Origin of the sequence: Burkholderia sp. Se-20373, assembly GCF_017104705.1 — a bacterium.
Classification (GTDB): Bacteria; Pseudomonadota; Gammaproteobacteria; order Burkholderiales; family Burkholderiaceae; genus Burkholderia.
This window is the reverse complement of record NZ_JAAGPH010000055.1, coordinates 1-46,655: the sequence shown is the minus strand read 5'-3', so window position 1 is coordinate 46,655 and position 46,655 is coordinate 1. Positions and strand designations below refer to the sequence as shown.

Here is a 46,655-nt window from a genome sequence, read left to right as displayed (position 1 = left end):
CCGACATGCTGCGCGGGGCGTTGCTGAAGATTGCGGCCGGCGTCGCGCCACCGGACCTCACGGCGGCGTCCGGCGCGCTCGGCGCGGCGCTCGGCCGTGCCTGACGAACAAGGGGACGAACACGCGCCGGCGGCCCTTGCCGCGCGGGCCCGCAACACGCTGCCGACAGCGCCCGCGCGCGTGTTAGAGTGCCGTGTGATCCGTGCGCGCCGTTGCCAGCGCGGTGCGGCGTTGCTTGTTGATCGCGGCCCGGTCAGGCCGCGGCGTCTTTGCTAAAATTCAAACCATGTCAAAGCCTTCCGATCGCATCAATCTCACCAACCAGTTCCTGATCGCCATGCCGAACATGGCCGATCCGACGTTCTCGGGAACGGTGGTCTATCTTTGCGATCACAGCGAGCGCGGTGCGCTCGGCCTCGTCATCAACCGTCCTACCGACATCGACCTCGAATCGCTGTTCAACCGCATCGACCTGAAGCTCGACATCGAGCCGCTGCTGCACATCCCGGTGTACTTCGGCGGCCCGGTCCAGACCGAGCGCGGTTTCGTGCTGCACGAGCCGGTGGAGGGCGCGAGCTACAACTCGTCGATGTCCGTCGAGGGCGGACTGGAGATGACCACGTCGAAGGACGTGCTCGAGGCGGTCGCGACGGGCACCGGCCCGAGGCGCTTCCTGCTGACGCTCGGCCATGCCGGCTGGGGGGCAGGGCAGCTCGAGGAAGAAATCTCCCGCAACGGCTGGCTGACGGTCGCCGCCGATCCGCGCATCGTGTTCGACACGCCGGCCGAAGAGCGCTTCGAAGCCGCACTCGGCCTGCTCGGCGTCAGCTCGTCGATGCTGTCCGGCGAAGCAGGGCACGCATGAGTGGCGCGAGCGCGCGCGATGCGACGCTCCTTGCGTTCGACTACGGCGAAAAACGTATCGGCGTCGCGGTCGGCAATGCGCTGACGCGCTCGGCCCGTGCGCTCGTCGTGATCCAGAACCTGAACCGCGAACACCGCTTCAAGGCGGTCGGCGACCTGCTGGCCGAATGGCGGCCGGACGCGCTCGTCGTCGGCCTGCCGGTGCATCCGGACGGCACGCCGCACGACATGACGCAGCAGGCGAAGCGCTTCGGCAACCAGCTGAACGGCCGCTTCGGGCTGCCCGTCACGTGGGTCGACGAGCGCTATTCGTCGGTCGAGGCCGAGGCCGGGCTGCGCGAGCGCAACGTGCGCGGCCGCGCACGGGCCGAGATGCTCGATGCCGAGGCCGCGCGCGTCATCCTTCAACAGTATCTCGATCAATTGTCCGACCATGAGCACCATTGACGCCGAGGCGCTTTACCGCGTCCTGCTCGACCAGATCCGCGCCGCGTACGGCACGGCTTTCGCCGAACCGGGCGGCCCGCGGCTCGCCGGCATTCACAGCGGCGGCGCATGGCTTGCCGAGCGCCTCGCGCGCGATCTCGGCGCGCCGGCGTTCGGCGTCGTGAACGTCGCGCTGCACCGCGACGATTACGCGAAAAAGGGGCTGCACAGCCAGGCCAGCCCGACGTCGCTGCCGTTCGAAGTCGACGGTGCGCGCATCGTGCTCGTCGACGACGTGTTGTATACCGGGCGCACCGTACGCGCGGCGCTCAACGAGCTGTTCGACTACGGCCGTCCGGCCGCGGTCGAGCTCGCGGTGCTCGCCGATCGCGGCGGCCGCGAGCTGCCGGTCGCCGCGCGCTTCGCGAGCGGCGCGCTCGACGTGCCGGCCGGCGCGACGCTCGTGCTCGCACGCGACGATGCACAGTTCACGCTGCGCGTCGAGGCGCACGGCGCCTGAACGACACGCGAACCGTATCCCGGGCCGCTGGTTTGCACCGCGGCCCGTTTGCATAGTTGGAATCACGCACACCATGACCACCGACACCACTGGCCGCACCGGCAATCCCGCTGCGGCCGCGAGCCCCGACCGGTTCCGCTACGGCTTCCTGAAGGGCAACCCGCAGCTCACGAAAAACGGCGAGCTGAAGCACCTGCTGTCGATCGAGGGCCTGCCGCGCTCGATCGTCAACCACATCCTCGATACGGCCGAGCAGTTCGTCAGCGTGACGGACCGTGAAGTGAAGAAGGTGCCGCTGCTGCGCGGCAAGTCCGTGTTCAACCTGTTCTTCGAGAACTCGACGCGCACGCGCACGACCTTCGAGATCGCCGCGACGCGCCTGTCGGCCGACGTGCTGAACCTGAACATCAATGCATCGTCGACGAGCAAGGGCGAATCGCTGCTCGACACGATCAACAACCTGTCGGCGATGCATGCCGACCTGTTCGTCGTGCGTCACGCGTCGAGCGGCGCGCCGTACCTGATCGCCGAGCACTGCGCACCGCACGTGCACGTGATCAACGCCGGCGACGGCCGCCATGCGCACCCGACGCAGGGCCTGCTCGACATGTACACGATCCGTCACTACAAGCGCGACTTCACGAAGCTGCGCGTGGCGATCGTCGGCGACATCCTGCATTCGCGCGTCGCGCGCTCCGACATCCATGCACTCACCACGCTCGGCGTGCCGGAAGTGCGCGCGATCGGCCCGCGCACGCTGCTGCCGGGCGGGCTCGAACAGATGGGCGTGAAGGTGTTCCACAACCTCGACGAAGGGCTGAAGGGCGTCGACGTGATCATCATGCTGCGCCTGCAGAACGAGCGGATGAGCGGCGCGCTGCTGCCGTCCGCGCAGGAATACTTCAAGACCTGGGGCCTGACGCCCGAGCGCCTCGCGCTCGCCGCGCCCGACGCGATCGTGATGCACCCGGGCCCGATGAACCGCGGCGTCGAGATCGATTCGCAGGTCGCCGACGGCCCGCAGTCGGTGATCCTCAACCAGGTCACGTTCGGCATCGCCGTGCGGATGGCGGTGATGGGCATCGTCGCCGGCAACAGCGACTGAGCCCGCTTTCGCGCCTCCTTATTCACGCAATCAACGCATTCACTGACAGCGCATGAAGATTCATATCAAAGGCGGCACGCTGATCGATCCGGTCGCCGGCACCGAACAGCAGGCCGACGTATTCGTCGCGGACGGCAAGATCGCCGCGCTCGGCACGGCGGCGCCGGCCGGTTTCAACGCGGACAACACGATCGACGCCGCGGGCATGATCGTCGCGCCCGGCCTCGTCGACCTGTGCGCGCGGCTGCGCGAGCCCGGCTACGAGCACAAGGCGACGCTCGCGTCCGAGATGGCCGCGGCCGTCGCGGGCGGCGTCACGACCCTCGTGTGCCCGCCGGATACCGACCCCGTGCTCGACGAGCCGGGCCTCGTCGAGATGCTCAAGTTCCGCGCGCGCAACCTGCACCAGGCGAACGTGCATCCGCTCGGCGCGCTGACGGTCGGCCTCAAGGGCGAGGTGATCACCGAGATGGTCGCGCTGACCGAGTCCGGCTGTGTCGGGTTCACGCACGCCAACGTGCCGGTGCGCGACACGCAGGTGCTGCTGCGTGCGCTGCAGTACGCGAGCACCTACGACTACACCACGTGGCTGCGCCCGCAGGACGCCTTCATCGGCCGCGGCGGTGTCGCCGCGAGCGGCGCGCTGGCGTCGCGGCTCGGGCTGTCCGGCGTGCCGGTCGCGGCCGAGACGATCGCGCTGCACACGATCTTCGAACTGATGCGCGTGACGGGCGCACGCGTGCACCTCGCGCGGCTGTCGTCGGCGGCCGGCCTCGCGCTCGTGCGCGAGGCAAAGGCCGAGGGGCTGCCCGTGACCTGCGACGTTGGCGTGAATCACCTGCATCTGATCGACGTCGACATCGGATACTTCGATTCGCAGTTCCGGCTCGATCCGCCGCTGCGCAGCGAGCGTGATCGCGAAGCGATTCGCGTGGCGCTCGCTGACGGCACGATCGATGCGATCTGCTCCGACCATACGCCGGTCGACGACGACGAGAAGCTGCTGCCGTTCGGCGAAGCGACGCCGGGCGCGACCGGGCTCGAACTGCTGCTGTCGCTGACGCTCAAGTGGGCCGAAGAGACGCGTACGCCGCTCGCGCAGGCGCTGCGCCGCATCACGTCCGCGCCGGCCGACGTGCTGAAGTTGCCGGCCGGCCGCCTCACCGAAGGTGGCGCGGCCGACCTGTGCGTGTTCGACCCGCGCGCCCATTGGCGCGTCGAGCCGCGTGCGCTGAAGAGCCAGGGCCACAACTCGCCGTTCCTCGGCTACGAACTGCCGGCCACCGTGCGCGCGACGCTCGTGGCCGGGCAGGTCGCGTTCGAGCGCCACTGAACCACGCCGGACTATCGCCATGATTGCCATTCGCAAGCTGCGTCTCGTCTTTCACCTGTTGCGCGGCATGGCGATCGTCGCGCTGCGTTTTTCGCACGTCACGCCGGCGCGCCGCGCCGAGCTGATACGCCGCTGGTCGCTCAAGCTGCTGCGGATCTGCGGGATGCGTCTCGTCGTCCATAACGACAGCGCACGGCTCGACGCGAGCGCGCTCGTGGTCGGCAATCACGTGTCGTGGCTCGACATCTACACGGTCAACGCGTGGCGGCCGACGCCTTTCGTGTCGAAGGCCGAGGTGCGGCAGTGGCCGGTGGTCGGCTGGCTCGCCGAGAAGCTCGACACCGTGTTCCTGCAGCGCGAGAAGCGCACCGAGGCAATGCGCGTTATGCACGAGATGGCCGAGCGCCTGCGCAACGGCGGGCTGATGTGCGTGTTTCCGGAAGGGACGACGACCGACGGGCAGGAACTGCTGCCGTTCCACGCGAACCTGTTCCAGGCTGCGGTGTCGGCCGGCTGCGCGGTGCAGCCGATCTGCCTGATGTACGAGGATGCGCAGGGGCGGCAGTCGGTTGCGCCGGCCTATACGGGCGAACTGGCGTTGGGCACGTCGCTCGACATGGTGTTGCGCGGCGGGCCGCTCGTCGCGCACCTTTATGTGTGTGAACCGATTGCACCGGGCGGCGACCGGCGGGCCACGTCCGCGGCGGCGCGTGATGCGATCGGGGCTGCGCTCGTGAAGCTGCAGGAGAAGGTCGGCAAACCGACGGCCGAGTCGCTCGCGGAGCTGCAGAAGCACGCGTATCCGGCAGCCGAGGTTGGTTCCGGCGCGGTAGGCGACGCGGCGGCCGAGGAGCCGGTGCCGGGGCGCGAGGGCTGAGTCGCGGCACTTCCGGCGGCCGCCCGAATCAGTTTGACGTCACTCGCCGCCCGGCGAGCGGCATGCTTCGCATTGCACCTGCGTGACTGTGCGCTGTGCCGGATCGGCCGTGAGCCGCACGGCAGACAACTGGTTTCCCCATACGCATCCCGAATCGAGCGCGACGACGTTCTCGCGCACCATCAGGCCGAGCGCGGCCCAGTGGCCGAACACGACCGTCACGTCCTCCGTGCGGCGCCCCGGCACGTCGAACCACGGCAGGTAGCCGGGCGGCGCGCTGTCGGGACCGCCGTTCGCCTTGAATTCCATCGCACCGTCGGGTGTGCAGAAACGCACGCGCGTGAACGCGTTGAACGCGACGCGCATCCGGTCGCGTTTTTTCAGGTTCGGGCTCCATTGATTCGGCTCGTTGCCGTACAGGTTTTGTAGCGTTTCGCGCCAGTCGGGTGCGCGTAGCGCGCGCTGGAGTTCGTCGGCGAGCTCGAGCACGAGTGTAGTGTCCCATTGCGGCAGCACGCCTGCGTGCACGAGCAGCATCCCGTTCTCCGCATGCACGAACGGGCGATGGCGGACCCAGTCGAGCAGCGCATCGGCGTCGGGTGCGTCGAGGATCTCGCCGATGGTGTCGCCAGGGCGTTCGGTGCGCAGGCCGGCGGAGACCGCGAGCAGGTGCAGGTCGTGATTGCCGAGCACGACGGTCGCGCGCGGGCCGAGGTCGACGAGTGCGCGTAGTGAGGCGAGGGAGTCCGGGCCGCGGTTGACGACGTCGCCGGCGATCCACAGCGGCGTGTCGGCGGGGGCTGAAAGCTTTTCGAGCAAAGACTGGAAAGCGGAATGGCAGCCTTGGATGTCGCCGATGGCGATGGGGGAGGAAAGCATGAGGGTCAGATCGTACCGAAACGAGGTGAACTTGGGAATATCGTATGAATATACGGTGGCGCAACGGCTGTTCCACATCGGGCGGCCTGCCAAGCATGCTATTTTCGTGGCGCAAGGGCCTCGCGCTGTATCAAGTTGTTAGCAGCATGGAGTTGGCACCGGCTGGATTCCTATAATTGACATTTTCGCTCCGAAATTAACATCTCGTGACTTTGCTGGTAGGGCGACCGGTTAAAATGCCGGGCCTGATCGGCCGAGACTTGGCCACTGTGACATGACAAGAAGTGCGATGAGCGCCTGCCAGGCGCGCCGCACATTATTACTAGAGGGTGTTTCATGATCCTGGTTACCGGCGGCGCGGGTTTTATCGGTGCCAATTTTGTACTCGACTGGATGGATGTGTCCGACGAAGCCGTGCTCAACGTCGACAAGCTGACCTATGCGGGCAACCTGCGTACGCTGGCGCCGCTCGACGGGAATTCGGATCATGTGTTCGCTCGTGTCGATATCTGCGATCGTGCGGCACTCGACGCGCTGTTTGCCGAGCACAAGCCGCGCGCAGTGATCCACTTTGCGGCCGAGAGCCACGTCGATCGTTCGATCCACGGGCCTGCCGATTTCGTGCAGACCAACGTTGTCGGTACGTTTACGCTGCTCGAAGCGGCACGCTCGCATTGGAACGGCCTGAACGATGCGGACAAGGAGGCGTTCCGCTTCCTGCACGTGTCGACCGACGAGGTGTTCGGGTCGCTGTCCGCGACCGATCCTCAGTTCTCGGAAGCCACGCCTTACGCCCCGAACAGCCCCTATTCGGCGACAAAGGCCGGCTCCGACCACCTGGTGCGTGCGTATCACCACACGTACGGTCTGCCGACGCTCACGACGAACTGCTCGAACAACTACGGTCCGTACCAGTTCCCGGAGAAACTGATCCCGCTGATGATCGCAAATGCGCTCGCCGGCAAGCCGCTGCCGGTCTACGGCGATGGCCAGAATGTGCGCGACTGGCTGTACGTCGGCGATCACTGCAGTGCGATCCGCGAAGTGCTTGCGCGCGGCGTGCCGGGCGAGACGTACAACATCGGCGGCTGGAACGAGAAGAAGAACCTCGACGTCGTGCACACGCTCTGCGATCTGCTCGACGCGGCGCGGCCGAAGGCGACGGGATCGTATCGCGACCAGATCACCTATGTTAAGGATCGTCCCGGCCATGACCGGCGCTACGCGATCGATGCGCGCAAGCTCGAGCGCGAGCTCGGCTGGAAGCCGGCCGAGACGTTCGAGACGGGGCTCGCGAAGACCGTGCGCTGGTATCTCGACAATCAGGTCTGGGTGGACGAGGTCGCGTCAGGCGATTACCGCAAGTGGGTCGAAACGAACTATGCGCAACGCACGTGAGGATCTGATCGATGGCACGTAAAGGCATTATTCTCGCCGGCGGCTCGGGCACGCGGCTGTATCCGATTACCCACTCGGTGTCGAAGCAGCTACTGCCGGTGTACGACAAGCCGATGATTTACTACCCGCTTTCGACGTTGATGCTCGCGGGCATTCGCGACGTGCTGGTCATTTCGACGCCGGCGGACACGCCGCGCTTCGAGGCGTTGCTGGGCGACGGCTCGAAGTGGGGGATGAACCTGCAGTACGCGATCCAACCGTCGCCCGACGGGCTCGCGCAGGCGTTCATCATCGGGCGGGACTTCATCGGCAACGATCCGAGCGCACTGGTGCTCGGCGACAACATCTTCCACGGTCACGATCTCGCGAAGCAGCTTCACGCGGCGAATGGGCGTACCGGAAGCGCGACCGTCTTTGCCTATCACGTGCAGGATCCGGAGCGATACGGCATCGTCGAATTCGACGACCAGATGCGCGCGATGTCGATCGAGGAGAAGCCGGCCCAGCCGCGCTCCCGCTACGCCGTGACTGGCCTCTATTTCTACGACAACGACGTGTGCGACATTGCGGCCGACATCAAGCCGTCAGCGCGCGGCGAGCTTGAAATCACCGACGTCAATTCCCGTTATCTCGCAGCAGGCAAGCTGCAGGTGGAGATCATGGGGCGCGGCTACGCATGGCTTGACACGGGCACGCACGATTCGCTGATGGAGGCTGCGGCTTTCATCGCGACCTTGCAGAAGCGCCAGGGCCTCGTGGTGGCATGCCCCGAGGAGATTGCTTACCGAATGGGCTGGATCGATGCCGAGCGCCTGCTGACGCTCGCCGCGCCTCTCGCCAAGAACGCGTACGGGCAATATCTGAAGAACCTACTGACGGACAAGATTCTATGGCAATCACGGTAACTTCCACGGCAATTCCAGACGTCAAGCTGATCGAGCCCAAGGTCTTCGGCGACGCTCGCGGGTATTTCTTCGAGAGCTTCAATCAGCGGGAATTCCGTGAGCAGGTTGCGGATGTCGAGTTCGTTCAGGACAACGAGTCGCGCTCGGTCAAGTCCGTGCTGCGCGGGATGCATTATCAGGTCCGCCACGCGCAGGGCAAGCTGGTCCGCGTCGTCGAAGGCAAGGTGTTCGACGTCGCCGTCGATCTGCGTCGTTCTTCGCCGACGTTCGGCAAATGGGTTGGCAGCGTTCTGTCCGCGGAAAATCACCTGCAGATGTGGGTGCCTGCCGGATTTGCGCACGGCTTTCTGGTGATGTCCGAGGCGGCGACGTTTCAATACAAGACGACCGATTTCTGGTATCCCGAATTCGAGCGCGTGCTGCTGTGGAACGACACACACGTTGGCATCGACTGGCCGCTCGACGGCGCTCCGGTGATTGCACCGAAGGATCTCGCAGGTACCGTGCTGGCGGATCTGGAGACCTACGCATGAAGATTCTCGTGACGGGGGCGAAAGGGCAGGTCGGATGGGAGCTCGTGCGTGCGCTGCAACCGCTGGGCGAGGTGGTCGCCGCGACACGTCAAGTCGTTGATCTCGGCGATGCGGCGGCCGTCGCTGCATATGTCGACGCGCTCGCGCCCGATCTCGTGGTCAATGCGGCTGCGTATACCGCGGTGGATCGTGCCGAGGACCAGCCCGACACTGCATTTGCAATCAATCGCGATGCGGCGGGCGCGCTCGCGCGTGCCACCCGGAAGCGTGGCGCGTTGCTGATCCACTTCTCGACCGACTATGTGTTCGACGGGAGCAAGCGAACGCCGTATGCCGAGACCGACGACGTGCGCCCGCTGAACGCTTACGGTGCGAGCAAGCTGGCCGGCGAACAGGCGATCGCCGACGCCGGCGGCGACTGGCTCGTGTTCCGCACGTCGTGGGTCTACGCGTCGCGCGGCCAGAATTTCCTGCGCACGATGCTTCGGCTGGGTACGAGTCGCGAGACGCTGTCGGTCGTCAGCGATCAGTTCGGCGCGCCGACGAGCGCGCGCACGATTGCGGACCTGACCGCGCACGCGGCGGCGAAAGCGCTCGTCGAGCGGCGGGCGGGATCGTTCGCGAGCGGCCTTTATCACATGACGGCGCAAGGCCAGACGACCTGGCACGCGTTCGCGGAAGCCATTTTTGCCGGCGCCAGAAGCCTGTCCCCACGGACAGGCCTGTCTGTCCGCGAAGTGAAGCCGATCCCCGCAGCCGAGTATCCGGCGAAGACGCCGCGTCCGACCTTCTCGGTGCTCGACAACACGCGGTTCGACGAGCGTTTCGGACTGCACCGACCGCAGTGGTCGGACGGGCTTGCACTCGTCCTCGCGGAACTGTTCGATGCCTGATACTGCCCGATCCGGGCGGTGCACATCACACTACATGCCGAGTCGTTCGTACGGCATGGTTTAGCTAGAGATTGTCATGCGGGAAATCATTCAACCATCACTTCCTATCTGGCGGCATCGCCGCCTGATCCTCCAAATGGCGCGCCGCGAAGTGGTCGGCCGATATCGCGGCTCGGTGCTCGGCCTGCTGTGGTCGTTCTTCAACCCGTTGCTGCTGCTGACCGTCTACACGTTTGTGTTCAGCGTGATTTTCAAGGCACGCTGGAATACCGGATCTGATTCGAAGACGGAATTTGCAGTCGTGCTGTTCGTCGGGATGATCATGTTCCAGGTGTTCTCGGAAGCCGTGAACCGTGCGCCATCACTGATCATCAGTAACGCGAACTACGTGAAGAAGGTCGTGTTTCCGCTCGAGGTGCTGCCTGTCGTCGCGCTGCTCGTCGCGCTGTTCCATGCCGCGATCAGCTTCTGCGTGCTGGTGCTCGCGATGCTCGTGCTGGGTTTCCAAGTGCATCTCACGATCCTGTATTTCCCGCTGATCGTCTTGCCGTTCATCCTGTTCACCCTCGGTGTCTGCTGGTTCCTGGCGTCGCTGGGCGTGTTCATCCAGGACATCGGCCAGTCGATCGGGCTCGTGACGACGGTGCTGATGTTCTTGACGCCGGTGTTTTATCCGGTGAGCTCACTGCCGGCCAGTTACCAGCATATCGTCGGAATGAATCCGATCGCGTTCGTCATCGAGCAAAGCCGCAACGTCGTGATCTTTGGAACCGTGCCGAGCTGGACCGGTGTGTCGGTGATGATGATCGTCAGTATCGGCGTCGCGGTACTGGGCTACCAATGGTTTAATCGCACGCGGAAAGGATTCGCAGATGTCCTCTGATCTTGCAGTCAGCGTGAAGGATCTGAGCAAGGTCTTTCATATTTACGATAACCCGCGTGCACGCCTCATGCAGATGCTGTTCGGCTCCCGCAAGCAGTATTACCGGGAGTTCTGGGCGTTGCGCGATGTCTCGTTCGATATCGCGCGCGGCGAGACGGTGGGGATTGTCGGTCACAACGGCTCGGGAAAGTCCACGCTGCTCCAGGTGATCTCTGGGACGCTCGCGCCGAGCGCCGGCACAGTTGAAACGAACGGCAAGGTTGCGGCGCTGCTCGAGCTCGGGTCGGGCTTCAATCCCGAGTTCACCGGTCGCGAAAACGTGATGCTGTACGGCCAGATTCTCGGGATGAGCGAGGAAGAGCTGGAAGAGAAGTATCCGGCCATCGTCGATTTCTCCGAGATCGGCGATTTCGTCAACCAGCCGCTGAAGACGTACTCGTCGGGCATGTACGTGCGCCTCGCATTCTCGGTCGCGATCCACGTCAATCCGGACATCCTGATCGTCGACGAGGCGCTGTCGGTCGGTGACGCGCTGTTCCAGGCGAAGTGCATGGCCGTGATGAAGAAGCTGATGGATCGGGGCACGACGCTGCTGTTCGTCAGCCACGACCCCGGTTCGGTGAAGGCGCTGTGCAACCGCGCGATCCTGCTCGATCACGGCAACATGCTTGCTGTCGGATCGACGGACCATGTGATCGAGTCGTATTACTCGTCTTATGTCCGCAAGAAGCAGCACGTGATTGCCGACGACGAGGCGCCGTCGACGCAGATCGCCGAGCTCGATGCCGATCTCAACGACGGCGCGGACGAATTCCAGAAGCAGGCGGCGTTCCAGCGGATCCGCAACGGCCGCGCAAGCTTCGTCAACGTGCAGTTGTTGAACGAACAGGGGCGCGCGACACGCCAGGTTACCTACGGCGACACCGTGACGCTGAGAATGATCGTGAGCGTCGAGGAAGATCTGCCGCTGCTGGCATTCGGCTATCACCTGCGCGACAAGAACGGGTTCGATATCGCGTACTCGGACACCGGCCTCGAGCACGCGCATTTGTACGACGTTCACGCGGGTGAAGTCCACGTGGTCGACTGGACGTTCAAGGTATCGCTGCGCGGCGGCGATTACAGCATCAGTGCGGCCACGTCAGTGCCGACCGACCTGAGCATCGGCCAGGTCGACACGTGTGATCATGTGCCGATCGCCGTGCAATTCAACGTCTCGCGCGGCACCTACCTGCCGCTTTATGGCGCCGTACATTTCGACAACAAGGTCCAGACGCGGCTGTTGTCGAAGACGGTGGCCTGACGTAGCGTTGGCCGGCAGTGGATCCGGCGCCGGGGCCGGCGCGTGCGGATCCGCACGAGGAATCAATCAGGAGCGCCCTATGAGACAAAAGCCGGATGGTTTCGCCAGTCCGATCTATGTGACGAAACCGATGTTGCCGCCGCTTGGCGAGTTCATGTCGCAGTTGGAAGACATCTGGGACAGCGCCTGGCTGACGAACGGCGGTGCGAAGCACGTTGAGCTGGAGGCGGCGCTCGCGAAGCGGCTCGGTGCACGGCACTTCTCGCTTTTCAACAACGGGACGAGCGCGTTGCTCGTCGCCTGCCAGGCACTGCGGCTCGCCGGTGAAGTCATTACGACGCCGTTCACGTTTCCCGCGACGCCGCATGTGCTGCACTGGAACAACGTGACGCCGGTGTTTTGCGACATCGACGAGGAAACGCTGACCATTGATCCGGCCGTGGCCGAAGCGCTGATCACGCCGCGCACGACGGGCGTGCTCGGCGTGCACGTGTATGGGATGCCGTGCGACGTGAAGGCGTTCGAGCGCATTCGTGAGCAGTACGGCGTCAAGGTGCTCTACGACGGCGCGCACGCGTTCGGCACGGAAATCGACGGCAAGCCGGTCGCCGAGTTCGGCGATGCGACGATGTACAGCTTCCACGCGACGAAGCTGTTTCACTCGGCCGAGGGTGGCGGGCTGGCAATGGCTGACGAGGCGATGAAGCGGCGCGTCGATCTGCTGAAGAATTTCGGAATCTTGAACGAGACCGAAGTCATCATGCCGGGTACTAATGGCAAGATGAACGAAGTACAGGCGGCCCTGGGTCTCGTCAATCTTGCCCATTACGACGCGGAGCATGCCGCGCGGCAGCGCGTTGCACAGGTTTACCTGAGTCGCCTGGACGAGATTCCCGGCATCACATGCTTCCGCCTGCCTCCGAACGTTGGCCACAGCATGCAGTATTTCATCGTGCGCGTGAACGCACAGGCATGCGGCGTGTCGCGCGACCGGTTGTACGACACGCTGAAGCAGTTCAACGTATTTTCGCGGCGCTATTTCTACCCGCTATGTAGTGAGCACAATTGCTATCGCGCGCTGCCGAGCGCCGATCCCGGGCGCTTGCCGGTTGCGACGCGAGTGTCGCGCGAAGTACTCGCGTTGCCGCTGTACGGCGAGCTTGGGGAAGACGGGGCGAATCGCATCGTCGACATCATTCAATACATCTGCAATGGCAAACAATAATTATTCGATCGGGGATTCGCGGCCGCGTGTCAGCGTTCTCACGACGTCTTACAACTACGGCAGATTCATCGGGGAGACGATCCGGTCGGTGCTGTCCCAGACGTACGCGTCGTGGGAGCTGATCATTGTCGACGACTGTTCGACAGACGATTCCTGGGAGGTCATCCAGCAGTTCGATGATCCGCGGATTCGCGCGGTGCGCCAGGAGCGCAACCAGGGCGCGTGCGCGGCGTACAACACGGCGCTGCGTCTCGCGTCCGGTGAATTCATCGCGAGCCTGGATTCCGACGACGTGTTCGTGCCCGAGAAGCTTGCGGCGCAGGTTGCGTTCATGGACGCCCATCCGGATGTCGATATCTGCGGCAGCTTCATGGCGGAGATCGATGCATCGAGCCAGCCGGTCGACCCCGACAAATGCTTCTATGCGCCGTGGTTCAATCAGGATCTCGACCTGAACGCGCCCGACAGCTGGGTGTGGGAGAACCATCTGTGCCATTCGACCGTGCTGGTCAGGAAGTCCACGCATGACCGGATCGGCTTTTTCCGGGAGGACCTGACCTACTCGCCGGACTGGGATTTCTGGCTGCGTTCGCTCGCCGGCGGCGCCCGGTTTCATGTGATGAAAGACGCGCTCCTCCTTTACCGTGCGCACGGCGGCAACGTGACGCATCGCAATCGCGATGCGCTGATGTGGGAGTATGCGGATATCTCCGGCGGCGTCGTGCATCCGTACCTCGAGCGGATCGAGCGCTTCGACCTGCTCCGCAAGAGCATGGAGTCGTTCGTCGGGCGCTTCTTCGAGATTGACGGCGACTGGCGGCGGTTCCTGGAGCTGATCGAGATGCTGCGCGTGTACGACCGTCACGAGGACACGTTCAGGATTCCGCCGCATCTGTTCTTCAATGGCGAGCTGACCGCGTTCGTCACGAGACTCGCGTCCGGGTGGTCGCCGCAGGCTTTTGCCGCCGTTCGCGAGCGTTTGTCGAAGCCGGAGGGCGAGTACGATGGTTCGGCGCCGGCACCGGCGGCGAACGCGCAGGCGGCTGCAGGCGCCGCGACGTTTCAACTGCTGATTCGAGGTGAGCGCGACCGTGCGCTTGCCGAACTGGATCAGGTGCGTGCAGAGCACGAACGTGTCGCCACGGAACTCGAGCACGCGAAAGCGGAGTTGCGTGCCGCAGCCGACCGGGAAGGGCGGCTCACTGCCAGCCTGGCTGACGCGCAGACGGAACTCGATCGTGTCAGGGGCACCATCTGGGGCAAGGCGGATAATCTGTACCGGCGCCTGAGCCGATAGCCCGTGCCCCCGCGAATGATCCAAGATATCTAACCATGCCGCGATACCAGCATCTTCTGTACTTTGCACAACGCGTCTATCATCGCCTGCCGTTGAGCCAGGAGGCGAAGTGGCGCGTCCGCAAGGCCATTTCGCCGGTCATCACGTCGTTGCGCCACGGCACGTCGATTCGTCAGGCGCTGCGGTCTGCCGTTACGCGTGAGGTGTTGCTCGACCACGCGCGTGAGTCGCGCCTGCAACACCTGATGCTCGACCTCGCGCAGCGTGGCGTGAGAAATGTCAGCCATATCATTGCCGTGCCGTTCCTTGGAACGGGAGGCGCGGAGAATGTCGCGCTCAATTTCTCGAAAGCGCTCCGCGAGCTCCATCCCGACCGTCAGATCCTGCTCGTCGTTGCCGATCGCGATCTGGTCGACGAACGCGTTGCGTGGATCGACGGTGTGCATGTGGTCGTCCTGCGCGATTTCACGCGCGACGATTCGTACGCGCTGAAGCAGGCGCTGCTGTACGACATGCTGCTGGCGATCCGGCCTGCCGTATTCCACAACATCAACAGCGAGGTTGCGTGGAACGCGATCATCGCGCAAGGGCGGCAGCTCAAGGAAATCACGCGCCTCTTCGCCAGCATTTTCGCGTTCCAGTTCGCCGAGGACGGCAAGAGCAAGATAGGCTATGCGGCCTATTTCTTGCAACCGGGGTTGCCGGCGCTGACTGCGCTGCTGTCCGACAACCAGCGCTTCGTGACCGATGCACGCGCCGAGTACAGCCTCGGGCAGCAGGGCGACAAGCTGCGCGCCGTGTACAACCCCAGCCGCATGGCGACCGCCGGGTGGAAGGCCCGGGCGCTCGCGCGCATCGCGAGCCGCGGGCAGGATCTGGCGGGGCGTCGACCGGCGTTTCTGTGGGCTGGGCGACTCGACAAGGAAAAGCGCGTCGACCTGCTGCTGGTGCTAGTGCAGGCGTGCCCGCACATCGATTTCTACGTTTACGGCCAGGCCGTCGTGAATGTCAGCGAGCAGCTTCCCGATCTCGCGAACCTGCATCTGATGGGGCCGTTCACGTCCCCGGAAGAGCTGATGCGTGATCGTGCGTACACCGGCTTCATCTTCACGTCGAAATGGGAAGGCATGCCGAACATCCTGCTTGAAATCGGGACGTTGGGCGTACCGATCATCGCGCCGTCGGTCGGCGGCGTGGGCGAGCTGATATCGGATTCGACCGGATATCTGCTGTCGGAGAAGCCGGATGTCGCCGATTATCGCGCGGCGATGGAGTCAGTCATTTCGAATTCGCAGGAAGTCGAAGCGCGCGCACGCGCGCTCGTCGAGCTGATCGACGGGCGACATACGTGGCAGCGGTTCGTCGAGCACGTCAAGGAGTTGGAAGGTTATGGGATCTGACCGGAAGGAATCGGGCACGGACGACTCGCGTGATTTGTCGTTGCCGCTCGTATCGGTGGTAATCCCCTGTTTCAATCAGGCGCAGTATCTGAATGAGTCTATCTCGTCGGTGCTCGACGCATACCGCGGGCCGTTGGAGATCATCGTCGTCGACGACGGCAGCACGGCATCCCGGACCGATATTCACTTGCGCGCGGCGGAAGCGCTGTCGCCCGCAGTACGGGTGATTTCGCAGCAGAACGCGGGGCTTTCGGGCGCGCGCAACACGGGTATTGCCGCTGCGAACGGCGAATTCGTGCAATTGCTGGATGCGGACGACCTCATCGTTCCGCCGAAGCTCGACTTGCAGGTTGCGCATTTCCAGGTGGCGAATGCGCTCGACGTATCGGTGTCCAACTTCCTGTTGTGTGACGATTCCCGCTCGGTCTTTTCGAAGCATGACGAGGCAATCGCACATTCGGCGCTCGTGCTGTCCGATTTTCTGTACAAATGGGAGCGAGGCTTCGCGATCCCGATTCATTGTGCACTGTTCCGCCGCGCCGTGTTGCTGGATGCGCCGTTCGATACATCCGCGCGCGCCAAGGAAGACTGGCTGTTCTGGTGCGTCCTGAGTGCGCGCGGCGCACGTATGGCCTATATCAACGCACACAACGCGATCTACCGGCAGCACGCGCAAAGCATGCGCCGGTCCTATGTGAAGATGGGCAAGAGCTGGCTGCACGCGGCTGCCAAGATCGATGCGATGGTGTCCGCGCGCGAACCGGCGTTTTTCGAGTCTGCGGTCGACTGGTTCGAGAATTTCTATCGGAAGCACCCCGCGTACGCAGAGGAAATCGCGCAGTTGCGCGCCCCGCGTGCAGCCGGAGCGGGCGCTGCCGCGTCGCCGGCCGCTCCCGTCGACCTGCACATGCAGAAGCTCACACGACTGCAGGCGGCCATCGCGAAGATGCCGGCGTCGGCGACGCCGCTCATCAGCGTCGTGATCCCCGCATACAACCATTTCGACTATATCGATGGTTGCCTGCTGTCCGTTATCGAGCAGCAGGACGTCGCATTCGAGATCATTTGTGTCGACGATTGTTCTCCCGATGCGCGTACGACGGCGCTGTTGCGCGCGCTGCAGGGAAGTCACCCGAACGTGCGGATTGTCCTCAACAGCGAGAACAAGGGCATTTCGCGCACGCAGAATGAGGCTGTCGCACAGGCGGCCGGAGAATACATTGCGTTTGTCGATTGTGACGATGCTTTGGCGCACGGCGCGCTGTCCCGTGTCGCGCAGGTCGTGACGCAGGGGCAGCCGTGCGATTACCTGTTCACGGACCGATTCGACATCGACGAAAGTGGCAACGAAATCCGGCGGGCCGACTACGGCGGGTATCCGGCTATTGCGTTCAGGAACGACGAGGGCATCAAGGAAGATCTGCTCGACGGCATGGTCGCGTCGCATCTGAAGGTCATTCGACGCGATGCATATCTGCAGTCAGGTGGTTCGATCGACGCGTATTCCGGGATCCAGGATTGGGAACTGGCGCTGAAGATCGCGGAATTCGGTAGTTTCCATTACCTGCATGAGCCGCTCTATCGGCATCGGATCCATACGCGATCCGTCACGTCGTCGGACAGCGTCGGCCAGTTCAGGAAGACCAATATCGTGCGCCGGCAGTTTGCCACCAGATGGCTCTGTGGCGGGCGCGATCGAACCGGGCCGGCCGTGCAGTTTTCGAGCGACGCGAAATCGATGCCGTCGATAGCTCAACTGAAGGAAGCGTGGCGGCAGGGGCGGCGATGCGAGATGTTCGTCGCGGCGGACGCGCCGCCCCCCGTGCTCAATTTCCTGCGGGAATTCAATTCGTATTTCGACCGCATCACGTGGACGAGTGCCGAAACCTACGCAGGCTTGCTCGGATATGTGCAGCCCGGTGTAATGGTCGCTCACGGACAGGAGCGGCCTGACTGACCGCAGCGGTACGCCGCGGCGCATGCCGCGGCGTGCGCCTCGTCCGGCTCAGGCCGGACGTTTCACCATCGGTGCGGCTGGGTTGCCGACGACGGTCACGCCCGGTGGTACGTCCTTGGTCACGACGGCCCCCATACCGATCACCGCACCCTTGCCGATCGTCAAAGGTTTGTCGGGCGTGCCCTGCTTCAGCACCGCGCCTGTGCCAATATACGCATCGTCTTCGATCACGATCCGGCCGTTGCAGGCGACGCGCGGAGCGAAAGTCACAAAATCACCGATCACGCAGTCGTGAGCGACGTAGCTGTAGATGTTGCACTGGAAATGGCGGCCGATCCTGATATCCGATGTGCACATCGAGAAATCGCAGAACACCGCGCCCTCGCCGATCTCGACGTTGTCGAGCGACATATGCGAACCGGCAGTCAGCGAGCCGAACGCGAGGCCTTCGCTTTCGCAGCGCTGGACCAGCGTGCGGCGGGCCGCGGACGAACCGAGCGACACGACGACCGCGCGGTCGCGATGCGCCGGCGTGATGAGGGCATCGAAGGAAATGACTTCGACGCCGTTCTGGACGGTGCCGATTTCCGACGGCGTGTCGGAGACGAAGACGATTCCGGATGCCGAACCAGCACCGGTCCGGGCTTGATGTTGTCGTGCCAGCGGCAGGATCTCGCGCCCGAACCCGCCGCACCCGAAAATAGCGATTCGCTCCATCATTCACTCCGGTCTGAATGGGGGGCAGTCTAACGGTAGCGATACCTGGCGGGCAACCTCATTATGCGGGGTGCGCGCGTCCGGTTTGCACGGTATGGCGGCGGGACGGAGCGGCGATCACTTTCCCGTGAACGGCCGCATGATTGCCCGCAGCAGCGGGCCGAGTACTGGAATCCGGTGAAGGCGCAGATACGCGCGATAGATGATGAAAATCCGTGCGCGCTGAAACGCGACCCACTGGTTCGCGTACTGCCGCAGTTCGACCGACTCGTTCCTGAGGATATCGGCTTCGCGCGCATGAACGAGCAGCTTTGCGCGCGCGTCGGCGAGTTCCCGTCTCAGTCGACGCAGTTCTTCCTGGTTTTCCGCGGACGAAGCGGCTTGATTGGCGGGCACCTGGGCAGGCTGACGGGATTCTTGATGGGAGGCATTCATACCGAATATCCGCTGAATGTTCGCGACGTATTGTGCGTCGCCGTGCTTGTCGTGAACGTAGTCGGAAGCGCGCTTCGACAGCGCTCCGAGCAGATCGGGTTGTGCGTACAAGCGCTCGATGGCCTCTCGATACGTGTCGACGGCTTCGTCGATGTCGTTGGATGCCTCGATGAGCATGCCGGTCTGACCGTCGAGCACGGCTTCGCCGATGCCGCCGATGTTCGGTGCGATGACCGGGAGTCCCGAGCCCATGGCTTCGAGAATCACGTTCGGCAATCCGTCGAACCACGACGTATAGACGAGGGCGTCGTACTCGTGCAGGGGAAGATCCGCGAATGCTGAAAACGGCCCTTTGTAATTTGCACCGGACAGGTCGATTTCGAAACCTGGCGTGATGCCGCCATACAGGTCGAGCGTGATGCCGGTGTCGCTCTGCGCGAAGTACTTCGACAGCGCGACGGCCAGTTGCGGCCGCTTCTGGCCGTCCAGCCGCGACGCCCACAGCAGGCGTCGTCGCGGCGTCGCATGAATCGTCGGCTCCTTGATGCCGTGCAGCAGCGCGGGAAGATTGATCCAGCGGGATGCGCTGGCACCGAAGATGAACTTGTCGTCGACGACCGTCTGTTCATTGTCGGTGACGATCCGTGTGATGTGCTGGATGTTGTTCGTCAGAAACTCGACCGCGCCGCCCGAAATGATCGAGACGTCGTCTTCGTAGACGCGCGTGTCGCAGAAACGGTAGTACGTGACATCACGTCCGCTGAATTGCGCGAAATGGCGGCTCAGCATGCGATGCGAAAACACGCATGCGCGAATGTGCAGCCGGGCGTCGGGCGCCGCTGCGCGAATCAGGCGTGCGGTGATGCGGTCGCGTTGACGATCGTCGAGATCCTTGCCGAGCAGCGCGACGTCGACGAAGATCGCAGCGTCGGGCAGCCGCGACAGCCACGCATGCTTTTCCATTGGTTCGCCGGATAGCACGAGGATGCGTTTAGACGCACCGCTTGCCAGCAGGCCGTTCATCACGTCGAGAACGTAGCGCTCCGCGCCGCCGGCGGGCAGGAACGGAATCAGGAACACGTCCGTGATCGGTCCGGCGTCGCGAATGGCTTCGCACATTTCGTAGTAGACAGCGGAGGGCTCGGGCGTCGACCACATCGCGCTCGTCTGGCTGCCGTGCCGCAGCGATAGAGTATCGACGGCAGGATCGATCCGGTTGGCGGCTTCGGTCATATCCGACAGCATCCGGCTGCCGAGGAACTTCTGCTTGACGTCGTACCACGGCGGCAACGCACGTTCGCCGGCGCGATAGGCACGATAGTCGTCGGCAAACACACGAAGGTAGACGTCCGGGTCGAACAGGTCGGTGTCCGGCGTTTCGAGTTCGACGCTCTGATTGCGCGCGGCCGCCATGATGCTTTGCTGCCGCTGACGGTAGTACAGAACCGTATCGGGGATGTAGTGCGCCTTCATCCCGAGCGCGATCGCACATGAATTGAAGTGCCAGTCTTCGAACGCGTGGCCGCGTTGCGTGTCGCAGTGAACGTACTTGAGACGATCGAATGTCGAGCGATGGAAGAATACGCGCGACACGTACGGATGGATGTCAGCAAGCAGGAACGGCATCAGGTCTGCTTCGCCGTACTCGGTAATGAAGTACATCGAACCGAATGCGATCAGGTACTGCGGGAACAGCAGTGCGTCATTGCCGTACCGCTTGGCAGCTGCCAGCGCTTCGACGAAGAAATTGAACGACACGAGATCGTCCGCATCGGCCGTGGCGAAATATTCGCCTCGTGCAATTGCACAACCGGAGTTTCGGCTCAAGCCCAGAGACCGGTTCGATACCTCGATCGTCTGGACTCCATCAAAACTGGAGAAGTCCGCCGACGCGATGACGGAACGGGTTGCTTCGTTCGGGTTGTCGAGGACGACGACAATTTCCAGGGTGATACCGCGGGCTCTTGCGAAGTCTGCCGCTTCAGTCAGGGACCGCAACGTCCGGTTGATGATGCCGCCCTCATTGTGGGCGTTGAGAATCACCGAAATATCAAACATAGGGTGCAACTGGCCGGATGCGTATCGAGGTCACGCATTATATACAGAAGCATTTGGCGTTTCGGCGCCCGTCGGGGCGGCGGGCAGCGCACGCGATGGCTGCCCGCACCGTGCAGACGAGCCCCTACCTTGTCCCCCTTTTTCCCGTCATGGCCCTGTGGTGCGCGCCGCCACGTCATAATTGCTACAAATGGCAATCTCGGTTGCACGGGCTGGCCTGCCTGCGCACACTAGTAACGCGCCTTACGCGCCAAATGTAAACAATAGTCAGCTCGTGACTTCTCATCCGCAAGCATCCACTCGCTCACCGCACCCCGTCGACGAAATACTGTCGATTTCCATCGTGACGTACCGTCCGGACGAGGTACTTCTCGCTCGTACGTTCTCCAGCCTCCGTGCGGCGTGCGCGCGTCTCCGGCCCGTGCGCGGCGGCGGTGTCATCAGCGTTTGCCTTGTCGACAACGGCGGCTTGCCTGACTTGGCAGCCGACCGTGCCGCATTCGAGCAGGCTGGCATCTCTTGCAGCGTGCTGTCCGGTCACGGCAACGTTGGCTACGGACGTGGGCACAACCTTGCGATCGAAGCAGCACGCAGCCGCTATCACCTGATCCTGAATCCCGATATCGACCTCGAGCCGGATGCACTCGTGCACGCGCTCGACTTTCTCGACGCACATCCTGAAGCAGGTTTGCTGTCGCCTCGCATCGGTGACGAATCGGGCCGGATCCAGTATCTGTGCCGCCGCTATCCGGCGCTGGTGGATCTTCTGGTCAGGGGATTCCTGCCCGCAGCCTTGCGGCCGCCGTTCGAGCGCCGGCTGGCAAGTTACGAGATGCGCGACCGTATCAACGAAACCGACGTCGTGTGGGATCCGCCTATCGTCAGCGGCTGTTTCATGCTGTTCCGCACCGAAGTGCTCGCGCGTCTGCGGGGCTTCGATCCACGCTATTTCCTCTACTTCGAGGACTACGACCTCAGCTTGCGGACCGGCGAGTGCGCACGCACGGTCTACTTGCCGCTGGCGCGCGTGACTCATCACGGCGGCGGCGCATCCCGCAAGGGTGCCGCGCACATCCGCATGTTCGCGGCGTCGGCGTTCAAGTTCTATAACCGCTTCGGCTGGAGGCTGTGGTGACCCGCCTCGTCGTGACAGGTGCAAACGGCTTCGTCGGCCGCGCGGTCTGCCGGCTGGCACTCGCGGCAGGACATACGGTCACGGCGCTGGTACGCCGTCCCGGCGGGTGCGTCGACGGCGTTCGCGAGTGGGTGCATGACGCGCCGGATTTCGCCGGGCTCGCACACGCGTGGCCCGATGATCTGGAGGCCGATTGCGTGATCCACCTAGCCGCGCGAGTCCACGTGATGCGCGACGAGTCTCCCGATCCGGACGCCGCGTTCGAGGCGACCAACGTTGCAGGGACGCTGCGCGTTGCCGAAGCGGCGCACGGGCACGGCGCGCGACGCTTCGTGTTTGCCAGCAGTATCAAGGCGATCGGTGAGGGCGATCGCGGCGTGCCGCTCGCGGAGGACGTCGCACCCGCGCCGCAGGATCCATACGGGCGTTCGAAACTGCGTGCGGAGCAGGCACTTGCGCAATTCGGGCGGCAGGTGGGTATCGATGTGGTCACCGTCCGTCCGCCGCTGGTATACGGTCCCGGCGTGCGGGCCAACTTCCTGCGAATGATGGACGCCGTCGCGCGAGGATTGCCGCTGCCGCTCGGCGCGATCGAGGCGCGCCGCAGCCTCGTCTATGTCGACAATCTCGCTGACGCGCTGCTGCGGTGCGCAACCGATCCACGGGCAGCGGGCGAGTGCTTTCATGTCGCCGACGACGACGCGCCGTCGGTGGCGGGGTTGCTGAGGCTGGTCGGCGACGCGCTTGGCAGGCCGGCACGGCTGTTCCCGGTACCGGCCGCAATGCTGCGCGCGCTCGGCAAGCTGACAGGCCGCGGTGCCGCCGTCGACCGCCTGACGGGCAGCCTGCAGCTCGACGCCGGCCGCATGAAGCGCATGCTCGACTGGCGACCGCCCTATACGACGAGACAGGGCCTCGAGGCGACCGCCGCGTGGTATCGTTCGCGCGACAAACAGAAATAGACAATATGCATCCCGCGATTACCACGTGGCTCACGGTGACCGGCGTAGCCATAGCCGCTGCCTTCGCCTCGACCCTTATCCTGCGGACGCTGCTCGCGACGGGGCTGGCCTGGCGCCTCGCGACCGATATTCCGAACGACCGTTCGCTGCATACACTGCCGACGCCGCGTGTCGGCGGCTGGGGCATCGTGCCGGTATCCGTGATCGCGATGCTGTGGCTCGCGCCGTCGATGTGGCTGATCGCTGTTGCCGCTGCGGGCCTCGCCGCGCTGTCGCAGCTCGACGATCGGCGCGGGCTGCCGGCGCGGATCCGGTTCGCGGCACACCTTGCCGCGGTCGTCGCGCTGATCGCCGTCTATCCGGCCGCCGCGCCGTGGTGGCTTCTCGTCGGCATCGGCTTCGGAATGGTTTGGCTGACCAACCTGTACAACTTCATGGACGGCGCGGACGGCCTTGCCGGCGGCATGGCGCTGTTCGGCTTCGGCGCGTATGCGGTCGCCGCACTGGCGGGCGCGCAGCCGGAGCCGGATCTCGTGGCGGGCGGCGCGGCGATCGCAGGTGCCGCGTTCGGCTTCCTGTTGCTGAATTTCCATCCAGCGAAGCTGTTTCTCGGTGACGCGGGCTCGATTCCGCTCGGGTTCATGGCGGGCGCGCTCGGCTACTGGGGCTGGCGAGGCGGGGTTTGGCCGATCTGGTTTCCGGCGATGGTGTTCTCGCCCTTTATTGCGGATGCATCTGTAACACTTGCGAGACGTTTGTTACGCGGCGAAAAGTTCTGGCAGGCGCACCGGGAGCATTATTATCAGCGCATGGTGCGCTCCGGCACCGGCCATCGTCGCACTGCCATCTACTGGTACCTCGTGATGCTCGCGGGCATAATTGTAGCCCTGTGGGCGTTGGGCCGTCCCACACTGCAGCAGTGGGGGCTGTTTGTCGCCTGGTATGGCGTTCTTGCGTGCATCGGTTGCGTGATCGACGCGCGCTGGCGCCGTGTCGGCATGGCCACCGAAAACAAATCTTGAGGTCTCCCGCCGATGTTGCGATCCAAAGCATCTTGGCTGTCATTGAGTGCTTTCCTGTTCGACCTGCTGGCGGTGCTTGCAGCGTGGTTGTTCGCCTATCTCGTCCGCTTCAACGGTAGTGTCCCGACCGATTTCCTGAGCGGCGCGGTGATGGCGCTGACGTGGGTGCTGCCCGTGTACGCGCTGATGTTCCACGTGTTCGGCCTCTATCGCGGGTTGTGGGTGTTCGCGAGCCTGCCAGACCTGATGCGTATCGCGAAGGCAGTTGGCGGCGGTGGCGTGATCGTGATGATCGGCGCCGTGATGTTCCAGCCGGTGCCGATCATTCCACGCTCGGTGCTGCTCGTGTCGCCGCTGATGCTGTTCCTTGCGATGGGAGGCGCACGCGCGCTGTATCGCGCGACGAAGGAGTATTACCTGTACGGCGGGCTCGTCGGCAAGGGCAAGCCGGTGCTGGTGCTCGGCGCGGGCACGGCCGGCGCGAGCCTCGCGCGCGAATTGTCGCGTTCTGGAGAGTGGCGCCTCGTCGGCCTGCTTGACGACGACGTCAAGAAGCAGGGCCGCGAAATCTACGGCTACAAGGTGTTGGGCTCCTTCAACGATCTCAAGCACTGGACCGACGCACTGAAGGTCGAATACGCGATCATCGCGATTCCGTCAGCGTCGGTCGAGACGCAGCGCCGCGTCGCGACGCTGTGCGTGCGGGCCGGTGTGAAGGCGATGGTGCTGCCGTCGCTGACCGCGCTGATGCCGGGGCAGGGCTTCCTGTCGCAGGTGAGGAACATCGATCTCGAGGATTTGCTCGGCCGCGATGCTGTAACGATCGACACGCCGCACGTCGAGGCGCTGCTGCGCGGCCGCGTCGTGATGGTGACGGGCGCGGGCGGGTCGATCGGCTCCGAGCTGTGCCGGCAGATCCTGCGCTTCGCGCCGGCGCAGCTCGTCGCGTTCGACCTGTCCGAGTACGCGATGTACCGGCTGACCGAGGAACTGCGCGAGCGCTTCCCGGACCTCCCGGTCGTGCCGATCATCGGCGATGCAAAGGATTCGCTGCTGCTCGACCAGGTGATGTCGCGTCATGCGCCGCACATCGTGTTCCACGCAGCCGCCTACAAGCACGTGCCGCTGATGGAGGAGCACAACGCGTGGCAGGCGCTGCGCAACAATGTGCTCGGCACCTATCGCGTGGCCCGCGCGGCGATTCGCCACGATGTGCGTCACTTCGTGCTGATCTCGACCGACAAGGCCGTCAATCCGACCAACGTGATGGGCGCGAGCAAGCGCCTCGCCGAAATGACCTGCCAGGCGCTGCAGCAGACGAGCGGGCGCACGCAGTTCGAGACGGTGCGTTTCGGTAATGTGCTCGGCAGCGCGGGCAGCGTGATCCCGAAGTTCCAGCAGCAGATCGCGAAGGGCGGCCCGGTCACGGTCACGCACCCGGAGATCACGCGTTTCTTCATGACGATCCCGGAAGCGTCGCAGCTCGTGCTGCAGGCGTCGAGCATGGGGCATGGCGGCGAGATCTTCATTCTAGACATGGGCGAGCCGGTGAAGATCGTCGATCTCGCATGCGACCTGATCCGCCTGTACGGCTTCTCGGAAGAGCAGATCCGGATCGAATTCACCGGGCTGCGGCCCGGCGAGAAGCTCTACGAGGAGTTGCTCGCGGACGACGAAGCGACGACGCGCACGCCGCATCCGAAGCTGCGGATCGCGCGGGCGCGCGAAGTGCCGGACAATTTCCTCGACGAACTGCTGCCGTGGCTGATGCAGCATCGTGTCCTGCCCGACGACGAAGTGCGGCGCGACTTGCGGCGCTGGGTGCCCGAGTACCAAACGGCTGCCGTTCCGGCGCTGAAGAGCGTACGGGTCGCGTCGAACCGCTGAACGCCGAGGACCGTGCGGTCGGGCCACGCAGCGACCAGCCGGCCGGTCAAAAAGAAAAGCGCCCCGCAGGGCGCTTTTTTCATGCCGGGCCGAGAACGGTTCAGCGACCGGGCCGGTGTTTGCGCACCACCATCCATCGCGGCGCGCGGAACCGCACGATGCTGATGTACAGCCACACATAAGTCAGCGCGAACAGCACGACGAACACGAACAGGTGCACCGTATGCCGCCAGAACAGCGTCGCGGGTATCACCGCGACGAGGCACAGCAGCCACAGGTACGGCGACGTCAGTGAATTGCGGCGCGTCAGGTCGTGCGCGTGCTTCGTGCCGACGGCCCAGCGCATCAGCCGCTTGTACACGAGCATATGCAGGTGCACGCCGTCCGGAATGCCGGGCGACATCCCGCGGATGAATTTCTTCCGGTAGATCGAGAAGCAGGTCTCGAAGATCGGGTACATGAACAGCAGCACCGGGTACCACGCGGACACCTCGCGGTTGCGCATCACGAGCATGATCGCGAGCTCCGCGAGCATGAAGCCGATGAAATACGCGCCGCCGTCGCCGAGGAAGATCAGCCCGGCCGGGAAATTCCACAGGAAGAAGCCGAGCACGGCGCCCATCATGATGATCGAAGCGGACATTACGACCGGATCGTTCACATGAAACGCGACATACGCGAGCGACGCGAACATCATGAAGCTGACCATCGATGCGAGCCCGTTGAACCCGTCGATGATGTTGATCGCATTGGCAAGCGCCGCGACCGCAAGCACCGTGATGAACGCCGAGATGGCCACGTAGCCGAGCAGGAAATCGAGCGGCGGCACGCTGATGCGCTTGACCGCGATGCCCAGCAGCCAGAATGCCAGCGCGGCCGCGCCCATCGTGCAGAGCAGCCGCGCGCGCGGCGACACCCGCTTGGTCAGGTCCTCGACGAGGCCGGACAGGAAGGCCGGCAGCCCGCACGCAGCGATCCCGAGAATGCTGCCGGAGATCGTCGGATAGCGCCGGGACAGCACCAGCGCCGCAACGACGACGCCCGCGAGGATCCCGATGCCCCCGACCCGCGGCACGGGCCGCACGTGGAATTTCTGCACGCCGGCCAGGTCGCTGTCGATCGAGAATTTCTCGTGTAGGTGCGCGTAGCGCACGATGAACAGCGTGACGAGCAGGGAGACGATGAAGCCGGACGCGAAGCTGAGCATGGGATCGCTCGAAAAATGGACAGCGGATTATACAAAACCGCGCGGGTTACCCTCCTGCCATCGCCAGTGGTCGGCACACATTTCTTCGATGCCGAGCGTTGCGCGCCAGCCAATGATGTCGGCCGCGGCCTGCGGGTTCGCGTAGCACTCGCCGATGTCGCCCGGGCGGCGCGCGACGAGCTCGTACGGCACCGGGCGGCCCGATGCCTTCTCGAACGCACGCACGACTTCCAGCACGCTGTAGCCCTGGCCCGTGCCGAGGTTCACGACGAAGCTCGCGTCGCGCTTCGCGAGCGCGTCGAGTGCGGCGATGTGCCCCTTCGCGAGATCGACGACGTGGATGTAGTCGCGCACGCCGGTGCCGTCCGGCGTCGGGTAGTCGGAGCCGAACACGCGCAGCTTTTCCAGCTTGCCGACCGCAACCTGCGCGACATACGGCATCAGGTTGTTCGGGATGCCGGCCGGATCCTCGCCGATCAGCCCGCTCGCGTGCGCGCCGACCGGGTTGAAGTAGCGCAGCGTCGCGATTCGCCACGTCGGGTCCGAGACTTCGAGATCGCGCAGGATCTGCTCGGCGATCAGCTTCGACTGGCCATACGGGTTCGTCGCGGACAGCGGGAACGATTCGTCGATCGGCGAGCGCTCGGGCACGCCGTATACGGTCGCGGACGAGCTGAACACGAACTGCCGGACCTTGCGCTCGCGCATCACCTTGAGCACGGCAAGCAGGCCGCCGATGTTGTTCTGATAGTACTCGAGCGGCTTCTCCACCGATTCGCCGACGGCCTTGAGTGCCGCGAAATGGATCGTGCCGGTGATCGGGTGCGCGTCGAACACCTTTGCAAGCGCGGCTTCGTCGCACACGTCGACCTGATGGAACGCGGGCGTCTTGCCCGTGATCTGCGTGATGCGCCGCACGGATTCGGCGTTGCTGTTGACGAGGTTGTCGACGATCACGACGTCGTAGCCGTTGCCGAGCAACTCGACGGTCGTGTGCGAGCCGATATAGCCCGCTCCGCCCGTGACGAGGATGGTGCCTTTAGCGGTCATTGCTGATGCGCTCCTTCAGAGGGTGATACCGGTTAACGAATGGATAGTACGCCGGTAGCGTTCGACGACCTGTCGTTCGTCGAATTCCGCCGTGACTTTTTGCCGGCCGCGTGCGCCCATCGCGTCGCGTCCGGCCGTTCCGAGTTCGATCATGCGGAGCAACTGCTCCGCGAGGCTCGCGCTGTCGCGCACGCGGCACAGGAAGCCGGTGTCGCCGTCGGCGACGACGTCGCGGCAGCCCGGCACGTCGGTCGCGACGATCGGGCGGCCCATCGCCGACGCTTCCATCAGCGTGCGCGGCACGCCTTCGCGGTAGGACGGCAGCACGACGCAGTCGGCCGCCGCGATGTGCGGGCGCACGTCGTGCGCCTCGCCGAGATAGTCGACCACGCCTTCGCCGACCCACGCGTCGACGTCCGCGCGGCCGATCGCGCTTGGATTGTCGACGCCGAGCGGCCCGAGCAGCTGGAAGCGCGCGTTCGGGAAGCGCGCGCGCACGATGCGCGCGGCCTCCACGTATTCGCGCACGCCCTTGTCCCACAGCAGCCGGCCGATCAGGATGAAGACGGGTGCGTCGCCGGCCGGTAGCGGCGCCGGCGCGAACTGTTCGAGATCGACGCCTTCGCCGTGCAGCAGCCGCGCGCGATCGGGATGCGCGAGCAACCGTTCGTCGGTGAAGGTCGCGAGATCGTCGCGGTTCAGGAACCACACTTCACGCGGGAAGCGGAACGCGAACCGGTACAGGCGCTTCGCGACGCTTGCCGCGCGGCTCTTCTGGATGAAGACGTAGCCGAGCCCGGTCGTCACCGCGATCGACGGCACGCGCGCGAGCCACGCGGCGACCGAGCCGTAGATGTTCGGCTTGATCGTGTAATGGAACACGAGATCGGGTTTCAGCGCACGGTAGTGACGCACCAGCGCGGCGAGCGTGCCGAGATCCTCGCGCGGGCTCGTGCCTTTCGAGGCAACCGCGAGTGCCACGTAGCGGCAGCCCATCTGCTCGAGCAAGGGCACCGTGCGGTCGTGCGGTGCGATGACGATGACCTCGGCGCCGCGCGCGACGAGCGCACGAATCAGCCCGTGGCGATACGTGTAGATCGCCCAGGCCGTGTTGCAGACGAGCGCGATGCGCAGCGGGGAGGTGGCGGACATGAAAAAAAGAATAAATAAAGCGTCGAAATTGCCGAAAGGGCCGGATGCGCGTCAGGCGGACGGCCGCCCGGCGAACAGCGTCTGCTTGATCCGCTGCAACGTCCGGTATGGCGTCACGAAATGCAGCAGGTTCTTGGCGAGGCCGGCCCAGTCGTACGGGTTCAGCGCGTTGAAGTGGCTCAACAGCAGCGTGAGCGTCGACACCAGCTGGCGCCGGCGCTTGGTCGCACTGATCCCGCCCTCGTTCAGTTCGTAATAGAGACCGAGTTCCGGCAGGTTCGCGCAATCGTAGCGTTGCATTAACCGTAAAAAAAGATCGAGATCCTCGGCCGCACGGTATTTCGCCCGATAGTTCCCCACTTCACGCACGGCGTCGATGCGCAGCATCACCGATGGATGCACGAGCGGCGAGCGCAGGAAGCGCGTGCGGCGCAGCGTGCGCGGATCGGCGTGCGGGGTCAGCATGAAGCGCGGCTCGCCGGCGCGGGACACGACTTGCGTCCACATGCCGACGCAGGCCACGCGCGGGTGGGCGTCGAGATACGCGCGCTCCTTCGCGAGGCGCTGCGGCGCGGCGAGATCACCCGCGTCGATGCGCGCCGCATAGCGAAAGCCGCGCGCGGCGAGCGCGTCGATGCCGGCCGCGAGCGCACGCTCGATGCCGCCGTTCTGCGGCATGCGCAGCACGTCGATCGTGAGGCCGGGCAGGTCGGGCGCGACGATCGGCGGCGTGCTGCCGTCATCGACGATTAGCACGTGCACGGGCGTGTCCTCGCGAAACGACGCGAGGGTCCGAACGACGTCGTCGTGCCCGTTGTAGGCCGGCATCAGCACGGCCACGTCGTCGAGCGGGGTCGGGCAATCAGGGGACGTCATGGTCGCAGCTTGAAACGGATGTAATAAAAATTGACGGCGGCGGCGGCCAGGTAGCCGGCCGCCAGCCCGACGAGCGCGCCGTACAGGCCGAGCCGCGGGATCGCGAACAGGTTGACGAGCGCCGCGATCGCGAGTGCGAGCAGCCATTTCGACAGCAACACGAATTTTGCTTGATATTTGAGAACGATAAGATTGCTTATCGCCTCGATGCCGGCGGGCACCGACAGCCAGACCGCCCAGCGGAAGATGTCGACCGACGCCTCGTAGCCGTGGCCGAACACCTTGCCGACGATCAGCGGGGCGGCGGCGTCGAGCACGAGCGCGCCGGCCGTCATCAGGCCGGCCGTCATCGCGATCAGCCGGACGATGTTGCGGCGCAGCCGCGCGACGTCCTGCACGCGGTAGACGAAGGCGGGCGCGATCGTCTGCGCGAGCATCAGCGCGAGCGTGATCCAGTTCTCGTTGAGCTGCTGCGCGGCCGAGTAGCGGCCGAGATCGGCGAACGAGACGTGACGCTCGAGCATCAGGCGGTCGAGCTTCAGGAACAGGTACATGCAGATGAGGCCGAGCCAGAACACGGTCCCGGCCGTCGCAAAGTGCCTGAACAGCGGTTTGTCGAACGTCCAGCCGAGCGCGCCGCCGTTACGATGCCGGTAGTACAGCAGCAGCGCGAAGCCGATGGCGGCCGCTTCGAGCGCCCACAGCCACGCGAAGCGGGCGGGGCCCGCGGCCGCGCGGACCAGCAGCCAGACGAGTAGCGCCTTCACCAGCGCGGTGACCATGCTGGTGACGAGCTGCGGCTTGCTGTAGGTCATGCTCTGCAGCCACGCGTTGATGACGCCGACGAACGGCTCGCGGAACACCATCGTGACCGCGAGGCCCGCGAGCATCGCGCCGACCAGCGGATCGAAGGCGCCCGCGGCGATCGCGATCCATGTCGCGACGAGCGCGGCGACGGAGACGGCGATGCGCAGCGCGAATGCGCTGCCGAGCACCGCGCCGAGCTGGGCGGGCGGGCGCTGGACGATGGTCGGGACGAGGATTTCCGCGCCGCACACCCAGGTGAGCGGCGCCAGTACCAGGAGGAGCGTATTCGCATACTGCCATTTGCCGAACACATCTGGCCCGAAATAACGGGCCAGCAGGCCGCTGATCGCGATCGCGACGCCGATCTGCGTGAGCCGTTCGAGCCCCAGCCAGACGAGATTCGCGACGGCCTTCGCGACATCCGGGTTGCCGAAGCGCTTCAGCATGCGCGGCAGCGGCGCGCGCGCGAGGCGGCCGGCAGGGCGCCCGGGGGCTGCAGGTTGGCGGCGACGGGACGGCTAGGCATTAAAATGGGCGGCATGCGCGTCATCAAAACCCGCGATTATAAGTGGGATCGCGGTCGCTTCCGCCGTTCCGCACCAGCGGTTTCACGCCGTGCCGGGCCAGCCTGTATCATGCGCGGCACCGGCGAGCGGCGGCCAGGCAAGCCAGACAATTTTCCATGCACGCAACTGAGAGAAGAGAATCGATGATCTCCCAATCCATCTTCAAGGCATATGACATTCGTGGCGTGGTCGGCAAGACGCTCGACACCGACACCGCGCGCGGGATCGGCCGGGCATTCGGCAGCGAAGTGCGTGCGCAGGGCGGCGATGCTGTGGTCGTCGCGCGCGACGGCCGCCTGTCCGGGCCGGACCTCGTCGGCGCGCTGGCCGACGGCCTGCGTGCGGCGGGCGTCGACGTCGTCGACGTCGGCATGGTGCCCACGCCGGTCGGCTATTTCGCGGCGAACGTCCCGCTCGCGCTGAAGGGCGGCGAGCGCCGCGTCGATTCGTGCATCGTCGTCACGGGCAGCCACAACCCGCCCGACTACAACGGCTTCAAGATGGTGCTGCGCGGCGCCGCGATCTACGGCGAGCAGATCCAGGCGCTGTATCAGCGCATCGTCGACGAGCGTTTCGAGACGGGCAGCGGCTCGTACGAACAGTTCGACGTGGCCGATCAATACATCGCGCGCATCGTCGGCGACATCAAGCCGGCCCGCCCGATGAAGCTCGTCGTCGACGCCGGCAACGGCGTGGCCGGCCCGCTCGCGACGCGCCTGTTCAAGGCGCTCGGCTGCGAGCTCGTCGAACGCTTCACCGACATCGACGGCACGTTCCCGAACCATCACCCGGATCCCGCCCACCCGGAAAACCTGCAGGACGTGATCCAGGCGCTGAAGGACACCGACGCCGAGATCGGCTTCGCGTTCGACGGCGACGGCGACCGCCTCGGCGTCGTCACGAAGGACGGCCAGATCATCTATCCGGACCGCCAGCTGATGCTGTTCGCGGAAGAAGTGCTGTCGCGCAACCCGGGCGCGCAGATCATCTATGACGTGAAGTGCACGCGCCACCTCGCGCAGTGGATCAAGTCGAAGGGCGGCGAGCCGCTGATGTGGAAGACGGGCCACTCGCTCGTGAAGGCGAAGCTGCGCGAGACGGGTGCGCCGCTCGCCGGCGAAATGAGCGGCCACGTGTTCTTCAAGGATCGCTGGTACGGCTTCGACGACGGTCTCTACACGGGCGCGCGCCTGCTCGAGATCCTCACGAAGACGGCCGATCCGAGCGCGCTGCTGAACGGGCTGCCGGACGCGATGAGCACGCCCGAACTGCAGCTGTGGCTCGACGAAGGCGAGAACTTCCGCCTGATCGACAAGCTGCAGAAAGAGGCGAAGTTCGACGGCGCCGAGGAAGTCGTGACGATCGACGGCCTGCGTGTCGAGTATCCGGACGGCTTCGGCCTCGCGCGTTCGTCGAACACGACGCCGGTCGTCGTGATGCGTTTCGAGTCGGAGACGCAGGAAGGGCTCAAGCGCATCCAGGAGGACTTCCGCCGCGTGCTGACGGCCGCGAAGCCGGACGTCAAGCTGCCGTTCTGAGCGTCGGCGGCCTGCGGGCCGCCACCGGCGCGACGGTGAGTCCGATCGTCGCGCCATCCCCGAAAAGCGGCGCACGCCAAGGGCGTGCGGCCGCTTTTTGTCTTTGTGACGCCCCGGGCGCGATAAAATCCCCCCTTTATGCTTGTCGCCGGCTGCCTGCCGGCGTTTTTTCAGCGTGCAAAAGATCCTGATCGTGCGCGTGTCGTCGCTGGGCGACGTCGTGCACAACATGCCGGTGATCGCCGATATCCGGCGCCGCCACCCCGATGCGCAGATCGACTGGCTCGTCGAGGAAAGCTTCGTCGACCTGGTCAAGCTCGTCGACGGCGTGCGCAACGTGCTGCCGTTCTCGCTGCGCCGCTGGCGCAAGAAGCCGTTCTCGGGCGCCACGTGGCGCGAGATCCGCGCGTTCCGCCAGCGCCTCGCGGCCGAGCAGTACGACCTCGTGATCGACTGCCAGGGCCTCATCAAGACGGCCTGGGTCGCCAGTTGGGCGCGCGGCCCGCTCGTCGGGCTCGGCAACCGCACCGACGGCGCCGGCTACGAGTGGCCCGTGCGCTTCTTCTATCGCAAGCGCGTGCCGATCGCGCCGCGCACGCACGTCGTCGAACGCTCACGGCGACTCGTCGCGGCCGCGCTGGGCGACCCGGCGCCGACGCCGGCCGATCCGGTCGACTTCGGCCTCGATACGCGCGCGGCGGCGCTCGCGGTGGCCGCGCTGGGGCTGAACCTGCCGGTGCCGTACGTGGTGTTCGTCCATGCGACGTCGCGTGCCGACAAGCAGTGGCCGGACGCCGCGTGGATCGAGCTCGGCCAGGCCCTCGTGCGGCGCGGCGCGTCGCTCGTGCTGCCGTGGGGCAACGATGCGGAGCGCGCGACCAGCGAGCGCCTCGCGAAAGAGTTCGGCGCGGCGGCGATCGTACCGCCGCGGCTGTCGCTGCCGGCCGTGGTCGGGCTGATCGACGGCGCGGCCGCCACCGTCGGGGTTGATACAGGTCTGGTTCACATCGCGGCCGCGCTGAAGCGTCCGACGGTCGAACTGTACAATTTCGCGACGGCCTGGCGGACCGGCGGCTACTGGTCGCCGAACGTCGTCAATCTCGGCACGGCGGGGCAGCCCCCGTCGATCGCGCAGGTGAAGTCGGCGCTCGCGGGCTTCGGTCTCCTGTAACGCAGTCACACGCGCGAACCCACGCGAACCGAACATGAGCGAATCCCAGATCATCGAAGTCCCGTCCGCCGACTGGAGCGGACACAACCTGTCGGCGCCGCGCGAGCAACTGCTGGCCGCCGTCGAGGAAGGCAAGGTGCTGTATTTCCCGCACCTGCGTTTCGTGATCGAAGGCGGCGAGGAAGCGCTGCTCGATCCGGCGCTCGCCGACCCGAAACGCAAGAACATCAGCCTCGCGCCGAACGGCGGCGCGCTCGCCGGCGTGCTCGGCGACAGCGTCACGCAGTCGGCGGTGCGCGCGCTCGTCGCGCGCTTCCAGCAGCAGGCGGGCACGCTCGTGGACGGCCTCTTTCCCGAATACCGCGGCAAGCTGCGCGTCGCGCCGACGAGCCTGCGGCTGATGCAGGTCGAGACGCGCCAGACATCCTGGCGCAAGGACGACAGCCGGCTGCACGTCGACGCGTTCCCGTCGCGGCCCAACTACGGCGAGCGCATCCTGCGCGTGTTCACGAACGTGAACCCGGCCGGCGTGCCGCGCGTGTGGCGCGTCGGCGAGCCGTTCGAGGACGTCGCGAAGCGCTTCCTGCCGCACATCAAGCCGCAGCTGCCGGGCGCCGCATGGCTGCTGAACCTGCTGCACGTGACGAAATCGCCGCGCAGCGCGTACGACCACCTGATGCTGAACCTGCACGACAGCATGAAGGCCGATCTCGACTACCAGAAGACGGCTCCGCAGGAGACGATGCCGTTTCCGCCGGGCTGCGTGTGGATATGTTTCTCCGATCAGACTTCGCACGCTGTGATGTCCGGCCAGTTCATGCTCGAGCAGACCTTCTTCCTGCCGGTCGACGCGATGGTGCGCCGCGAATGCGCGCCGCTCGGCATCCTCGAACGCCTGAAGGGCAGGGCGCTGGTTTGAGCGCGCATTTTCGTCGAAGCAAGACAAGGGACGCGGCATGCTGAGGGTGATCTATCGCGCGCTGTGGTGGCTCGTCGCCCCGATCGCCGTCATCCGGCTATACGTGCGCTCGCGCAAGGAGCGCGGCTATCGCGAACACATCGGCGAACGCTTCGGCCACGTGGCCGGCCGCTCGCGCGACGACCGTGCGCCGCTGATCTGGGTGCACGCGGTATCGGTCGGCGAGACGCGCGCGGCGCAGCCGCTGATCGACGCGCTGATGCACGCCCGGCCCGACGCGCGGATCCTGCTCACGCACATGACGCCGAGCGGCCGCGCGACCGGCGAACAGATCTTCGGCGATCGCGTGCTGCGCTGCTACCTGCCGTACGACATGCCCGGCGCGGTGCGGCGTTTCCTGCGCGCGTGGCGGCCGACGCTCGGCCTCGTGATGGAAACCGAGGTGTGGCCGACGCTGATCGACGAGTGCCGCCGGGCCGACGTGCCGCTGGTGCTGACCAATGCGCGCATGTCCGCGCGTTCGTTCCGGCGGGCATCGAAGTTCGGCGCGGCGACGCACGACGTGTTCGGCGGCTTCTCGCGCGTGCTCGCGCAGAGCCCGGCCGATGCGGAGCGGCTGACGTCGCTCGGCGCACGCAACGTGACCGTGCTCGGCAACCTGAAGTTCGACATGACGACGCCCCCGGAACTCGCGGCGCGCGGCCATGCATGGCGCGACGCGATCGGCACGCGGCCCGTGTGGGTGGCCGCGAGCACGCGCGAGAACGAGGAAGCGCTGGTGCTCGACGCATTCGCGGCGATGCGCACGCCCGGCGCGCTGCTGGTGCTCGTGCCGCGTCATCCGCAGCGTTTCGCCGAGGTCGAGGCGCTCGTCGAGCGCAGCGGGCTCAAGTGCGTGCGACGCTCGGTGTGGGCGGCAGACAAGGCCGCGCTCGCGTCTGGCCGGCCTGCTGCCGAGCCGCTGCCGGATGACGTGACGGTGCTGCTCGGCGATTCGATGGGCGAGCTCGGTGCGTATTACGCGGCGGCCGACATCGCGTTCATCGGCGGCAGCCTGCTGCCGCTCGGCGGCCAGAACCTGATCGAAGCGTGCGCGGTCGGCGTGCCGGTGCTGATCGGCAAGCACGTGTTCAACTTCACGCAGGCGACCGCCGACGCGGTCGCGGCCGGCGCGGCGCTGCAGGTCGAGGATCCGCTCGATCTCGCGCGCGTGCTCGACGCGCTGTTCGCCGACAAGGCGCGACGCATCGCGATGGGCGCGGCTGGCGCCGCGTTCGCAGCGCGGCACCGCGGCGCGACCGCGCGCACGGTCGACGTGCTCGCGGCGCTGTTGCCGCCCGCCGAACGCGGCGTGCGCGCGCTGCAGGACGCGCAGGATCCTTCCGACGACTAGACGAAGGCGGCGCAATGCCGCCGGAAGTGCGCGTGGCGGCACCGTGAGGCGCCGCCACGTCGCTCAGACCGTCAGCAAACCCTTCTTCTCGATGAACGCGATCACGTCCGCGACGCCTTCGAGCGCCTTCAGGTTCGTCATCACGTAAGGCCGCTCGCCGCGCATCTTCTTCGTGTCGGACGCCATCACGTCGAGGTTCGCACCGACCAGCGGCGCGAGATCCGTCTTGTTGATCACGAGCAGGTCGGACTTCGTGATGCCGGGGCCGCCCTTGCGCGGAATCTTCTCGCCGCCCGCGACGTCGATCACGTAGATCGTCAGGTCCGACAGCTCGGGACTGAAGGTCGCCGCGAGATTGTCGCCGCCGGATTCGATGAACACGATGTCGGCGTCGGGGAAGCGCGACAGCATCCGGTCGACGGCCTCGAGGTTGATCGATGCGTCCTCGCGGATCGCCGTGTGCGGGCAGCCGCCCGTCTCGACGCCCATGATGCGTTCCTCGGGCAGCGCGCCCGCGACCGTCAGCAGCCGCTGGTCTTCCTTCGTATAGATGTCGTTGGTGATCGCGACGAGGTCGTATGTGTCGCGCATCGCCTTGCACAGCATTTCGAGCAGCGTGGTCTTGCCGGAGCCGACGGGGCCGCCGATGCCGACGCGCAGCGGCGGCAGTTTCTTCGTGCGGCGGGCGGAGGAGGGAGCAGGTGCGTTCATGGCGGGTAGCGTCGGGTTCAGGAGCGGAACAACCGCGAATACTGGGTTTCGTGCCGCGCGGACAGGATGCCGAGCTGCGGCGCGAACGTGTTGACGGCGTCGGGCGGCGTCGCGAGCGCGCGGCGCACGGCCGCGTCGATCGCGCCGCGCAGCGCGACGATGATGCGTTGCCCGGCGAGCTGGCCGAGCGGCACGGCCTTCAGCGCGGCGGACGTCTGGTTCTCGACCCAGCCGAATGCGTAAGCGGCGAGCACGGCATCGGCGCTCGCGTCGTGCGCGGCGGCCGCGTACGCGAATGCGGTGGGCAGCGCGATCGGTGTGATCGATGCGAGCGTCGCGCGGCGCGCGGCGTCGCCCCATTCGAGCGACGCGCAGAGCTGTGCGAGCGACCAGCCCATCTGTTCGGTCTCGCGACGCAGTTCCGCCGATTCGCGGCTCGCGATGAACCACGCATTCTCGGCGGCGAGCGCCGGCGCGTCGTGCGCGTGCCAGCGCGCGAGCTGGTGCGCGAGGAACGGCAGCTCGCCGTGCGCGAGCACGTCGGTCAGGCCGCTCGCGATCCAGTCGCGCGCGGTATCGGCGTCGTGGATCAGGTTCGCGTCGAGCGCCGCTTCGAGCCCCTGCGAATAGCTGAACGCGCCGATCGGCAGCGCCGGCGACGCAAGGTGCAGCAGCGCGACGAGTTCAGTGGTGGTCATGGCCGTGGCCGTGCGTGCATCCGGGACCATGCTGATGATCGTGATCGTGATCGTGATCGTGATCGTGCGAATGCGAGTGGCCGTGATGCTCGCCGAACACCTGCTGCGCGAGTGCGTAATCCTCGGCGAACGTCGCATCGTGCCCGTGCTTGTGGCCGCCGCCGTACGCGCCGGCTTCCGGCTGGAACGGTGCAAGGGTCTCCTCGACCTGCGTGCCGAGCCGGCGCAGCATGTCCGCGAGCACCGGGTCGGCCTCGAGCTTCAGGTAGCCGTCGCCGATCTCGACCGGTGTGTGACGGTTGCCGAGGTGGTACGCGGCGCGCATCAGCGTGAGCGGGTCGGCCGCGCGCACGCGCAGCACGGTCTCGGGCGCCGCGGCAATGCGCACGAGCGCGCCGTCGTCGGCGACGAGCACGTCGCCGTCGCGCAGGATCGTGCCGCGCGGCAGCAGGACCGCGACGTCCTCGCCGGTGTCGAGCGTCGCCGCGAGGCGGCTCTTGCAGCGGGCGTCGTAGGCGAGCGTGAGCGTCGGCGCGCGCGCGACGAGCGACGCGGCGAGTTTCACGTTCGGGGCAATGCGTTTGTCGAGGGTGCGCATGAATCGAAAAACCGGCAATCGGATCAGAACAGGAAATAGCGCTGCGCCATCGGCAGCACCGTGGCCGGCTCGCAGGTGAGCAACTGGCCGTCGGCGATCACGTCGTAGGTTTCGGGGTCGACGCTGATCGACGGGCGCCATGCGTTGTGGATCATGTCGGCCTTCGTCACGTTGCGGCAGTTGCGCACCGGCACGATCCGCTTCGCGAGTCCGTAGCGTTCCGCGATGCCCGCATCGGCGGCCATCTGCGACACGAAGGTCAGCGACGTGCGTGCGAGCGCACCGCCGCGGGTGGCGAACATCTCGCGATAGTGGACCGGCTGCGGCGTGGGAATCGACGCGTTCGGGTCGCCCATCTGCGCCATCGCGATCATCCCGCCCTTCAGGATCATCGACGGCTTGATCCCGAAGAACGCGGGCTCCCACAGCACGAGGTCGGCCCACTTGCCCGGCTCGATCGAGCCAACTTCATGCGCGATGCCGTGCGTGAGCGCCGGGTTGATCGTGTACTTCGCGACGTAGCGCTTCGCGCGGAAGTTGTCGTTGCGCGTGCTGTCTTCCGGCAGCGCGCCACGCTGCACCTTCATCTTGTGCGCGGTCTGCCAGGTGCGGATGATCACCTCGCCGACGCGGCCCATCGCCTGCGAATCGGACGACAGCATCGACAGCGCGCCGAGATCATGCAGGATGTCCTCGGCCGCGATCGTCTCGCGGCGGATCCGCGATTCGGCGAACGCGAGATCCTCGGCGATCGACGGATCGAGGTGATGGCACACCATCAGCATGTCGAGATGCTCGTCGAGCGTGTTGATCGTGTACGGGCGCGTCGGGTTGGTCGACGACGGCAGCACGTTCGACTCGCCGCACACCTTCAGGATGTCGGGCGCATGGCCGCCGCCCGCGCCTTCGGTGTGGTACGTATGGATCGTGCGGCCCTTGAACGCGGCGACCGTCGATTCGACGAAGCCGCCTTCGTTCAGCGTGTCGGTGTGGATCGCGACCTGCGTGTCGGTGTCGTCGGCGACGGAAAGACAGTTGTCGATCGCGGCAGGCGTCGTGCCCCAGTCCTCGTGCAGCTTCAGCCCGATCGCGCCGGCCGCGATCTGCTCGACGAGCGGCTGCGGCAGGCTCGCGTTGCCCTTGCCGAGAAAGCCCAGGTTGATCGGCCAGCCGTCGGCGGCCTGCAGCATCCGCTCCATGTGCCACGGGCCCGGCGTGCAGGTCGTCGCGTTGGTGCCGGTGGCCGGCCCCGTGCCGCCGCCGAGCATCGTCGTGACGCCCGACGCGAGCGCCTCGTCGATCTGCTGCGGGCTGATGAAGTGGATGTGCGTGTCGATGCCGCCGGCCGTCACGATCAGCCCTTCGCCGGCGATCACTTCGGTCGCGGCGCCGATCGCGATCGTCACGCCCGGCTGGATGTCCGGGTTGCCGGCCTTGCCGATCGCGGCGATGCGGCCGTGCTTGATCGCGATGTCGGCCTTCACGATGCCCCAGTGATCGAGGATCACAGCGTTCGTGATGATCGTGTCGGGCACGTCGGCGGCCACGCGCTGCGACTGGCCCATCCCGTCGCGGATCACCTTCCCGCCGCCGAATTTCACTTCCTCGCCGTAGGTCGTGTAATCGCGTTCGATCTCGATCAGCAGCTCGGTATCGGCGAGCCGGACGCGGTCGCCCGTCGTCGGCCCGAACATTTCCGCGTACGCGCGGCGGCTCAAGCGTAGTGTCATGGTGCTGTTCCTGAAGAGCGGGGCGCGGCTTACAGCGGCCCCATCACCTTGCCCTGAAAACCGTAGACGGCGCGATCGCCCGCGAGCGCGACCAGTTCGACGGTGCGTGTCTGGCCCGGCTCGAAGCGCACGGCGGTGCCGGCCGCGATGTTCAGGCGAAAGCCGCGCGCGGCCGCGCGATCGAACGACAGTGCGTCGTTGACTTCGAAGAAGTGGTAGTGCGAGCCGACCTGCACCGGGCGGTCGCCGGTGTTCGCGACGACGAGCGCGAGCGTCGCGCGGCCTGCGTTCAGTTCGTGTTCGCCGTCGTCGGTGAGGATTTCGCCGGGGATCATGCGGGGCCTCACGGAATCGGGTGATGGACGGTCACGAGCTTCGTGCCGTCGGGGAAGGTCGCCTCGACCTGGATGTCGGGAATCATCTCCGGCACGCCGTCCATCACGTCGTCGCGCGTGAGCAGCGTCGTGCCGTAGTGCATCACTTCGGCGACCGTCTTGCCGTCGCGCGCGGCTTCCATCAGCGCGGCGGTGATGAAGGCGACCGCCTCCGGATAGTTGAGCTTCAGGCCGCGTGCGCGACGGCGTTCGGCCAGCAGCGCCGCCGTGAAGATCAGCAGCTTGTCCTTCTCGCGGGGAGTCAGTTTCATGAAGGCAAACGTTCAGGAAAACGTAATTTTTATCGGTGCGCGTGCAACGGGGCGAACGCGCGGTTCATCGTAGCACCGCGCTGTTTTGCGTGCGTCGTGTATCGGTTATGTAAGGAGCAAGGCGCGTGCCATGTGCATGGAACGCAGCGCGCTGCGCAATCGTGGTGCGCGATGCATGGGCAGCGTGCAGCGCTCGCCGCGGCATTGCGCCGAAACGGTGCGTGGCGCGGCCGCGCTCAGGTTTGCCAGAGGCGCAGCGGCCGTGCGTCGACGCCGTGCACGATCGGCCGCAGATGCAGCCAGCACTCGGTGAAGTGCCGTTGCAGCGCTTCCATCGACGTCGACAGCGCGCGGATCAGCACGACGCCTGGCGTCACGCAGGTCGCGCCCGCGCGTAGCGTGCCGTCGAACGGCATCCGCGCGGCGAGCGATTCGGCGAGCGCGGCGTCGCACGCGGCGCCGGCGGCCCACAGCGTGCCGTATGCGAAAAAGCCGGCGAGACCCTGCAGCGCGCCGCGCAGCGGGTCGTGCGCATCGAGCAGCGCGCGTTCGGCCCACAGCGGCCGGCCGTCGGCAGCGACGAGCGCCGAAGTCGACGCGATGCGGCCCGCCGACCAGGTTTCGCCGGCCGCCTGCCGGCCGAGCTGCGTTGCGTCCCAGCCGATCGCGCTGGCGCCCGCGCCGAGCTTGACCGTGAAATCGAGCGAAGCATGCGCCGCGTCGAAGAACAGGTTGTTCTGCGGCAGCCAGTCGAGCTTCGCGTGCTTCCCGACCGTGATGCCGATGCGCTGTGTCGCGTCCAGCCCGTTCGACTTGTACCACTTGGTCGCGCCGGGCGTGGTCAGCACCGCGTGCGTGCCGTCGCCGAGCGTGATGTCGATGTCGAGCCGGTCGCCGCCCGCGACGCCGCCCGGCGGGTGGACGATCACCGCGTGGCAGATCGCATCGCCTTCCGGATACAGCGGCCGCTGCACGCGCAGCGGGCCGTCGTGCAGCCGGTGCGCGAGCGTCGTGCGCGCGCCGTGCCGCTCGAAGCCGAGTTCGAGGCGGCCGCGCCACGACTTGGCGACGGCGGGGCGGGACAGCGGGGCGTGGGAATCGGGGGCGGACATCGGTGGGAAACAGGGGACGGGCGCGGGGAACGAGGATGCTACCGCAACAATAATGCAGATGCCGCGCGCCGTGAAAGCGCCAGATTCGGCAGAGCCGCGAATCCGCTCTGTGCGCGCCCGGGGAAGTGGTATGGAAATGACGCCACGTTGCTGGCGCCGCTACACCTGGTTTGTCGGCGTGGTGTCGGTCACCGCGTCAGCCGGCGCATGATCCTGGTCGGACACGCGTTGAGTGTTTGCGGAAAATAGCGACTCCATTTGGTGTTCCGCAAATAATCAACGCAAGGATCGCGAGGGTCGGAATCTCCGCACGTCACACCGCGATCAGCTCGCGCACGCCGTTCGCTTCCATCTCGTGCGCGTCGCCGCCCGCGACGATCTCGCCGCGGCTCATCACCCAGTAGCGGTCGGCGATCGATTGGGCGAAGTCGTAATACTGTTCGACGAGCAGCACGGTCATCTTCGATTCGTCGACGAGCTGGCGCAGCGTGCGGCCGATGTCCTGGATGATCGACGGCTGGATGCCTTCGGTCGGCTCGTCGAGGATCAGCAACTGCGGCTCGCTCATCAGCGCGCGGCCGATCGCGAGCTGTTGCTGCTGGCCGCCCGACAGGTCGCCGCCGCGTCGCGCGCGCATGTCCTTCAGCACCGGGAACAGGTCGTAGATGCGGTCGGGCACCTTCGACGGCGCCTTGCGGCTCGCCGCGCCGACGAGCAGGTTCTCCTCGACGGTCAGCCGCGGAAAGATGTCGCGGCCCTGCGGCACGTAGGCGAGCCCGGCCGCGACGCGCGCATACGGCGGCATCGCGCCGAGCGCCGTGCCGCGCCACGACACGCTGCCGCTCTTCGCGGCGACGACGCCCATCAGGCAGCGCAGCAGCGTGCTCTTGCCGACCCCGTTGCGGCCGAGCAGCACGGTGAGCTTGCCGTCGTCGGCGGCGAGGCTCACGTTGCGCAGGATATGGCTGCCGCCGTAGTACTGGTTCAGTGCATCGATCTTCAGCATCGCATCATCGTCCAAGGTAAGACTCGATCACCGCATCGTCGCGCTTGACCTGGTCGAGGGTGCCTTGCGCGAGCACCGCGCCTTCGGCCATCACCGTCACGCGGCCGGTGTCGCCCGCGAGCGCCGCGACGAATTCCATGTCGTGCTCGACGACCATCATCGAGCAGGTGCCGCGCAGCGTGTTCAGCAGCTCGGCGAGTTCCATCGTCTCGTGGTCGGTCATCCCGGCCGCCGGCTCGTCGAGCAGCAGCAGCGCGGGGCGCTGCATCAGCAGCATGCCGATCTCGAGCCGCTGCTTCTGCCCGTGCGACAGCTCGCCGGCCGCGCGAAAGGCCTGGCTTTCGAGGCCGATCAGCGCGAGCGTCTCCTCGATCTTCGCCTGCGCGGTGCGATCGAGCTTTGCACGCAGCGACGCGAGCCAGCCCTTGTCGGTCTGCATCGCGAGCTCGAGGTTCTCCCACACCGGATGCTGTTCGAACACGGTCGGCTTCTGGAACTTGCGGCCGATGCCCGCGCGTGCGATCTCGGGCTCGTTCATCCGCGCGAGGTCGATCGTCTGGCCGAGAAACACCTTGCCCGCATCGGGGCGCGTCTTGCCGGTGATCACGTCCATCATCGTCGTCTTGCCCGCGCCGTTCGGGCCGATCACGCAGCGCAGCTCGCCCGCGTCGATCGCGAGCGACAGCTTCTTCAGCGCGCGGAAGCCGTCGAAGCTCACCTCGATATCCTCGAGGTAGAGGATCGTGCCGTGCGACGTGTCGATGCCGGGCGGCACCACGCGCCCCATCGACGCGGTGCCGCTGACGGCCCGCCCTTCGTCCTCGGGCGGCGGCGTGAATTGGTAGAGGGCCGTTCCGTTCATGCGCGTTTCCCCTTCGCCAGCACGGTTTCGACGAGGCCCATGATCCCGCGCGGCAGCAGCAGCGGCACGAGCACGAAGATCAGGCCGAGGAAGAACAGCCAGTATTCGGCGAAGTACGCGGTAAACAGGCTCTTCGCGCCGTTCACCGCGAACGCGCCGACGATCGGCCCGATCAGCGTGCCGCGTCCGCCCACCGCGACCCAGATCGCCATCTCGATCGAGTTGCCGGGCGACATCTCGCCGGGGTTGATGATGCCGACCTGCGGCACGTACAGCGCGCCCGCGATGCCGCACAGCACGGCCGACACGGTCCACACGAACAGCTTGTACGCGAGCGGGCTGTAGCCGAGGAACATCAGCCGCGTCTCGCCGTCGCGCACCGCGGTGACGACGCGCCCGAGCTTGCTGGTGACGATCGCGCGCGCGGCGATGAACGCGAGCACGAGCGTCGCGAACGTCAGCAGCAACAGCACCGTGCGCGTGCCGGGCGACGTGATCGCGAAGCCCGCGATGCGCTTGAAGTCGGTGAAGCCGTTGTTGCCGCCGAAGCCGGTCTCGTTGCGATAGAACAGCAGCATCGCGGCGAACGTCATGGCCTGCGTGATGATCGACAGGTACACGCCCTTCACGCGCGAGCGGAACGTGAAGAAGCCGAACACCCACGCGAGCACGGCCGGCACGAGCACGACGAGCGCGAGCGCCCACGCGAGGTGCTGCGTACCGCTCCAGTACCACGGCAACTGGTGCCAGTCGAGGAACACCATGAAGTCGGGGAGGTCGCTGCCGTACTTGCCGTCGCGGCCGATCTCGCGCATCAGGGTCATGCCGATCGCATAGCCGCCGAGCGCGAAGAACAGCCCATGGCCGAGGCTCAGGATCCCGCAGTAGCCCCACACGAGATCGAGCGCGAGCGCGGCGATCGCGTAGCACATCAGCTTGCCGGTAAGCGTCATCGCGTACGCGGACAGATGGAACGCGCTCGACTCGGGCGCGACGAGCGCGGCGAGCGGCACGCCGATGCCGATCGCGACGCACAGCGCGATCAGCGCAAGCCACGCGCGCCGCGACAGCAGTGCGGGGCGGGGCGGCAGGCCGAGCGCGAAGCGCTCTTCCGCGCGTGCGGCGGCAGGCTTCGGCGCATCGGCAGCCGGGTTGGACAACGAGTGAGTGAATGAAGTCACGTCAAGCCTCCGCACTGCGGCCCTTCGGGGCAAACATGCCCTGCGGACGTTTCTGGATGAACAGCACGATCATCACGAGCACCGCGATCTTCGCGAGCACGGCGCCCCAGAACGGCTCGATCGCCTTGCTCGCGAGGCCGAGCCCGAAGCCGCCGAGCACGGTGCCGGCGATCTGCCCGACGCCGCCGAGCACGACCGCCATGAACGAATCGATGATGTAGTTCTGGCCGAGGTCGGGGCCCACGTTGCCGATCTGCGACAGCGCGCAGCCGCCGAGGCCCGCGATGCCCGCGCCGAACGCGAAGGCATACGCGTCGACGCGCGCGGTCTTCACGCCGACGCACGCGGCCATCCGGCGGTTCTGCGTGACGGCGCGCACGAACAGGCCGAGCCGCGTCTTCGTCAGCACGGCCCACGCGACGAAGACGACTGCGAGTGCGAACGCGAGGATCGCGAGCCGGTTGTACGGCAGGATCAGGTTCTGCATCACGGTCACGCCGCCGCTCATCCACGACGGGTTCACGACCTGCACGTTCTGCGCGCCGAACAGCATCCGTGTCGCCTGGATCAGGATCAGGCTCACGCCGAAGGTCGCGAGCAGCGTCTCGAGCGGGCGGCCGTACAGGTGTCGCAGCACGAGCCGTTCGAGCACGATGCCGACGAGCGCGGCCGTCACGAACGACACCGGCACCGCGACGAGCGGATACCAGTCGAACGCGCCGGGCGCGTAACGCTGGATCAGCGTCTGCACGACATAGGTTGCGTACGCACCGATCATCAGGAATTCGCCGTGCGCCATGTTGATCACGCCGATCAGCCCGTACGTGATCGCGAGGCCGAGTGCTGCGAGCAGCAGCACGCTGCCGAGCGACAGTCCCGCGAACAGCGTGCCGACGATCTCGCCGCGGCGCTGCAACGCGTGCAGCGTGTCGAGACCCTGCTGCGCGGCGTCGCGCACGCGCGCGTCGGGCTCCGCGTAGCTGCCGTCGGCGTTCTTCGCGACGAGCGGGCGCAACTGCTCGATCATGTCGAGATCGTGGCGCGCGGCCACCACCTGCACGGCTTCGAGGCGCTTCGCCGGATCGGCATCGTGCAGCGCGGCGATCGCCCACAAGGCGTCGAGGCGGCGCTTCAGCGCGGGATCGGTTTCCTTCGCCCGGGCGCGGTCGATCATCGGCTTGAGCGCCGGGTCGGGCGATTTCAGCAACGCATCGATCGCGTCGCGGCGCGCGGCGACGTCGGGCGACGCGAGCGCGAGCCCCGACAGCGCGCCCGCGATCTTCGTGCGCAGCAGGTTGTTCAGCATCACGGGCTGCGCGTCGCCGGCCGGCGTCGCGGCCTGCGTGAGCGCGTCGTGCGCGGTGTCGCCGGTCTGGATCAGCAGGCGGCCGTCGCCGGTGGCGAGCGCGTCGCCGGTC

General features: G+C 66.0%; 44 protein-coding genes. 24 read left to right on the top strand and 20 right to left on the bottom strand.

The features are described from left to right. Positions 1-286: 286 nt before the first annotated feature. From G3N96_RS19390 to G3N96_RS19365, 6 genes are all read left to right on the top strand, one after another. A complete protein-coding gene (locus tag G3N96_RS19390) occupies positions 287-865 on the top strand; it encodes a YqgE/AlgH family protein (RefSeq protein WP_124576630.1) in 579 nt (192 codons plus the stop codon). Next, positions 862-1,311, top strand: coding sequence for a Holliday junction resolvase RuvX (ruvX, locus tag G3N96_RS19385; protein WP_206138163.1), 450 nt, complete (start codon positions 862-864; stop codon positions 1,309-1,311). Before G3N96_RS19390 ends, ruvX begins: the two co-directional genes overlap by 4 nt. Further along, entirely contained in the window at positions 1,298-1,810 is a 513-nt protein-coding gene (gene pyrR, locus G3N96_RS19380) for a bifunctional pyr operon transcriptional regulator/uracil phosphoribosyltransferase PyrR (RefSeq protein ID WP_206138162.1), read from the top strand. Before ruvX ends, pyrR begins: the two co-directional genes overlap by 14 nt. 73 nt (positions 1,811-1,883) lie before the next feature. Continuing rightward, a complete protein-coding gene (locus G3N96_RS19375; protein WP_006476735.1) occupies positions 1,884-2,915 on the top strand; it encodes an aspartate carbamoyltransferase catalytic subunit in 1,032 nt (343 codons plus the stop codon). A 52-nt stretch (positions 2,916-2,967) separates the two neighbouring features. Next, positions 2,968-4,248: a dihydroorotase gene (locus tag G3N96_RS19370; protein ID WP_206138161.1), complete on the top strand. Its 1,281-nt coding sequence runs from the start codon at positions 2,968-2,970 to the stop codon at positions 4,246-4,248. 19 nt (positions 4,249-4,267) lie between these two features. After that, a complete protein-coding gene (locus G3N96_RS19365; RefSeq protein ID WP_206138160.1) occupies positions 4,268-5,125 on the top strand; it encodes a lysophospholipid acyltransferase family protein in 858 nt (285 codons plus the stop codon). 39 nt (positions 5,126-5,164) lie between these two features. Here G3N96_RS19365 and G3N96_RS19360 read toward each other — a convergent pair whose 3' ends face one another. Further along, positions 5,165-6,004 carry a symmetrical bis(5'-nucleosyl)-tetraphosphatase gene (locus tag G3N96_RS19360; protein WP_206138159.1) on the bottom strand — a complete coding sequence of 280 codons (840 nt, stop codon included), beginning with the start codon at positions 6,002-6,004 and terminating at the stop codon, positions 5,165-5,167. 336 nt (positions 6,005-6,340) lie between these two features. Between G3N96_RS19360 and rfbB the strand changes: the two genes are divergently transcribed. The 8 genes from rfbB (at position 6,341) to G3N96_RS19320 (ending at position 14,441) form a co-directional block, all read left to right on the top strand. Beyond that, a complete protein-coding gene (gene rfbB / locus G3N96_RS19355; RefSeq protein ID WP_206138158.1) occupies positions 6,341-7,402 on the top strand; it encodes a dTDP-glucose 4,6-dehydratase in 1,062 nt (353 codons plus the stop codon). Positions 7,403-7,413: 11 nt separating this feature from the next. Continuing rightward, complete coding sequence (gene rfbA, locus G3N96_RS19350; RefSeq protein ID WP_206138157.1) at positions 7,414-8,307, top strand: glucose-1-phosphate thymidylyltransferase RfbA; 894 nt, start codon at positions 7,414-7,416, stop codon at positions 8,305-8,307. Then, positions 8,292-8,840, top strand: a complete 549-nt coding sequence (gene rfbC / locus G3N96_RS19345) for a dTDP-4-dehydrorhamnose 3,5-epimerase (protein ID WP_089460516.1) — start codon at positions 8,292-8,294, stop codon at positions 8,838-8,840. The genes rfbA and rfbC overlap by 16 nt, the downstream gene beginning before the upstream one ends. Next, entirely contained in the window at positions 8,837-9,733 is an 897-nt protein-coding gene (rfbD, locus tag G3N96_RS19340; RefSeq protein ID WP_206138156.1) for a dTDP-4-dehydrorhamnose reductase, read from the top strand. Before rfbC ends, rfbD begins: the two co-directional genes overlap by 4 nt. A gap of 76 nt (positions 9,734-9,809) precedes the next feature. Further along, on the top strand, positions 9,810-10,616 hold the full coding sequence (locus G3N96_RS19335) for an ABC transporter permease (RefSeq protein ID WP_089455712.1): 807 nt from the start codon (positions 9,810-9,812) through the stop codon (positions 10,614-10,616). Then, positions 10,606-11,919 carry an ABC transporter ATP-binding protein gene (locus tag G3N96_RS19330; protein ID WP_089439378.1) on the top strand — a complete coding sequence of 438 codons (1,314 nt, stop codon included), beginning with the start codon at positions 10,606-10,608 and terminating at the stop codon, positions 11,917-11,919. Before G3N96_RS19335 ends, G3N96_RS19330 begins: the two co-directional genes overlap by 11 nt. A 79-nt stretch (positions 11,920-11,998) precedes the next feature. Then, on the top strand, positions 11,999-13,144 hold the full coding sequence (locus G3N96_RS19325; RefSeq protein WP_206138164.1) for a DegT/DnrJ/EryC1/StrS family aminotransferase: 1,146 nt from the start codon (positions 11,999-12,001) through the stop codon (positions 13,142-13,144). Beyond that, a complete protein-coding gene (locus G3N96_RS19320) occupies positions 13,131-14,441 on the top strand; it encodes a glycosyltransferase (protein ID WP_124576640.1) in 1,311 nt (436 codons plus the stop codon). Before G3N96_RS19325 ends, G3N96_RS19320 begins: the two co-directional genes overlap by 14 nt. 29 nt (positions 14,442-14,470) lie before the next feature. Here G3N96_RS19320 and G3N96_RS39250 read toward each other — a convergent pair whose 3' ends face one another. After that, positions 14,471-14,887: a hypothetical protein gene (locus G3N96_RS39250; RefSeq protein WP_241022729.1), complete on the bottom strand. Its 417-nt coding sequence runs from the start codon at positions 14,885-14,887 to the stop codon at positions 14,471-14,473. Here G3N96_RS39250 and G3N96_RS39880 point away from each other — a divergent pair. Together G3N96_RS39880 and G3N96_RS19310 are read left to right on the top strand one after the other, a co-directional pair. Then, a complete protein-coding gene (locus G3N96_RS39880) occupies positions 14,882-15,841 on the top strand; it encodes a glycosyltransferase family 4 protein (RefSeq protein WP_260431199.1) in 960 nt (319 codons plus the stop codon). The genes G3N96_RS39250 and G3N96_RS39880 overlap by 6 nt on opposite strands. After that, entirely contained in the window at positions 15,831-17,798 is a 1,968-nt protein-coding gene (locus G3N96_RS19310) for a glycosyltransferase family 2 protein (protein WP_206138155.1), read from the top strand. The genes G3N96_RS39880 and G3N96_RS19310 overlap by 11 nt, the downstream gene beginning before the upstream one ends. 48 nt (positions 17,799-17,846) lie before the next feature. On the opposite strand, the gene G3N96_RS19305 is transcribed toward G3N96_RS19310, so the two are convergent. Then, positions 17,847-18,515, bottom strand: coding sequence for an acetyltransferase (locus G3N96_RS19305; RefSeq protein WP_124576643.1), 669 nt, complete (start codon positions 18,513-18,515; stop codon positions 17,847-17,849). Positions 18,516-18,632: 117 nt separating this feature from the next. Continuing rightward, on the bottom strand, positions 18,633-21,008 hold the full coding sequence (locus G3N96_RS19300; protein ID WP_241022728.1) for a glycosyltransferase: 2,376 nt from the start codon (positions 21,006-21,008) through the stop codon (positions 18,633-18,635). A 190-nt stretch (positions 21,009-21,198) separates the two neighbouring features. On the opposite strand from G3N96_RS19300, the gene G3N96_RS19295 reads away from it, so the two are divergent. From G3N96_RS19295 to G3N96_RS19280, 4 genes are read left to right on the top strand one after another with little or no spacing between them, the layout of a single operon-like run. Beyond that, entirely contained in the window at positions 21,199-22,143 is a 945-nt protein-coding gene (locus G3N96_RS19295; protein ID WP_124576645.1) for a glycosyltransferase family 2 protein, read from the top strand. Beyond that, positions 22,140-23,105, top strand: a complete 966-nt coding sequence (locus G3N96_RS19290; RefSeq protein ID WP_124576646.1) for an SDR family oxidoreductase — start codon at positions 22,140-22,142, stop codon at positions 23,103-23,105. Before G3N96_RS19295 ends, G3N96_RS19290 begins: the two co-directional genes overlap by 4 nt. A 5-nt stretch (positions 23,106-23,110) precedes the next feature. Next, positions 23,111-24,127 carry a glycosyltransferase family 4 protein gene (locus G3N96_RS19285; protein WP_206138153.1) on the top strand — a complete coding sequence of 339 codons (1,017 nt, stop codon included), beginning with the start codon at positions 23,111-23,113 and terminating at the stop codon, positions 24,125-24,127. Positions 24,128-24,139: 12 nt separating this feature from the next. Continuing rightward, positions 24,140-26,014: a nucleoside-diphosphate sugar epimerase/dehydratase gene (locus tag G3N96_RS19280; protein WP_206138152.1), complete on the top strand. Its 1,875-nt coding sequence runs from the start codon at positions 24,140-24,142 to the stop codon at positions 26,012-26,014. 100 nt (positions 26,015-26,114) lie between these two features. On the opposite strand, the gene G3N96_RS19275 is transcribed toward G3N96_RS19280, so the two are convergent. The 5 genes from G3N96_RS19275 to G3N96_RS19255 are packed head-to-tail and all read right to left on the bottom strand — an operon-like array spanning position 26,115 to position 31,552. Then, positions 26,115-27,221 (bottom strand): glycosyltransferase, encoded by a 1,107-nt coding sequence (locus tag G3N96_RS19275; RefSeq protein WP_206138151.1) that lies wholly within the window; start codon positions 27,219-27,221, stop codon positions 26,115-26,117. Positions 27,222-27,248: 27 nt separating this feature from the next. Beyond that, positions 27,249-28,271 carry a UDP-glucose 4-epimerase GalE gene (galE, locus tag G3N96_RS19270; protein WP_206138150.1) on the bottom strand — a complete coding sequence of 341 codons (1,023 nt, stop codon included), beginning with the start codon at positions 28,269-28,271 and terminating at the stop codon, positions 27,249-27,251. A gap of 15 nt (positions 28,272-28,286) precedes the next feature. Then, entirely contained in the window at positions 28,287-29,423 is a 1,137-nt protein-coding gene (locus G3N96_RS19265; protein ID WP_206138149.1) for a glycosyltransferase family 4 protein, read from the bottom strand. A gap of 51 nt (positions 29,424-29,474) precedes the next feature. Then, positions 29,475-30,299: a glycosyltransferase gene (locus G3N96_RS19260; RefSeq protein ID WP_206138148.1), complete on the bottom strand. Its 825-nt coding sequence runs from the start codon at positions 30,297-30,299 to the stop codon at positions 29,475-29,477. Next, complete coding sequence (locus G3N96_RS19255) at positions 30,296-31,552, bottom strand: oligosaccharide flippase family protein (RefSeq protein ID WP_206138147.1); 1,257 nt, start codon at positions 31,550-31,552, stop codon at positions 30,296-30,298. Before G3N96_RS19255 ends, G3N96_RS19260 begins: the two co-directional genes overlap by 4 nt. A gap of 263 nt (positions 31,553-31,815) precedes the next feature. Between G3N96_RS19255 and G3N96_RS19250 the strand changes: the two genes are divergently transcribed. The 4 genes from G3N96_RS19250 to waaA all read left to right on the top strand — a co-directional run bounded on the left by G3N96_RS19250 (position 31,816) and on the right by waaA (position 36,693). Then, entirely contained in the window at positions 31,816-33,210 is a 1,395-nt protein-coding gene (locus tag G3N96_RS19250; protein ID WP_175044227.1) for a phosphomannomutase/phosphoglucomutase, read from the top strand. Positions 33,211-33,337: 127 nt separating this feature from the next. Next, positions 33,338-34,381 carry a lipopolysaccharide heptosyltransferase I gene (waaC, locus tag G3N96_RS19245; RefSeq protein ID WP_346778902.1) on the top strand — a complete coding sequence of 348 codons (1,044 nt, stop codon included), beginning with the start codon at positions 33,338-33,340 and terminating at the stop codon, positions 34,379-34,381. Between the two features lie 34 nt (positions 34,382-34,415). Next, positions 34,416-35,300, top strand: a complete 885-nt coding sequence (locus G3N96_RS19240; RefSeq protein WP_206138145.1) for a Kdo hydroxylase family protein — start codon at positions 34,416-34,418, stop codon at positions 35,298-35,300. 37 nt (positions 35,301-35,337) lie between these two features. Next, positions 35,338-36,693 carry a lipid IV(A) 3-deoxy-D-manno-octulosonic acid transferase gene (gene waaA / locus G3N96_RS19235; RefSeq protein WP_206138144.1) on the top strand — a complete coding sequence of 452 codons (1,356 nt, stop codon included), beginning with the start codon at positions 35,338-35,340 and terminating at the stop codon, positions 36,691-36,693. Between the two features lie 63 nt (positions 36,694-36,756). Here waaA and ureG read toward each other — a convergent pair whose 3' ends face one another. The 11 genes from ureG to urtB all read right to left on the bottom strand — a co-directional run. Then, complete coding sequence (ureG, locus tag G3N96_RS19230; RefSeq protein WP_206138143.1) at positions 36,757-37,404, bottom strand: urease accessory protein UreG; 648 nt, start codon at positions 37,402-37,404, stop codon at positions 36,757-36,759. A 17-nt stretch (positions 37,405-37,421) separates the two neighbouring features. Beyond that, positions 37,422-38,102, bottom strand: coding sequence for an urease accessory UreF family protein (locus G3N96_RS19225; protein ID WP_206138142.1), 681 nt, complete (start codon positions 38,100-38,102; stop codon positions 37,422-37,424). Further along, positions 38,089-38,700, bottom strand: coding sequence for an urease accessory protein UreE (gene ureE, locus G3N96_RS19220; protein WP_206138141.1), 612 nt, complete (start codon positions 38,698-38,700; stop codon positions 38,089-38,091). Before ureE ends, G3N96_RS19225 begins: the two co-directional genes overlap by 14 nt. 23 nt (positions 38,701-38,723) lie before the next feature. Next, positions 38,724-40,430 (bottom strand): urease subunit alpha, encoded by a 1,707-nt coding sequence (gene ureC / locus G3N96_RS19215; protein ID WP_206138140.1) that lies wholly within the window; start codon positions 40,428-40,430, stop codon positions 38,724-38,726. A 29-nt stretch (positions 40,431-40,459) separates the two neighbouring features. Continuing rightward, on the bottom strand, positions 40,460-40,765 hold the full coding sequence (locus tag G3N96_RS19210; protein ID WP_021161917.1) for an urease subunit beta: 306 nt from the start codon (positions 40,763-40,765) through the stop codon (positions 40,460-40,462). Positions 40,766-40,773: 8 nt separating this feature from the next. Then, positions 40,774-41,076, bottom strand: coding sequence for an urease subunit gamma (gene ureA, locus G3N96_RS19205; protein WP_006406310.1), 303 nt, complete (start codon positions 41,074-41,076; stop codon positions 40,774-40,776). A 236-nt stretch (positions 41,077-41,312) separates the two neighbouring features. Then, a complete protein-coding gene (locus G3N96_RS19200; RefSeq protein ID WP_206138139.1) occupies positions 41,313-42,188 on the bottom strand; it encodes an urease accessory protein UreD in 876 nt (291 codons plus the stop codon). A gap of 313 nt (positions 42,189-42,501) precedes the next feature. Then, on the bottom strand, positions 42,502-43,194 hold the full coding sequence (gene urtE, locus G3N96_RS19195) for an urea ABC transporter ATP-binding subunit UrtE (RefSeq protein WP_047851116.1): 693 nt from the start codon (positions 43,192-43,194) through the stop codon (positions 42,502-42,504). A 4-nt stretch (positions 43,195-43,198) separates the two neighbouring features. Then, complete coding sequence (gene urtD / locus G3N96_RS19190) at positions 43,199-44,056, bottom strand: urea ABC transporter ATP-binding protein UrtD (protein WP_206138138.1); 858 nt, start codon at positions 44,054-44,056, stop codon at positions 43,199-43,201. Continuing rightward, positions 44,053-45,237: an urea ABC transporter permease subunit UrtC gene (gene urtC, locus G3N96_RS19185; protein ID WP_206138137.1), complete on the bottom strand. Its 1,185-nt coding sequence runs from the start codon at positions 45,235-45,237 to the stop codon at positions 44,053-44,055. Before urtC ends, urtD begins: the two co-directional genes overlap by 4 nt. Position 45,238: 1 nt before the next feature. Next, positions 45,239-46,655, bottom strand: a 1,417-nt coding sequence (gene urtB / locus G3N96_RS19180; RefSeq protein WP_206138136.1) for an urea ABC transporter permease subunit UrtB, incomplete at its 5' end; no start/stop codon positions are given.

Coding starts and splice junctions, on each gene's coding strand:
- G3N96_RS19390 (WP_124576630.1), top strand. CDS start 287: ATGTCAAAGCCTTCCGATCGCATCAATCTCACCAACCAGTTCCTGATC.
- ruvX (WP_206138163.1), top strand. CDS start 862: ATGAGTGGCGCGAGCGCGCGCGATGCGACGCTCCTTGCGTTCGACTAC.
- pyrR (WP_206138162.1), top strand. CDS start 1,298: ATGAGCACCATTGACGCCGAGGCGCTTTACCGCGTCCTGCTCGACCAG.
- G3N96_RS19375 (WP_006476735.1), top strand. CDS start 1,884: ATGACCACCGACACCACTGGCCGCACCGGCAATCCCGCTGCGGCCGCG.
- G3N96_RS19370 (WP_206138161.1), top strand. CDS start 2,968: ATGAAGATTCATATCAAAGGCGGCACGCTGATCGATCCGGTCGCCGGC.
- G3N96_RS19365 (WP_206138160.1), top strand. CDS start 4,268: ATGATTGCCATTCGCAAGCTGCGTCTCGTCTTTCACCTGTTGCGCGGC.
- G3N96_RS19360 (WP_206138159.1), bottom strand. CDS start 6,004: ATGCTTTCCTCCCCCATCGCCATCGGCGACATCCAAGGCTGCCATTCC.
- rfbB (WP_206138158.1), top strand. CDS start 6,341: ATGATCCTGGTTACCGGCGGCGCGGGTTTTATCGGTGCCAATTTTGTA.
- rfbA (WP_206138157.1), top strand. CDS start 7,414: ATGGCACGTAAAGGCATTATTCTCGCCGGCGGCTCGGGCACGCGGCTG.
- rfbC (WP_089460516.1), top strand. CDS start 8,292: ATGGCAATCACGGTAACTTCCACGGCAATTCCAGACGTCAAGCTGATC.
- rfbD (WP_206138156.1), top strand. CDS start 8,837: ATGAAGATTCTCGTGACGGGGGCGAAAGGGCAGGTCGGATGGGAGCTC.
- G3N96_RS19335 (WP_089455712.1), top strand. CDS start 9,810: ATGCGGGAAATCATTCAACCATCACTTCCTATCTGGCGGCATCGCCGC.
- G3N96_RS19330 (WP_089439378.1), top strand. CDS start 10,606: ATGTCCTCTGATCTTGCAGTCAGCGTGAAGGATCTGAGCAAGGTCTTT.
- G3N96_RS19325 (WP_206138164.1), top strand. CDS start 11,999: ATGAGACAAAAGCCGGATGGTTTCGCCAGTCCGATCTATGTGACGAAA.
- G3N96_RS19320 (WP_124576640.1), top strand. CDS start 13,131: ATGGCAAACAATAATTATTCGATCGGGGATTCGCGGCCGCGTGTCAGC.
- G3N96_RS39250 (WP_241022729.1), bottom strand. CDS start 14,887: ATGCACACCGTCGATCCACGCAACGCGTTCGTCGACCAGATCGCGATC.
- G3N96_RS19310 (WP_206138155.1), top strand. CDS start 15,831: ATGGGATCTGACCGGAAGGAATCGGGCACGGACGACTCGCGTGATTTG.
- G3N96_RS19305 (WP_124576643.1), bottom strand. CDS start 18,515: ATGGAGCGAATCGCTATTTTCGGGTGCGGCGGGTTCGGGCGCGAGATC.
- G3N96_RS19300 (WP_241022728.1), bottom strand. CDS start 21,008: ATGTTTGATATTTCGGTGATTCTCAACGCCCACAATGAGGGCGGCATC.
- G3N96_RS19295 (WP_124576645.1), top strand. CDS start 21,199: ATGGCAATCTCGGTTGCACGGGCTGGCCTGCCTGCGCACACTAGTAAC.
- G3N96_RS19285 (WP_206138153.1), top strand. CDS start 23,111: ATGCATCCCGCGATTACCACGTGGCTCACGGTGACCGGCGTAGCCATA.
- G3N96_RS19280 (WP_206138152.1), top strand. CDS start 24,140: ATGTTGCGATCCAAAGCATCTTGGCTGTCATTGAGTGCTTTCCTGTTC.
- G3N96_RS19275 (WP_206138151.1), bottom strand. CDS start 27,221: ATGCTCAGCTTCGCGTCCGGCTTCATCGTCTCCCTGCTCGTCACGCTG.
- galE (WP_206138150.1), bottom strand. CDS start 28,271: ATGACCGCTAAAGGCACCATCCTCGTCACGGGCGGAGCGGGCTATATC.
- G3N96_RS19265 (WP_206138149.1), bottom strand. CDS start 29,423: ATGTCCGCCACCTCCCCGCTGCGCATCGCGCTCGTCTGCAACACGGCC.
- G3N96_RS19260 (WP_206138148.1), bottom strand. CDS start 30,299: ATGACGTCCCCTGATTGCCCGACCCCGCTCGACGACGTGGCCGTGCTG.
- G3N96_RS19255 (WP_206138147.1), bottom strand. CDS start 31,552: ATGCTGAAGCGCTTCGGCAACCCGGATGTCGCGAAGGCCGTCGCGAAT.
- G3N96_RS19250 (WP_175044227.1), top strand. CDS start 31,816: ATGATCTCCCAATCCATCTTCAAGGCATATGACATTCGTGGCGTGGTC.
- G3N96_RS19240 (WP_206138145.1), top strand. CDS start 34,416: ATGAGCGAATCCCAGATCATCGAAGTCCCGTCCGCCGACTGGAGCGGA.
- waaA (WP_206138144.1), top strand. CDS start 35,338: ATGCTGAGGGTGATCTATCGCGCGCTGTGGTGGCTCGTCGCCCCGATC.
- ureG (WP_206138143.1), bottom strand. CDS start 37,404: ATGAACGCACCTGCTCCCTCCTCCGCCCGCCGCACGAAGAAACTGCCG.
- G3N96_RS19225 (WP_206138142.1), bottom strand. CDS start 38,102: ATGACCACCACTGAACTCGTCGCGCTGCTGCACCTTGCGTCGCCGGCG.
- ureE (WP_206138141.1), bottom strand. CDS start 38,700: ATGCGCACCCTCGACAAACGCATTGCCCCGAACGTGAAACTCGCCGCG.
- ureC (WP_206138140.1), bottom strand. CDS start 40,430: ATGACACTACGCTTGAGCCGCCGCGCGTACGCGGAAATGTTCGGGCCG.
- G3N96_RS19210 (WP_021161917.1), bottom strand. CDS start 40,765: ATGATCCCCGGCGAAATCCTCACCGACGACGGCGAACACGAACTGAAC.
- ureA (WP_006406310.1), bottom strand. CDS start 41,076: ATGAAACTGACTCCCCGCGAGAAGGACAAGCTGCTGATCTTCACGGCG.
- G3N96_RS19200 (WP_206138139.1), bottom strand. CDS start 42,188: ATGTCCGCCCCCGATTCCCACGCCCCGCTGTCCCGCCCCGCCGTCGCC.
- urtE (WP_047851116.1), bottom strand. CDS start 43,194: ATGCTGAAGATCGATGCACTGAACCAGTACTACGGCGGCAGCCATATC.
- urtD (WP_206138138.1), bottom strand. CDS start 44,056: ATGAACGGAACGGCCCTCTACCAATTCACGCCGCCGCCCGAGGACGAA.